The sequence below is a fragment of the Staphylococcus sp. HMSC055C03 genome, assembly GCF_001809385.1.
GTDB lineage: Bacteria > Bacillota > Bacilli > Staphylococcales > Staphylococcaceae > Staphylococcus > Staphylococcus simulans.
Map to the genome: position 1 here is coordinate 115,343 of NZ_KV797483.1, position 54,105 is coordinate 169,447.

Genomic DNA, 54,105 nt, shown 5'->3' on the forward strand with positions numbered 1-54,105 from the left:
AATTTAGAATAAATCACATTAATGGCCTGTAAGCTTTTGAGTTTATCTCTTTAACTTACAGGCCTTTTCTTTATGCTTTTTAGTAACCATATAACTTAACTATTTTACCTTTTCATAAAAAACCTCTGCTTAAATAGTTCACAAAGTAAAATCACCTTGCACCACCACTAAGCAGAGATTATCAAACAGGATATTTTATCAGCTGAACTAACACGCTTGCATCCTTTTATTTTAAATGTTCATAAGGACGGCTTTCTGCGAATGATACAATTTGTTCAACGAATAAACGAGAACGTAATTGGAATTCTTCGTCTTGTAAGAAGAATGTACCATCATCTAATTTGCCGTAATCTGAATCATGTGTCGCAATTTGGGTAGGCACTGCGATACCTAATAAGGTACGTACAATTAAGCGTAAGTGAGAAAGTGGTTCTGCACTTACAATACCGCCGCTGTTCCCCATTAAGCCGACTGGTTTCATTTTGAAGTCATCCATTGTCAGATGATCTAAAGCGTTCTTTAAGATACCAGAATATGAACCATGATAGTTCGGTGTACCTAAAATAATAAAGTCCGCTTCTCTCGCCTTCTCTTGTAAATCTTTCACATTAGCTTGATAATCATCTGGCGGATTACTTGCGCCAGAAACATCTAATGTATGGATTGGACGCTCAGCTAAATCAAAAATTTCCGCTTCAACATCCTTTTCATTGAATTGTCCCTTTAAGTATTGTGCCAGTGCTTTTGTGTGCGAATCAATACGCGCACTGCCTACGATAATGACACCTTTCATTCAATAGTCACCCCAGTTAATTTATTTTGATTGCTCTTCCAGCATTTTGTTGATTGCTTTACCGACACCGCTGTTTTGGTTATTATCTGTCACATATTTTGCGTATTCTTTCACTTCAGGCATCGCATTTTCCATTGCGACAGGATAACCCGCTTTTTCAAGCATCGATACGTCATTCATGTTATCTCCAATTGCCATGACATCTTCTATGTGGATACCGAGTTGGTTTGCGATTTCTTCTAACGCAATCCCTTTTTGCGCATAAGCGTTTGTGATTTCGATATTACCTCGTGCTGATGATGAAATTGCTAAGTTTGTGTGTTTCGCAAGTTCTGCACTGACACGATCAATTTTACCGATATCACTGTCAAACGCTAAAATTTTCATCACAATTTCACCAGGTCTTTCACTGATTTGATCATAATTATCAACTACTTTTAATGTGCCTTGATCAATACGATGTTGAATATGGCGATGTATTTTTTCTACATCTGCTTTTTGACCTGCATGTTCTGCAATATCAATATAAATATCTAAATCTCTTTGAGGATCTTCAGTATAAATACCAAGGTTAGTATAGACTTGGTAATAAATATCCTCTCGATCTAGAACATGTGTAATTTGTTCAATCATTTCATGATTCAAGCTTGATGTATGCATAATATCGAATGATTCATCACGAACCTCTGCACCATTCAAACAAATATATGGGACTTTCAATCCAGTCGGTTCCACAGGCGCATTGGCTTCATAGAAAGCACGACCTGTCGCAATCACGATCGTAATCCCTTGTGCCTGCGCTGCTTTAATCGCTTTAATATTTTCCTCTGAAATTTCATGTGCTGCATTTAATAATGTTCCGTCCATATCTGTCGCAATTAGTTTAATCATGAATTAACCTCGTTTCTTTTGTCTTAGCCGTAGTGTCGTAAAATTACTTTTCACAACAAAGTCTAACCTCATTCTATCAAATTTTGATAACAGACTTCTATCGTCTGTTTGTACGATTTATGAGGGTAGAAACTATCGGCATTACTCATTCTTAACTATCTCTTACTTTTTAACGCTTTTCAAACAAAAAGATGTCCACTTCTTAAAAGCAGACATCTTCATTCTTCTAAAGTTGTTTTAACTGTTCAAGTCATTAGCCTCTTGCGATTGCTTAGCTTGTTTCTTCTTGTTTCTTAATTGCTTGAAGAAGTTCCGCAACATATCACCGCATTCTTCTTCTAAAACACCACTCACAACTTCTGCACGATGGTTGAAACGCGATTCTTGAAGTAAATCCATTAAACTGCCGCTACAACCGCCCTTTGGATCAGCAGCGCCATAAACAACGCGTGGAATACGGCTCATAACAATCGCACCAGAACACATCACACAAGGTTCTAAAGTGACATATAAAGTACAATCTTCTAAACGCCAACTCCCTACTGCTTCAGCTGCTTTTTCTATCGCAATATGTTCCGCATGGGCTGTCGGAAGTTGAATCGTTTCTCTTAAATTATGTGCACGTGCTATAATTTTATCGTCTTTAACAATGAGTGCGCCAATCGGTACTTCACCGATAGCTTCAGCTTTTTTGGCTTCATCTAATGCAAGTTTCATATATTTTTCATCTATTGTCATATGTTCAATCCCTTACCATGTGATACAATTACTATTGTCTATTTTAACACTTGGAGTGTTGTTTATGAATCAACCTTATATCGCTATTGAAGGGCCTATAGGAGTAGGCAAATCCTCTTTAGCACATCGCTTAAGTCAATCTCTTGATTATCATGAAGCACAAGAAATCGTGGATGAAAATCCATTTTTATCTGATTTCTATGACGACATTTCAAAATGGAGTTTCCAGACTGAAATGTTCTTTTTATGTAACCGTTACAAACAGGTTCAAGATCTAGAACAACTACATAACGGTATTGTCAGTGACTATCATGTTTATAAAAACAAAATCTTTGCGCGTCAAACACTGACAGATACAGAATACAACAAGTTTGACCGTATTTACGATATTCTGACTGAGGATCTTATGATGCCGGACATCGTAATCTTCCTCGATGCAGATTTAGAAGTATTAAAACAACGTATCGCCAAACGCAATCGCAGCTTCGAAGCACAAATTGAAGATGATTATCTTTTAAATTTAAAAGAAGCTTATCATCACTTCTATGAATCTTTAGAAGCCGAAGGCAAAATGGTGAAACGCATCGATACAACAAACTTGGATTTCGTCAATCACGCTGACGATTACGAGTATCTATTAAACATTGTACAATCAATGATAGGAGGCAACACGCATGAATAATTACGGTATCCCTCAAGATGCGGTGATTACAATCGCAGGTACTGTAGGCGTCGGTAAATCGAGCTTAACACGTGCCTTAGCTAAAAAATTAAACTTCCGCACTTCTTTCGAGAATGTGGACCATAATCCTTATCTAGATAAATTCTATGATAACTTTGAACGTTGGAGTTTCCACCTTCAAATCTATTTCCTTGCGGAACGCTTTAAAGAACAAAAACGCATGTTTGAATATGGCGGGGGCTTTATCCAAGACCGTTCTATTTATGAAGACGTTGATATCTTCGCAAAAATGCATGAAGAACAAGGGACGATGACACCTGAAGACTTCAAAACATACTCAGAATTATTTGAAGCGATGGTCATGACACCTTACTTCCCAAAACCAGACGTTTTAATTTATTTAGAATGTGATTACGATGAAGTGATTGAGCGCATCAAACAACGCGGTCGCCAAATGGAAATTGATACAGATCCAGAATACTGGAAAAAATTATTCCGTCGTTACGAAGAATGGATTTCAAGCTTCAATGCCTGCCCTGTCGTACGCGTGAACATTAATGAATATGATCTGCATGAAAGTTTAGACACGCTAGATCCAGTGTTAGATAAAATTGCGCATGTGATTGATGTCTATCGTAATGTAGATACTAGAAAATAATAAGCAAACAAAAAATCATGTATCTCTGCTCTTAACTGAGCGAGATACATGATTTTCTTTTACTCTGAATAAACTTGTATGAAATTATTTATCAAAGAAACGTTTTATTTCATCATTCAAACCTTTATAGTAATCATAACGTGTAACTGGGAATTTATCTTTCATATCATCATCTGTGCTATTATGCATCACAAACGGATGACCGATATGACTTAAATAAATCTCATCATTACCACTGTCACCGAAACCTAGTACACCTTCTGAATCAAGATCATACATATCTAACAGGTAGCGCACAGCGAATAACTTGCCAGCGTTTTTAGGTGTAAAGTGTACATCATACGCATCTTCAGGGTCACCTGCTTTAGGATTCGTTTTATTATAATGTACCGCATAGTCATAAGCCGCTGCTTTATCTTGTAAATCTTTTAAATTCTGCTCGTCTTTTTCTTCATCGCCTTGTGCATAATAGTAATATTCATACAATGTTTCTTCATCTCTGAATTCTCTTTGCGGATGAAGTTCAACTTGGTGTTCTGACTCGAAGCTGTCGATAATTTCATCAACTTTTTCTTTAGTGAACGTTGTTTCTGAAACAGCTTCTTCATAATCTTTAGAACGTTGATATTCGCCTTTATCATCTAGTTCAAATAATTTGGAACATAAGTCAGAAAAGATAAAGTCTGGTTTATATTCCATTTCCGCATGTTTCATTTTCTCCATAATACTTTCAAAGATACTGCCTGATAACACTGCAGTAATCACTTGGTGCTTTTCTTCAGCTTGTTTCAGTGTCGATTCAAGTTCACGTAGTTCAGGAATATCTTCTTTCGTGGTTTGATGCTTATAATACGTTTCGTCAAAATCAAATAAAATTAATTGACGCATCATATCATCCCTCCAACTTTGGTTATAATTCTAACTCTTCGCGGTAAATCACAGGTTCATAATCGTCATCATTGATAGCTTTACTATAATAACCTTCATCTGTTTCTTTTAAACCAAAGGCTTCGGCCTTATCCGCTTCACTTGTGCCAATATAACTTTGACCTTTCGCATCAAAAAACAAATCAAAGAGCGTACCGCCATAACGTGCTTCATGTTTCAAATCATATAATGCATCGACTTCTTGACGTTTGACGTCTTTATAAAACAATGTATGGCTCGAATATTTTGTTGTTTTCGCTTCAAAACCTAAAGACTGCGCTCCGGCATCCTCTGTGACCAAATGCAAAGTCTTGCCAAAGTCATTTAAGACGCGAAACACTTCTCCTTGATATTCTGCATAACGTCCATCTAATACTGTATGTTGTTCTTTCATGATTTTCACCTCATTTAATGTGTGACGATAACTTAGGATTCTGTATCTTCACCCTTTAAAATAGAAACAATTTCTGGAGCTTTCTCTACGACATAATCCGCATGTTTAAATTCATGTGCTTGACCTACGCCCGTCAATACAGCTACAGACAGCCCTAAGCCAGCGTTAACAGCGGTTTGTATATCATTAGGTGTATCGCCTACAATTGCGATTTCTTCCGCTTTAAGCCCCTTCTCTTGCGCAAAGAGCGGCTTTAATACAGCTGGGTCTGGCTTTTCAGCCGCATTAGATTCAGTAGAAATGACTAAATCAAAGAACGCTTCTGTATCTGTAGATTCAATAAATTGATCTGTGCCTTTCTTCGTATCACTCGTAATAATTCCAATATGATATCCATCTGCCTTTAATGTTTCTAACGCTTCCACCATCCCATCAATCCATTTAATTTCAGGAACTCTATGGTCAATGAGATATTGACTCGTCTTGCGTGTCCACTCGCCCACATCTTCTCCAGCTAACGCATTGAAATTCTGAATAATTTCATCTAGCGAACCACAGGCCATCGGTGTACCAGGTTCTATTTGATTCTTTTCTTTATTCACACCTAAAGTCTGATAAGCATGTGCTTGATCTTCTTCTGAAATAAAACGTTCCACAAACTGATCCACCATTTGAATACCAATCTTCATCCAACTCATATCAAAATCAATGAGTGTGCCATCTTTATCAAATAAGATCCATTTAATTGTCATCAGTTTCACGCTTCTTTCTTTATACTTTTATTTCATTTTATCAATTTATGAATTAAGAAGGAAATTAAAAAAGGCTTACACCCTTTGTATTGGATGTAAGCACAAAATGCATCAACGATTAATCTTTCTCACAGTTTTGACGGTCCTTTGATGGTTCTGATAACGTCTTGACTAACGTAAACAATACAATCGTTTGGAAGGTCACCATAATCAATAAACCAATTCTGATATAGAAGTTATCTAGCATATAAAGCGAAAATGCGATAACAATATATAAACTCAATAAAATTTTGAACTTCTTCTTTAAAGTAAAGCCTCTATCTCTTTTGAAGCTTTCCACATATTCACCGTAAACCTTTGTACTCACTAACCAACGATTAAATCTTTCAGAACTTCTTGAAAAACAAATAGCTGCTAAAAGTAAAAAAGGTGTAGTTGGCAACAAAGGTACAACGATTCCTATAAAACCAACGATAGCTGAAATTAAACCTATCGTAATTAAAATATATCTCATAAAAGCACCTCTACCGATAATCATTTTCAATTATACAATAGAATACAGACTAGTAAACAATAATATGTTTGCTTATTACTTTTATCTACCTTGAGTTTAGTTAGCACTTTCTGTAGGATAGTTTGTATGTCAAAATCTTAAGGAGAAACCTATATGAGATTACATAAAATGAAGCTTCAAGAAGCCAACTTTCCAAAAGCATTAGATATTTGGGAAAGCTCTGTCATCGCGACACATGACTTTTTAAAAGAAGAAGATAGAATCATTTTAAAACAAGAGATTCCTACTTACTTCCAACAAGTTGAAGCTTATTTGTGGTTTGTTGGACAAGAAGCAATTGGCTTTTCTGGAACACACGATCACAACTTAGAAATGCTTTTTATAGACCCAAAACACTTTAATCAAGGTTACGGTTCAGAAATCCTGCAATATTTAATCCAACAAGGAAAAGTAAGTTATGTGGATGTTAACAAGGATAATGAACGCGCAATAGAATTCTATCTTAAAAATGGCTTTGAAGTTTATAAAACCTCTCAAACAGACGCCCAAGGTAGAAATTATCCTATTTTACATATGAAATTATAAAGCACTCGGCAAAAACCTTTAATTATATTAATGACAAAACAGGTCAGAAACACACTGTTATCTGTGCTTCTGACCTGTTTTTTTATCACTATTTATAATTCTTATTCGAATTATTTTTTAGGAACTACAACTCTCCAGCCGTGTTTGTCTTCTAATTTACCACTTTGGATACCAGTATATTGATCATATAAGTGTTGAGTGATTTTACCTGTTTCGTTATTGTTGATAACGATTTCGCGGTCTTCGTATTTTAAGACGCCTACAGGTGAAATAACTGCAGCTGTACCTGTACCGAAGACTTCATCTAATTCGCCTTTATCATACGCTTCGAATAATTCATCTACAGATACACGTCGTTCTTCTACTTTATAGCCAAGTTCTTTAGCTAATTCGATTACTGTTTTACGTGTAATACCCGGTAAGATACTACCGTTTAATTCAGGTGTAACAAGTGTACCATTTTCAACGAAGAAGATGTTCATGCTTCCGACTTCTTCGATGTATTTTTGTTCTACACCGTCTAACCATAATACTTGGTCATAACCTTCTTTGTTTGCGTTAGATTGTGCTAATAAGCTTGCTGCGTAGTTACCAGCTACTTTCGCAAATCCAACACCACCACGTACGGCACGAACGTATTTATCTTCTACATAAATACGTGTTGGTTTTAATGCGTCTCCGCCATAGTATGAACCAGAAGGAGATAAGATAATTAATAGTTTGTAGTGAGATGCTGGATGTACACCTAAACCTGCTTCAGTCGCAAAGACGAATGGACGAATGTATAATGATTGACCTTCCCCTTCAGGTACCCAGTCACGTTCAACATTCACAAGTTCTTTTAATCCTTCTAATAATAACTCTTCATCAATTTGCGGCATTTCTAAGCGTGCTAATGATTGATTAATACGTTTGAAGTTTTGGTCAGGTCTGAATAAATCAACCTCTCCATTATGTTTGTATGCTTTTAATCCTTCAAAGACTGCTTGGCCATAATGAAGTCCTTGTGCAGCGGGATCAAGTTCGATCGGTGCATAAGGAGTAATCTTCAAATCATGCCAACCACCTTTATCTTCATCGTAGTCATAACTTAACATGTAATCAGTGAAGTGTTGACCGAATCCTAAGTTACTTGGATCTGGTTTTTGTTTAAGCTCTTCACGTTTCTCGAATTTAACATTTTCTGACATGATTTCTGCCTCCTAAAATTGTGCTTATAAATAAGATAATACTAAAATTATAGCAATCTAAGCCTGTGTATTCAATGAGTTTTTAGAAAATTTAAAAAATACGCCCCTAATCAAATCCTCTATTGAACACAGTTATTTATATCTCTCTTTAACATTTCCCCATTGATACAAATTAAAAGTTGCTATATTCCTTACACTTCCATTATTGTACAGTCTATTTCTGAATGCAACTGTGAGCAATCTCATTTTCACTTTGCATAGACGATCTATTCATTAAGAACATCCACTTCCTTTATCAGCATCTAATGTCGCACTGATTCCATATGGCAAGATACACTTTGGTTCATTATGGCCAAAGTTGCCATTAGCGATGACAATTTTATGTTCTAGGTTTTGTTCTCGCAAAATTTTTAACCATAACGCTTCTATCTCTTGATGATGTTGTCATCTAATCGTCACCCACTTAACATTAGTCTACTGCCGTTATACATAATAATTAACAGGACGAACATTTTCTATAGGTCCTAGAAAACATTCAGCCCTGTTGATTTAATTCATATGCTTATATTATTTTTGTGTTGCTGCTTCTTTCTCTCTAACCCCTTGCAACATAGCTTCTGTCATCTTGTCTAAATCATATTTAGGTGAGAAGCCCCATTCATTTCTTGCACAACTTGTATCAATCGCATCTGGCCAGCTATCTGCAATACCTTGTCTGATTGGATCTACTTCATAGTGCATTTTGAATTCTGGAATTTGTTTACGAATAGATGCGGCAATTTCTTCTGGCTCGAAACTCATACCGCTTAAGTTAAAGGCACAACGATTTTCAATATTTTCTTCTGGTGCTTCCATCAATTTAATAATTGCGTCGATCGCATCATCCATAAACATCATATCCATGTAAGTATCTTTACCGATAAAGCTTGTATACTCACCTTTACGTACCGCCTCAAAATAAATCTCACAAGCGTAATCTGTTGTACCGCCGCCTGGTTCTTTCACAAATGAAATTAAGCCAGGGAAACGTACGCTTCGTGTATCTACACCAAACTTAGTATGGTAATACTCGCATAATAACTCACCTGATACTTTGTTTACACCGTACATAGATGTTGGTCGTTGAATCGTTAACGCAGGTGTATCACGTTTAGGTGTTGTTGGCCCGAATGCCCCGATAGAACTTGGTGTAAAGAACTGTACATTATGATGACGTGCCGCTTCTAACGCATTGACTAAACCACCCATATTAATATTCCATGCCAGCATTGGATCTTTCTCAGCTGTCGCAGACAATAATGCGGCCATATGCATTAAAGCATCTGGTTGAAATTCCTCTACAACCTCATTCATGCGTGCTGCATCTGTTACATCTAATATCGCAAACGGTCCGTCTTTGATTAGAGAATCCGCTTCTGGTTCTCTAATATCCGTTGCTAAAACATTATCTGTTCCATAAATCTCACGACATTTTAATACAAGTTCAGTCCCGATTTGCCCTAGTGCGCCAGTAATCATAATTCTTTTCATATTTCTCTCTCCCCTTTGAAAAGTGCGCTAAAGAACTGTAGTATTTCTGAGGTGTACATACTCTTGTTATTTAACACTATATTTTTATAAATGCTTATTAATGTATATACCATACGTACAAAAATAAGTAAAGCGCTTACATTTGAAAAGAGCAAAATTATACTTTTCTATTTATTTCAAAGACACATCATTTAGATAAACCATCAAATATTTTTACGGCAATGCTTTTGAAGAAATTCATAACCTTCTTTTTCATAGAAATCAACAGCCGCGTTATTTTTCCCCCAATAATCCAATTCTACTGTGTCACACCGCTCTTTTTCTGCTACCTCTTCTATATACTGCATGAGTGCATGCCCATAACCTTTATGCTGAAATTCTGGTTCAATACTGATTTGATGAATATACAACGTCTTCTGCCCATAACGAAATGGCGTTTCATATAACGTTACCAATTGCGCCCACAAGTACCCAGCCGCTATTCCTGTATCCGTTTCAATGACTAATAAATAATGCTCAGGTTGATGCATGAGCTTTTGAAATAGATCTAGCGTATCCAAATAATGATAAGGCTTAAAAGTATCTGGATAGGCTTGATGATGTATGTCATGGACAGTTTGATTTAAACGTGCTAATAAAGCTGCATCCTCACATATTTTAATTTTCAACAGTATCCCTCACTCTCAACACCTTATTGGCATTACTTTATTCGAAGTCTTGACTTGCGTCATGTTATGATTATTGTAACGTTTTTTTGTACTGATTACTGTTTTTAAGGAGGCACATTTATGTGTACGAGTTTTGCATTTACATCTCAATATGATGCGAACTATTTAGCACGCACCATGGATTTCTCATTTAGTTTGAATTCTTTCCCGAAGGCTATTCCTAGAAATTATGAATGGACAAGCAACAATGGTCGTGACTTTAAATTAAATTACGGCTTTGTAGGAACTGCAATGACAGTCAATGGTGTGGTATTCGGAGATGGCATAAACAAAAAAGGATTATCCATTGCTGTGTTATATTATCAAGGAGAAGCTTCTTATGCGACTTCTACTTCTAATGACAATATCAATCTAGAACCTGAAGAATTCATTATGTGGTTTTTAGGCATGAATGAATCTATCAGAGACTTTAAAGAACAAGCAGATAATGTTCGTTTACTTAAACAAGTAAATCCCGCATTAGACAGCGTTCCACCACTACACTTTATGATTACAGATCAATCTGGTCAAAGTATCGTTGTGATTCCTTCAGACGGTCAACTGATTATTAAAGAGAATCCCATTCGTGTATTAACGAATAACCCTAACTTAGAATGGCACTATCAAAATGTGAGACAGTATACACACTTCAATATCGAAGCGCCCTCACCGTCACTCTTAGGCATTGAGAGTGTAAAACCTTTTGGCGTTGAATCTGGTACTGAAGTTCTGCCGGGCGGTTATACTTCCCCATCTCGTTTCGTTAAAATGGCTTATTTCCGTCAATTTATCGAAGATGCGGAAGATGAGAATAAACGACTCAACAACTTATTTAAATTACTCGATACTGTCAGTATTCCAAGAGGTGTCGTTTTAGACGAAGGTACGATTTATTACACACAATACCAAGCTATCGTCGATACACATCATCTCACTTATTACTTTAAAGACTATAACGGTTCAGATGTATACCAAATCAAACTAACTGATGAGATTTTAAACGCAAGTGATGCGATTACTTATACAGTAAAACCTAAATTAAATCTGATTGATTTAACTGAAGAATCTTCAGACCATCAGTAAATAGAACTAAACGGAGAAGCACATAGAGAAGCTGCTCCGTTTTTTCTATATCCATATGGTATTATCAATTAGATTATAACTTTTAATGGTATTAAGGGGCTGATACATATGTGTACGAGCTTTACCTTTACTTCACAATACGACACAACTTACTTAGCACGGACCATGGACTTTGCGTTTGAACTGAAAGCTTTTCCTAAAGTTATCCCAAGAAACTATCAGTGGGAAACAACTTATGGACAAACCTTCACTTTTGACTATGGTTTTGTAGGCAGTGCGATGAAAATAGACGATGTAATGTTCGCAGATGGCATCAATGAAAAAGGTCTTTCTATCGCAATTTTAAACAACAATGGCTTTGCGACATATAAGCCTGCACCCGCTTCACATCATATTAATTTAGGTCCAGAATCATTCATTATGTGGCTTTTAGGTACGAACGCATCCATTTCACATTTAAAAGAAACGATTGGTAATGTGAGGTTGATTGATGAACAAAACCCTGTACTTGGTAAAACTCCTGCCTTTCATTTCATCGTCACTGATCAAACAGGTCAAAGTATTGTTCTTGTACCAAATGGTGTAAACTGATTTTGAAAGATAATCCGGTACAAGTTCTGACTAATCACCCTGATTTAGAATGGCACTACCAGAATTTACAACAGTACATAGCTTTTAATACTGATTCATCAGTATCCATCACACTTGGTGATAAACAAGTAGATCCAATTCATGTCGAAACAAATACTGAAATATTGCCTGGAGGTTATACCTCGCCAGCACGTTTCGTTAAAACTGCTTATTTCCGTCAAATGATTGAAGATGCTGTAGACGACACCATGCGCTTAAATAACCTATTCAAATTATTAGACACTGTCAGTATTCCGAGAGGCATCGTACTCCACGAAGGGCAGCCTCATTATACGCAATATCAATGTATACTCGATTGCGAACACTTAACGTATTATTATAAAGACTATAACAGCTCAGATATTTATACGATTCAACTGACAGACGTCTTACTAGATTCAAAAGAAGAGAAAACATATGAAATTAAGCCGCAATTAAATTTAAAAGATATCACCCTGTCACAACACGATTCACACCATGATGAAGGAGTAGATTAATATGTATGATGAACAATTTAAAAAAGAGTATCAAGCTGCTGTATGTGCTTATACTAAAAAGTTTAAAGAAGCTCCTAGTAGAATGCTTTTACGGGGTATGCCTGCTGAAGATGCTTTGGAACTTATGAAAGACTGTGTGAAAGATAACGAACCATTGGAAAAGTTTTATTTAGATAATCACTACTTGAGTTAAGTACGTTCGTGTATTCACTCAACGGATAAAATGAATATATACGACACCTCTGAATCAACCACAAAGGAATGAAAAACTATGTATGATGACAAATTGATTGATGCCTATGAAGCTGCTGAAAAAGCTTATGAGAAAAAATTTGGAGAACCACCAGGCAGAATGTTTTTGAGACAAATGACACTTGAAGAATCATTAGAACGTATTGAACAATGCATCAAAGATAACGAGCCATTAGAGAAGTTTTATCTTGATCATAGATATATCACTTAAACAATAAAAGAAATGACTCAGCTAAGTATCTAATAGACTGATTTCTAAAATAAAAGCGGAACCGTTCAATTAACTGAACAGTTCCGCTTCATTGTTTATATAAAGCTACTTAGATTACGCCAAGTTCTTTACCTACTTTTTTATACGCCTCAAGTGCTTCATCTAACATTTCTTTAGTATGTGCAGCTGTAGGCATATTACGTACACGTCCTGTACCACGTGGTACTGTTGGGAAGACGATAGATTTCACATAAACTCCTTCGTCTTTTAGACGTTTACTGAATTCTTGTGTTTGTTTTTCATCACCAATAATTACAGGTGTGATTGGTGTTTCTGATTCACCAATATCATAACCTAGTTCTTTTAAGCCGTCTTTAAGATAATTCGCATTTTCCCAAAGTTTGTCATGCAGTTCTGTAGAATCCATAAGTTTACGTACAGCGGCAGTAATCGCTGCTGAAGATTCTGGTGTTAAAGATGTTGAGAATAAGAATGGACGTGATTGTACTTTCAACCAGTCGATTAACTCTTGTGTCCCAGCGACATAACCGCCGACCACACCAATTGCTTTAGATAATGTACCGATTTGGAAATCGATTTTATCTTGTAAACCGAAGTGTTTTACTGTGCCAGCACCTTTACCCATAACACCTGATCCGTGCGCATCATCGACATAAGTAATTAAGTCAAACTCTTCCGCAATCTCAACGATTTCAGGTAACTTCGCTACGTCACCATCCATACTGAACACACCATCAGTGATATACATCACTTTATTGTATTGACCTGATTCTACAGCTTCTTTCGCTTTTTGACGTAAGTCGTCCATATCTGAATGATTTACGCGAATAATTTTAGCTTTAGATAAGCGGCAACCATCGATAATAGAGGCATGGTTTAACTCATCTGAAAGAATCGCATCATTTTTATTCATAACCGCAGAAATCGCTGCCATATTACAATTAAAACCAGATTGATATGCAATCGCTGCTTCTGTTCCTTTAAATTCAGCTAATGTGTTTTCTAAAGTTTCATGAACATCTAGTGTACCGTTGATTGTACGTACTGCACCTGCACCGACACCATAATGATTGATTGCTTCTTTCGCAACTTTTTTCAAGTCTTCGTCTGTTGCTAAACCTAAGTAGTTGTTTGAAGAAAGATTGATATACTTTTCGCCGTTGATTGTAATTTCCGGTCCATTTGCCCCTTCGACAATATCAATCTCGTTGTATAATCCATTATCCTTTAAATATTGAATGTTTTCGTCTAAAAAACCATGTAATGATTGAACCATTGGTTGATTATCCCCCTTGTGTTAGATTACATATATCATAACGTATTTTATTATAATAGAAAAGTTAACACTGATTAGTTATTTTGAAAAAACAAAATTTTGTATATTAAAAGGTCGAAATGACGCGTTATTTTAACATGAACGTTTTAAGTTTATTCTGTGAAACGCGTGCTATAATAAGGACATCTATATTAATTACAGAAGAGGTGAATACCATGTTGAATTGGTATCAACTTGCGCACGATAAAGAAAAAACTATGATTCAACTCAGAAGACATCTCCATCAATATCCTGAGTTATCATTTGAAGAACATAACACCCACGACTATATCGTTAATCAGCTCGAACAATTAGACTGTACGATTCGTAGACCTGTAGGAAAAAACGGTATTGTCGCAACATTTAAAGGCCAAGGCGAAGGCCCGACAGTCGCCTTACGTGCTGACTTCGATGCCCTTCCGATTACTGAACTGAACGACAAACCTTATCGTTCTAAAAATGAAGGATGTATGCATGCGTGCGGTCACGATGGCCATACTGCGATTCTCTTAGGCGTTGCTCAAATTATTAATGAACATTTAGCACATTTAAAAGGCAACGTCGTATTAATCTTTCAATATGGTGAAGAAATTGTTCCTGGCGGTGCCCAACAAATGATTGATGATGGTGCTTTAGAAGGTGTAGACAGTGTTTACGGCAACCACCTATGGAGTGGTTATCCCACAGGCATCATTTATTCACGTCCAGGCGCCATGATGGCTTCACCTGATGAATTTACCGTTACCATTCAAGGTCAAGGCGGTCACGGTGCTAAACCGCATGAAACGATTGACCCGATTGTGATATTAGCTGAATTTATTCTAAGCGCACAAAAAATCGTTTCACGTACGGTCGATCCGATTAAACAAGCTGTGGTTACTTTCGGAATGATTCAAGCCGGTTCATCAGATAGTGTGATACCCGACTCTGCGATGTGTCGCGGTACAGTGCGCACATTTGATTCTGAGCTCCAAACACATATCATGAATAAACTTGATAAGCTTCTACAAGGGCTTGCGCTTGCGAATGATATTGAATACACAATGGATTATGAACGTGGCTATGTCCCTGTGCATAATAATGAACAAGCTTATGAAACAGTTAAGCAAGCCGCTCATGATATGAATTTACGCTTTACTGAAGCAGATATGATGATGGTGGGCGAAGATTTCTCAGCTTATCAACGTGTGAGACCTGGCGCTTTCTTTCTAACAGGATGTGGTAATGCGCAAAAAGGTACAGACTACCCTCACCATAACCCTTACTTTGATATTGATGAAGCTGCATTGAAATACGCAGCTGCCGAGTTCTTAAAAATATTAGAATTAGAAAATGTTTTATCTTCTGAACGTCTTTAAATCAAAACAAAAATACGTACACATGTAGAAATGATGTGTACGTATTTTTTATGTTAAACAACACACGACTGAGCGTATCAATAGAAAAATATGTAAAAAAAGAGCCCCTCAAAAGAGGAGCTCTCTATTAAAAATCAACTTAAGTTAAGTCGAAATTATGCTTGGATTTCAGTAACAACGCCTGATCCTACAGTACGTCCACCTTCACGAATAGAGAAACGAGTACCGTCTTCAATCGCGATTGGAGCGATTAATTCAACAGTCATTTCTACGTTATCGCCAGGCATAACCATTTCAGTACCTTCTGGTAAGTGAACAACGCCAGTTACGTCAGTAGTACGGAAGTAGAATTGTGGGCGGTAGTTAGTGAAGAATGGAGTATGACGTCCACCTTCTTCTTTAGATAAAACGTAAACATCAGCTTTGAATTTTGTGTGTGGAGTAATAGAGCCAGGAGCTGCTAATACTTGTCCACGTTGTACGTCTTCACGTGCAACACCACGTAATAAAGCACCGATGTTGTCACCAGCTTCAGCGTAGTCTAATAATTTACGGAACATTTCTACACCTGTAACTGTTGTTTTCTTGCTTTCTTCAGTGATACCGATGATTTCGACTTCTTCACCGACTTTGATTTGACCACGTTCAACACGGCCTGTTGCTACAGTACCACGACCAGTGATTGAGAATACGTCCTCAACTGGCATCATGAATGGTTTATCAGAGTCACGTTCTGGAGTTGGGATGTAGTCATCTACAGCTTGCATTAAGTCTAAGATTTTTTGTTCGTATTCTGGGTCGCCTTCTAAAGCTTTTAATGCAGAACCAACGATAACTGGTACATCGTCACCAGGGAAGTCGTATTCAGATAATAAGTCACGAACTTCCATTTCAACTAATTCTAATAATTCTTCGTCGTCAACCATGTCAGCTTTGTTTAAGAATACAACTAAAGCTGGTACACCAACGTTACGTGATAATAAGATGTGTTCACGAGTTTGTGGCATTGGGCCATCTGCAGCAGATACTACTAAGATACCGCCGTCCATTTGAGCAGCACCAGTGATCATGTTTTTAACATAGTCAGCGTGTCCTGGGCAGTCAACGTGAGCATAGTGACGTTTGTCAGTTTGATACTCGATGTGTGAAGTATTGATTGTAATACCACGTTCTTTTTCTTCTGGAGCGTTGTCAATCATGTCGTATGATTGTGCTACAGTGTCACCATTTTTTGCTAATACAGTTGCGATTGCAGCTGTTAATGTTGTTTTACCATGGTCAACGTGACCGATAGTACCAATATTGGCATGTTCTTTTGAGCGATCGAATTTTTCTTTAGCCATTATGAAATCTCTCCTCTTCTTGTTAAAAAGTTATTTAAATTATCTCTCATGATAGTTTCTCACCATCATGAGAGCTTTATTGTTAAGTTGTATAAAGGACTAATTCCTTTATAAAGCATTTTCCGCAAAAAATCAATTCAGGAGACCTGTCAAGTCAGTTCTTGTGCAAGTTCCTAAAGGGAATTTAATTATTCACCTTTATTTTTCTTGATGATTTCTTCAGAAATTGATTTAGGTACTTCTTCATAGTGATCGAAGTACATAGTGTAAGTACCGCGACCTTGAGTGTTAGAACGTAATGAAGTTGCGTAACCGAACATTTCTGAAAGTGGTACGAATGCACGAACCATTTGAGCGTTACCACGAGGTTCCATACCATCAACACGTCCACGACGAGCTGTTACGTCACCCATGATGTCACCCATGTATTCTTCAGGCATTAAGATTTCAACTTTCATCATTGGTTCTAAGATTACTGGATCTGCAACTTTAGCAGCTTCTTTAAGTGCTAATGAAGCAGCGATTTTGAAGGCCATTTCAGATGAATCGACATCATGGTAAGAACCATCGTAAAGTTTAGCTTTAACGTCGATTAATGGATAACCAGCTAATACACCGTTTTCCATAGCATCTTTAAGACCAGCTTCAACTGATGGAATGTATTCACGTGGAACTACACCACCAACGATAGCGTTTTCGAATTCGAATCCTGCGCCAACTTCGTTTGGTGTGAATTCAATGTGAACATCACCGTATTGACCACGACCACCAGATTGACGAGAGAATTTACCTTGAACTTTAGCTGGTGTTTTGAATGTTTCACGGTATGAAACCATTGGCGCACCAACGTTAGCTTCAACGTTAAATTCTTTTTTCATACGGTCTACAAGAATGTCTAAGTGAAGCTCACCCATACCGCCGATGATAACTTGTCCAGTTTCTTCATCAGTGTGTGCATGGAATGTTGGGTCTTCTTCTTGTAATTTAACTAAAGCTTGAGTCATTTTATCTTGGTCAGCTTTAGATTTTGGTTCTACTGACAAGTGAATAACAGGTTCTGGGAATTCCATTGATTCCAAGATAATGTCATTTTTCTCACCACATAAAGTGTCACCAGTACCAGTTTCTTTAAGACCTACCGCAGCTGCGATATCGCCTGAGTAAACTGTGCTGATTTCTTTACGAGTGTTCGCGTGCATTTGTAGTAAACGACCTACACGTTCACGTTTGTCTTTAGTAGAGTTTTTCACGTATGAACCAGAGTTCATAGTACCTGAGTACACACGGAAGAATGTTAATTTACCAACGTAAGGGTCAGTCATAACTTTGAATGCTAATGCAGCGAATTCTGCATCATCATCTGCTCTAGCAACGATTTCTTCATCAGGATTGCTAGCACGGTGACCAATGATTGGTTTAACATCTAATGGTGATGGTAGGTAATCAATTACAGCGTCAAGCATTAATTGAACACCTTTGTTTTTGAATGCAGTACCGCAAAGTACTGGGTAGAATTCGATATCTAAAGTAGCTTGACGGATTGCTGCTTTCAATTCGTCAACTGAAATTTCTTCACCTTCAAGATATTTTTCCATTAAGTCTTCGTTAACTTCTGCAACTGATTCGATTAATGTTTCGCGAGCTTCAGCTGCTTTCGCTTTGTAGTCTTCTGGAATTTCGATTTCTACGACTTCTTCACCGAATTCACCATTGTATTGGAAACATTTCATTGTAACTAAGTCAATGATTGCTTCGAATTCGTCTTCAGCACCGATTGGTAATTGAACAGCTTGAGCGTTTGCATCCAAACGATCATGTAAAGTGCTTACTGCGTATTCGAAGTTCGCACCGATTTTGTCCATTTTGTTTACGAATACGATACGAGGAACTCCATAAGTTGTAGCTTGACGCCAAACTGTTTCAGTTTGTGGTTCAACACCTGATTGAGCATCAAGTACTGTAACCGCACCGTCAAGTACACGTAATGAACGTTCAACCTCAACTGTGAAGTCTACGTGTCCTGGTGTATCGATAATGTTGACACGGTAATCATGCCATTGTGCAGTTGTTGCTGCTGATGTGATTGTGATACCACGGTCTTGTTCTTGTTCCATCCAGTCCATTTGTGCCCCACCATCGTGAGTTTCACCAATTTTGTGGATACGACCTGTGTAAAACAAGATACGTTCAGTTGTAGTTGTTTTACCAGCGTCAATGTGGGCCATGATACCAATGTTACGAGTTTTTTCCAAAGAAAAGTCTCTAGCCATTGTATTTTTTCTCCTTCCAGTAATTACTTGAGTAAATACTTTGAATATGGCGATGCCCTAAGCATGCCTTGGAATATACCATTTGAACACGCTCAGGGTTAAACCTTGAATCTTACCAGCGGTAATGAGCGAATGCTTTGTTCGCTTCAGCCATTTTGTGTACATCTTCACGTTTCTTAACTGCGCCACCTGTATTGTTAGCTGCATCTAAGATTTCGTTAGCTAAACGTTCTTCCATAGTTTTTTCACCACGAAGACGTGAATAGTTAACTAACCAACGTAAACCTAAAGTCGTACGACGCTCTGGACGTACTTCTACAGGTACTTGATAGTTAGAGCCACCTACACGGCGTGCTTTAACTTCTAATACTGGCATGATATTGTTAATTGCTTCATCGAATACTTCCATTGCATCACGACCACTGCGTTCTTGTACAAGGTCAAATGCTGAATAAAGAATTCTTTGAGCTGTTCCGCGCTTACCATCTAACATGATTTTGTTAATCAATTTAGTCACTAACTTAGAGTTGTGAATTGGATCTGGTAAGACGTCTCTTTTTGGTACTGATCCTTTACGAGGCATAATCAGAGTCCTCCCTTCATATTATAGTATAATCTCAAAATTTATCTCGAAAATTTACGTAATCTTAAACTTATTTTTTAGGACGTTTTGTACCGTATAATGAACGGCTTTGCATACGACCTTCTACACCTGAAGTATCAAGTGCACCACGAACGATATGGTAACGCACACCAGGTAAGTCTTTTACACGACCTCCACGTACAAGTACAACACTGTGTTCTTGTAAGTTATGGCCGATACCAGGGATATATGCGTTTACTTCGATGTTGTTTGATAAACGAACACGAGCATATTTACGTAACGCTGAGTTAGGTTTTTTAGGTGTCATTGTACCAACACGAGTACATACGCCACGTTTTTGTGGTGAGTTCAAGTCAGTAAATTGTTTTCTCATACTGTTAAAACCTTTGTTCAAAGCTGGTGAATCTGATTTCTTAGCTTTGCTTTTTCTTGGTTTACGTACTAATTGGTTAATAGTAGGCATTTAAGATGTCCTCCTCTCCTGTTTTATAATCCCACACATCCAGGTGGTTCATTTTTAGGTTAAATAAAATTTAGTAAGCGCAATTACTTACTAATTCTCATTTCAATAGAGCAACGACTGCTGCATCTACGTTGATACCTGCATATTCTCCTAAAGCTTTTTTACTTTCGAAAAATGAAACAGGAATATCGCTATGATTGATCTTACTTAACACGTCTGACAGCAAATAAACTTCAACGTCTTGAGCAATAATCAATGATGTAACTTGGTTCTTCTTGAGAGCTTTGAGCGTCTCTTTCAAACCAACAACCTTATGGTGTTTGTTTAAGCGTGCAACTTTTTCATTAGACATTGATTATCCTCCAAAGTTCTGCTTGCATCAACCTTTATAATAGTAACACTTTCCATAGGTTGCGTCAACACAATTATTTAATATAATGCTGACTTTTTTAATGATAACAAATTCGGTGAAAATTTCAACAGATATCCTTAATCCTCTCTGTATTTCAAAGAATAGAAAAGCCAATACCGGCTTTCTAATTCAGAAAGTGGTATTGGCTGATTTATAATCTAAAGTTTATTATTGCGGTGTATTTGTATCCGCTGCAAGTTCCTCAACTGCTTCTTTCACTTGAGGGTCGATATGTTTTTCGTATTTAGCTTCGCTATAACGTCTCATACCTGTACCTGCAGGAATCAATTTACCGATAATAACGTTCTCTTTAAGACCAAGTAAGTCATCGCGTTTACCTTTGATAGCTGCATCTGTAAGGACACGAGTTGTTTCTTGGAATGATGCTGCTGATAAGAAGCTTTCTGTTTCAAGAGACGCTTTCGTAATACCAAGCAATACTGGTTTTGCAGTTGCTGGACGTTTGCGGTCTTTGAATGCTTCTCTATTTGCATCTGTAAAGTTGTGGATGTCTACTAATGAACCTGGTAATAGTTTTGTATCACCAGCTTCAATGATACGTACTTTACGTAACATTTGACGAACCATAACCTCAACGTGTTTATCGTCGATTTCTACACCTTGCATACGGTAAACTTTTTGAACTTCTTTAAGCAAGTAGCTTTCTGTCGCATTTAAGCCTGCTACTGATAAGTAGTTCTTAGGTTCGATAGAACCTTCAGTTAAGACTTCACCGCGTTCAACGTGTTGGCCTTTTTCAACTTTAAGACGTGAAGTACCTGAAGCAAGATAAGATCTTGTTTCGTTAGCACCTTTGATCACGATTTCTTGTTGACGGTCTTTCGCAAGTTTGATGTCTTCGACTGTACCTTCAATGTCAGTAATAACTGCTTGACCTTTAGGGTTACGTGCTTCGAAGATCTCTTGGATACGTGGAAGACCTTGAGTGATATCGCTTCCGGCTACCCCACCTGTATGGAAGGTACGCATTGTAAGCTGTGTACCTGGTTCACCGATAGATTGTGCTGCGATTGTACCAACCGCTTCACCCACTTCAACTTTTTCACCAGTCGCAAGGTTTTTACCGTAACATTTTTCACATACACCATGACGTGTATTACATGTAAATGCTGAACGGATGTACATTTGTTCAATGCCTGCATCAGTGATGCGTTTTGCGATTTCTGGTGTAATCAATTGATCTGGTTTCACAAGAACTTCATCAGTTTCTGGATGACGTACCGTTTCTTTAGAGTAACGGCCTTCAATACGTTCGATGAATGGTTCGATCATTTCTGTACCTTCTTTGATGTCAGATACAAGTAGACCACGGTCAGTTCCGCAATCTTCTTCACGAACGATAACATCTTGCGCAACGTCAACAAGACGACGAGTAAGGTAACCTGAATCGGCAGTTTTAAGTGCTGTATCGGCAAGACCTTTACGCGCACCGTGAGTAGAGATGAAGTACTCTAACACTGTTAAACCTTCACGGAATGAAGATGTGATTGGTAACTCGATGATTTTACCAGATGGTGCGGCCATCAGACCACGCATACCAGCTAACTGAGTAAAGTTAGATGCGTTACCACGGGCACCAGAGTCACTCATCATGAAGATTGGGTTCGTTTTTTCTAGGGATTTCATCAATTTACCTTGAATTTCATCCTTAGCATCTGTCCAAATTTCAACGACAGCATTGTAACGTTCTTCTTCAGTGATTAAACCACGGTTATATTGTTTTTGAACACGTTCAACTAATTTTTCGTGTTCATCTAAGATTTCTTGTTTATCAGGTAATACCACGATGTCAGATACACCAACAGTGATACCTGCTTTAGAAGAGTATTTGAAACCTAAGTCTTTCATACGGTCAAGCATCATTGATGTATCAGTAATGCTGAAGCGATTGAACACTTCTGCAATGATATTTCCTAAGAATTTTTTGTTGAATGGTTCAACAAGTTCTTGGTCTTCAAAGTATGCTTTTAAGCCGCCTTCGCCTAATTCGCTTGCGCTGACGAAGTATTTATCAGGTGTTTTATCTTCTAAGTTTGTTTGAGACGGTTCATTAATATAAGCAAATGAATCCGGAATGATTTCGTTAAAGATTACTTTACCGACAGTTGTCGTCAAGATCTTACGATTTTGTTCTTCAGTGAATGTAGGGTTATTGAATGAACCTGCATGTACACCAATACGTGTATGCAAGTGTACATAACCATTTTGGTATGCTTTCAATACTTCATTTGCATCGTTAAAGATTGCACCTGTATTCACTGCATCTTTACGTTCTAAAGTAAGGTAATAGTTACCAAGTACCATATCTTGTGATGGTGTAACAACTGGTTTACCATCTTTAGGGTTCAAGATGTTTTGAGCTGCAAGCATTAACATACGTGCTTCTGCTTGTGCTTCTTTAGATAAAGGTACGTGAACGGCCATTTGGTCACCATCGAAGTCAGCGTTATAAGCTGTTGTTACCAATGGATGTAAACGAATCGCACGGCCTTCAACTAATGTTGGTTCGAACGCTTGGATACCTAGTCTGTGCAATGTTGGAGCACGGTTAAGGAGTACTGGGTGTTCTTTGATAACGTCTTCTAAAACATCCCATACTTCATCTTCCATACGTTCAATTTTGCTTTTCGCATTTTTGATGTTTGTCGCAATTTCGCGTTGAACTAATTCTTTCATTACGAAAGGTTTGAATAATTCTAACGCCATTTCTTTAGGTAGACCACATTGATACATTTTAAGTCCTGGACCTACTGCGATAACAGAACGACCAGAGTAGTCAACACGTTTACCTAATAAGTTTTGACGGAAACGACCTTGTTTACCTTTCAACATATGTGAAAGTGATTTTAATGGACGGTTACCTGGACCAGTTACTGGACGGCCACGACGACCATTATCGATTAATGCGTCTACTGCTTCTTGCAACATACGTTTTTCGTTTTGAACGATAATACCAGGCGCACCTAAGTCTAATAAACGTTTCAAACGGTTATTACGGTTGATAACACGACGGTATAAGTCGTTCAAGTCACTTGTCGCAAAACGTCCGCCGTCTAATTGAACCATTGGACGGATTTCTGGTGGGATAATTGGAAGTACATCCAAAATCATCCATGAAGGTTCGTTACCAGAGTTTCTGAATGATTCAACAACTTCTAAACGTTTGATTGCACGAGTCAATCTTTGTCCAGTTGCTGATTCTAATTCAGTACGTAAGTCTTTCAACTCTTCATCTAAGTCAATTTCAGATAATAGGTCTTTAATACCTTCAGCACCCATTTTCGCTACGAATTGACCAGGGAATTTATCATAATAGTCTCTGAATTCTGCTTCAGAAAGTAATGATTTTTTCTCAAGACCTGTTGGGCCTGGATCAACCACAACATATGATGCGAAGTAGATAACTTCTTCAAGTGATCTTGGAGACATATCTAATAGTAGACCCATACGACTTGGGATACCTTTGAAGTACCAAATGTGTGAAACTGGTGCCGCAAGTTCAATGTGGCCCATTCTTTCACGACGTACTTTTGATTTCGTTACTTCAACGCCGCAACGGTCACAAACCATGCCTTTATAACGTACACGTTTGTACTTACCGCAACTACATTCCCAGTCTTTTGTAGGTCCGAAAATTCTTTCACAGAATAAACCATCTTTTTCAGGTTTTAAAGTACGATAGTTGATTGTTTCAGGTTTCTTAACTTCACCGTATGACCATGAACGAATCTTTTCAGGTGAAGCAAGGCCGATTTTCATATAATGGAAATTATTTACATCAATCAAGGAGCCTACCTCCTTCAATTTAGATTAGCTGTGCTATTTGATTGATAAATGATCAATAAATTGAAAAATATTAAAGGTGCATAAAGGCAATGCAGTACATTGCCTAATGCAGCCTTGCAATATTTGAATTTTTAACATTACGCTATTTGCTTATTGAACACCGAAATGAATTAGTCAGTTGTTTCTTTTTGTGATTCAGGAATTGAAGATTGTTGGATGTTTACTTTATGATCGTGCACATCGTCTTCATCCATATCTGACATTTCAATTTCTTTATCATTTTCATCCATGACTTTAACATCAAGACCTAAACTTTGTAATTCTTTCATCAATACGCGGAATGATTCCGGAACACTTGGTCTAGAGATGTTTTCACCTTTAACGATCGCTTCATAAGTTTTTACACGACCTACAGTGTCATCAGATTTATAAGTTAGGATTTCTTGCAATGTGTATGCAGCACCATAAGCTTCAAGTGCCCATACCTCCATCTCACCGAAACGTTGTCCACCGAATTGTGCTTTACCACCAAGTGGTTGTTGTGTAACAAGTGAGTATGGTCCAGTTGAACGCGCATGTAATTTGTCGTCAACCATGTGTGCAAGTTTCAACATGTACATTACACCAACAGAGATACGGTTATCGAATGGTTCACCTGTACGTCCATCATATAATACAGTTTTACCATCTCTTGCCATACCTGCTTCTTCGATTGTAGACCATACATCATCATCGTTGGCACCATCGAATACTGGTGAAGCTACATGGATTCCTAAGTTTTTAGCCGCCATACCTAAGTGTAATTCAAGTACTTGTCCGATGTTCATACGTGATGGTACACCTAGTGGGTTTAACATGATATCGATTGGTGTGCCGTCTGGTAAGTAAGGCATATCTTCTTCAGGAACAATCTTAGAGATAACCCCTTTGTTACCGTGACGACCGCACATTTTATCCCCAACGTGGATTTTACGTTTTTGAACGATGTAAACACGTACTAATTGGTTTACACCTGGAGATAATGAATCATCGCCATCTTCACGATTGAAGACTTTGACATCTAGTACGATACCGCCTGCACCATGTGGTACACGTAATGACGTATCACGAACTTCACGTGCTTTTTCACCGAAGATTGCGTGTAATAAACGTTCCTCAGCAGTTAATTCAGTTACACCTTTAGGTGTTACTTTACCAACTAAGATGTCGCCATCTTTCACTTCTGCACCTACATAAACGATACCGCGTTCATCTAAGTTTTTAAGTGCGCTTTCAGCAACGTTAGGAATGTCACGTGTAATTTCTTCAGGTCCAAGTTTTGTATCACGTGCTTCAGATTCATATTCTTCAATATGAATAGAAGTATAAACGTCATCTTTAACAAGACGTTCACTCATGATAACAGCATCCTCATAGTTATAACCGTCCCAAGTCATGAATCCGACTACTACGTTACGTCCAAGTGCCATCTCACCAAGTTCCATTGAAGGACCATCTGCTAAGATTTCACCTTGAGATACAACGTCGCCGACTTTAACAATTGGGCGTTGGTTGTAACAAGTACCTGAGTTAGAACGTTTGAATTTAGCTAATCTATACGCATCTACTTCGCCTTCGTATTCTTGACCATCTTCTTCAATAATACGACGTACTTTAATTTCATTAGATTCTACATGTTCTACACGACCAAAATGCTTGTTGATTACAGCAGCACCTGAGTCACGTGCAGCCACATGTTCCATACCTGTACCTACGAATGGAGATTCAGGGTTCATCAATGGTACTGCTTGACGTTGCATGTTCGCACCCATTAACGCACGGTTAGAGTCATCATTTTCTAAGAATGGGATACATGCTGTCGCTGCAGATACAACTTGTTTAGGAGAAACGTCCATATAGTCCATTTTCTCTCTATCCATAGTTGTGTTGTTACCACGGAAACGACAAACGATTTCTTCGTCTAAGAAACGACCTTCGTCATCTAAACGTGAGTTCGCTTGCGCAACAACATAGCTGTCTTCTTCGTCTGCAGTAAGGTAATCGATTTGATCTGTTACCGCATTTTTCTCATGGTCAACTTTACGATATGGTGTTTCAATGAAACCAAATTCATTAACACGCGCATAACTTGATAATGAGTTGATTAAACCGATGTTCGGACCCTCTGGTGTCTCGATTGGACACATACGGCCATAGTGAGAGTAATGCACGTCACGTACTTCCATTTGTGCACGTTCACGTGTTAAACCACCAGGTCCAAGTGCAGATAGACGACGTTTATGTGTCAACTCTGCTAATGGGTTCGCTTGGTCCATGAATTGTGATAATTGAGAGCTACCAAAGAATTCTTTGATAGATGCAATCACTGGACGAATGTTGATAAGTTGTTGTGGTGTAATAGAATCTGTATCTTGAATAGACATTCTTTCACGAACGACACGTTCCATTCTTGATAAACCGATTCTGAATTGGTTTTGAAGTAATTCGCCTACTGAACGTAAACGACGGTTACCTAAGTGGTCAATATCATCTGTTTGACCTACACCATACAATAAGTTGAAGAAGTAAGACATTGACGCAACAATGTCAGCTGGTGTAATACATTTCACTTCTGAATCAGGGAATGCATTACCGATAACTGTTGTTGTACGGCCTTCTTCATCATTTGGTACATAAATTTTAATTGATTGTGTTTCAACAGGTTCGTTTACGATGCTGTCATCTAACTCATCCACTTCGATGTTTGCGTTAGATTCTAAAACATCCATAATTTCGTCTAGTTTACGACGGTCTAAAACTGTGCCTTCTTCAGCAACAATTTCACCTGTTTCAGTATTAACAATCGGTTCAGCCAATTTTTGGTTGAATAAACGATGTTTCAAATGAAGTTTTTTGTTCATTTTATAGCGACCAACACTTGCTAAGTCATAACGTTTCGGATCGAAGAAACGAGAGTAAAGCAAGCTTTTCGCGTTTTCTACTGTAGGTGGTTCGCCAGGGCGTAAACGTTCATAAATTTCTAATAGTGCTTGATCTGTATTTTCAGTACCATCTTTTTCTAAAGTGTTACGTAGGTATTCGTTGTCACCTAATAAATCAATAATTGATTGATCAGTTGAATAACCTAAAGCACGTAATAATACAGTTAATGGTAATTTTCTTGTTCTATCGATACGAACATAAACGATGTCTTTCGCATCAGTTTCGAATTCTAACCAAGCACCACGGTTAGGAATTACTGTCGCATCATAGTTTTCACGACCATTTTTATCGATTTTTTCATTGAAGTATACGGATGGAGAACGAACTAATTGTGATACAATAACACGCTCAGCACCATTGATCATGAAAGTACCTGTATCAGTCATTAATGGGAAATCACCCATGAAGACTTCTTGGTCTTTCACTTCTCCTGTTTCTTTGTTAATAAGACGCACTTTGACACGAAGAGGTGCAGCATAAGTTGCGTCGCGGTTCTTAGATTCCTCTAAATCGTATTTCGGTTCACCCAATCTATAATCTACAAATTCTAAAGAAAGGTTGCCTGTGAAGTCTTCGATTGGAGAAATGTCACGGAACATTTCTAATAAGCCTTCTTTTAAGAACCATTCATAAGATTTAGTTTGAATTTCAATAAGGTTTGGTAATTCTAAAACCTCAGAAATTCTCGCGTAATTTCTACGTTTACGATGTCTTCCATATTGGACAAATTTACCTGCCAAACAGATTCACCCCTCAAAAATTGTTCGAATGTCTCTTACATATTAAAATAAACAAAACGGTAACAAGACAAAAAGAAAACGGCAGCACACCCGATGACACCATTTTCTATTCTGCGTTATTAAAGATTTACTTTGTTATTTTATACGTAAAAGTACACACTTCTTGAACATAAATTTTTACATTCTATAACTATATCAGAAATTAATATGGTTGTCAATGGTTAACGCTTGCTTTTCAAAATGTAATACCCTTTCTCTTTGGTTAGGGTTTCTACATTACCAAAAACAGCTTCCATTTTCTTTTTCGCCGAAGGCATACCTTGCTTTTTCTGAATTACAACGTATAATTCACCTTCAGCTCTCAACTTCTCATGTGCGTCTTCTAAAATGCCATGAACCACTGACTTCCCTGCCCTGATTGGCGGGTTCGTCACGATCATGTCACAAGAATTATCCGGAACTTCAGCTAAACCATCACTCTCTTTTACAGTGACATTTTCAATATGGTTTTTCTCACTATTTTCTTTTGCTAAATCTAGTGCTCGGTGGTTCACATCCAACATAATAACATGGTGATGCGGAGATACTTTCGCAATCATCAAACCAATCGGTCCATAACCGCAACCCACATCAACAATTGTCTTCTTAGGTCCTGGTGGATGTTCTTTTAAAAATGTACGAACTAATAAATCTGAGCCAAAGTCTATTTTTCCTTTAGAAAATACTCCTGCATCAGTCACTAGATTCAATTCATTTTGATGATAATGGTATTTAAATGTCTCTTTATGACTTTCAACTTTAGGATCTTTGTCATAATAATGACTCATGCTTACACCTCATTACTTTACATTAGAAGCTGTTCGAGTATACTCTTCCATTTCAACAAAGACAAGTCTACCCTTTACTTTAAGGATACACATTTCATCAGTCATTTGCTATAAATACCTTTCGTTCTATAATGAGTTGTACTCATTAGAAAAACCCCGTTAACTCAATAACGGGGTTTTCATTTCTCAAAGAATTCAGGCTGTGAAACTAAGTTTCACACATTAACAATGGTTATTAGCCTCGTTCTCTTTTCATTTAGTTATTGGCTGTGGCAATAGAATTATTTTAATTCTACAGTTGCGCCAACTTCTTCTAATGTTTCTTTAAGTTTTTCAGCTTCTTCTTTAGGTAAAGCTTCTTTGATTACTTTAGGAGCGTTGTCTACTAATTCTTTAGCGTCTTTCAATCCTAAACCAGTTGCGTCTTTAACAGCTTTAACAACTTTGATTTTAGATGAACCAGCTGAAGTTAACTCAACGTCAAATTCAGTTTTTTCTGCTGCTGCGTCTCCGCCGCCTGCTGCACCTGCTGCTGCTACTGGAGCTGCTGCAGTTACACCAAATTCTTCTTCGATTGCTTTTACTAAGTCATTTAATTCTAATACTGACATTTCTTTAATTGCTTCAATGATTTGTTCTTGATTAGCCATTATATATTTCCTCCATTTTTTAAATAATTAATTGTGTGTACTGATTATTCAGCACTTTCTTCTTCTTTAGATTCTCCAACTGCTTTAACCGCATAAGCGAAGTTGCGTACAGGAGCTTGTAATACAGAAAGTAACATAGAAACAAGACCGTCGTGTGATGGTAATGAACCAACAGTTTTAACTTCTTCTGCTGAGATAACGCTACCTTCCATTACGCCTGTTTTAATTTCTAAAGCTTCGTGATCTTTAGCAAATCCAGCGATAACTTTTGCAGGAGCAACTACATCATCAGTAGTTGTTGCAACAGCTGTTGGACCTGTTAAGAATTCGTCAAGACCTTCGATTCCCGCTTGTTCAGCAGCACGACGTAACATAGTGTTTTTGTAAACTTTGTACTCAACACCAGCTTCACGTAATTGTTTACGTAATTCTGTTACTTCTTCTACTGTTAAACCACGGTAATCTACGATTACTGTTGAAACAGAATTTTTAAGTTGATCAGCGATTTGTTCAACTAATTGTTTTTTCGCTTCAATAATTCCAGACATTTAGACACCTCCATACATATTTTGTTCGGTGCTTTTTTTGAGCTTTACCCAATAAAAAAAGCACTTTCACCCTACGGCAAAAAGTGCTTGAAAGTTTCATAGTTCACGTTCAAGTCAATTTTAGCCTCGGTAGGATCAAGTTTTAAGTTATCTCTAACTCCTACTGTCTTAGGTAAAATAATCACATTTATCAATATAACTGTTTCAATGTGATATGTCAATAAGTAATTTAAAAAAACTAGAGAAAATATTTTCAGCTGTCTCAGATATGAATCGATACGATTGGCACTTTGCAACTTTTACATTTTCTCTAGTTCTTAAATTTCATTTATATTATAGTTTGAAGTTTGAAGTATCTACTTTAACACCAGGACCCATTGTAGTTGAAACTGCAACAGACTTGAAGTAAGTACCTTTAGCTGAAGCTGGTTTAGCTTTTGCTAATACATCTTGGATAGTGTTGAAGTTATCAACTAAATCCTCAGTACTGAATGATACTTTACCGATTGAAGCGTGGACGATACCAGCTTTCTCAGCACGGTATTCTACTTTACCTGCTTTGATTTCTTCAACCGCTTTTTTAACATCCATAGTTACTGTGCCAGTTTTAGGGTTAGGCATTAAACCTTTAGGTCCTAATACACGACCTAATTTACCAACTTCGCCCATCATGTCCGGTGTAGCTACAACTACATCGAAGTCGAACCAGCCTTGTTGGATTTTGTTAGCGTATTCTGATTCGCCTACGTAATCAGCGCCAGCTGCTTCTGCTTCAGCAGCTTTGTCACCTTTCGCGAATACTAATACACGTTGTGTTTTACCAGTACCGTGTGGTAATACTACTGCACCACGGATTTGCTGGTCATTTTTACGAGTATCGATACCTAAACGGAATGCTACTTCTACAGAAGCGTCGAAGTTTGCAACGCTAGTTTCTTTAGCTAAGCTGATTGCTTCTTCAACAGCGTAATAAGTATTACGGTCAACTTTTTTAGCAGCATCTAGATACTTTTTACCTTTTTTAGCCATTTATATTTCCTCCTTTAGTGGTTTTAGCGGAATGTCCTCCCACATTACTTGCTTATGCAAGTTAAGAGCAGATGACCTTGTGAGCTGTTCGCAATTTTTATTCATTGGATTAACTTTACTGTCATCTGCCATGTTTGTTTCACGTTTCTGATTGTTATTCGTTTCGTTAGATGAGCAAACTCATCTTTACGCTATTATTCTACAGTAATACCCATACTACGAGCAGTACCTTCAACAATACGCATTGCTGCTTCGATGTCTGCTGCGTTTAAGTCAGGCATTTTAGTTTCAGCGATTTCACGTACTTGATCTTTAGTTACTGTAGCAACTTTGTTTTTGTTAGGTTCACCAGAACCTTTGTCAACGCCAGCTGCTTTTTTAAGTAGTACTGGAGCCGGTGGAGTTTTAGTGATGAATGTAAATGAGCGATCCTCATACACACTGATTTCTACCGGAATGATTAAACCTGCTTGTTCTTGTGTTCTCGCGTTGAATTCTTTACAGAATCCCATAATGTTCACACCTGCTTGACCTAATGCTGGACCAACTGGTGGTGCTGGGTTCGCTTTACCTGCAGGAATTTGCAATTTAACTACTTTTTCTACTTTTTTAGCCACGATGTGCACCTCCTTGATATCGTGATGTGGTCACAGGGCTCAATTTTGCCCTCCCACTCTTAAAACATTTCGTGACGAAATGGCCTCCTTCTTCCAAAGGACGACCATAGTATTATATCATTGAAAAATTGTAAAATCAACACCTATTCGAATTACAATTTTTCGATTTGATCAAACTCAACTTCAACCGGAGTTTCTCTGCCAAACATATCTACTAATACTGTAAGCTTGAATTTATCTGCTTCGATTTCTTGTACTTCACCGACTTGGTTGGCAAATGGGCCAGACTTGATACGAACTTGTTCTCCAACTTCGACTTCAACATCAATTGTTTTTTCTTTCATTCCCATTTGTTTTAAAATAAAGCGGACTTCATCCGGCAACAGCGGGTTAGGTTTTGATCCAGCACCTGCTGAACCGACAAATCCTGTTACACCTGGTGTATTACGTACTACATACCATGACTCATCTGTCATGACTAACTCTACCAAGACATAGCCAGGGAAAGTTTTTTTCGTGATTTTCTTCGCTTTACCGTCTTTAACTTGTGTTTCCTCTTCTTCAGGTATGACAACTCTGAAAATCTGTTCTGTCATATTCATTGATTCAACACGTTTTTCTAAATTTTTCTTAACTTTATTTTCATAGCCAGAGTAAGTATGCACGGCATACCAACGCTTTGCTCCAACTTCTTCAGACATGCTGTCACTCCTCATTAACTAATTAATTCTATTAATCTACCGATTCCCAAATCTAAGGCATAGAAGAAGATTAAGAAAAATAACACTGTAACAATTACAATTGTTGTGTATTTCACGAGTTCTTGACCAGTCGGCCAGCTCGTTTTCTCCATCTCAGATATAACGCCTTTGAAGAAACTCTCTTTTGGTGCTTTTGATTTTTTGTTTTTATCTTCAGCCATTGTCGTACCTCCAATTAATCAATAATTTCATCTTGGCCTTTAGCAATTACTTCGATTCCTTGTGTACTGTATGCGCATTGCACTTTTTGCAATACTTCTTCAACACGAGTCTTTCTGCAAGGTTGCTGTTCTTTGGTACGGTATAGTTTCTATTGCCGCAAATTTCACAGTTAAGCGGGACTTTCTTCATAATACCTTCACCTTACCTATATTAAATACTCACTAACTATACATAAGAAACCCTCAAATTGTCAAACGTCTAGTGAATTGTAAGTTGTATCTATAAGTGTAACGAAACGCAATTATGCATCCAATAATTCCTGCATTTTACGTAACTTCACTTTACTACGATGAAGAGCATTATAAACCGCCTTTTCACTTAAATCCATCGCTTGTGCTGTTTCACTTGGGGAATAATCATCCAATATATATTGTACTACTTCTCGCTCTAATTTGCTTAATTTCTTACAACAATTAAGCAGAATTTCCGAACGTTCTTTTAAAATGAGTTGTGCTTCGACAGATGGCAATTGCGCACGATAACTACACTCCGCTTCTTGAACAAGACAATCTTGTTGTAATCTCAGCCGCTTCTGTCTTCTGTAATAATCATATTTAGAAGTGCTGACTAAGCGATTGAAATAATGTTCAAACGGAATCGTTTCTATCGTTTTAAAATGATAAATATTTCTGCTGATTCTTAAGGAGATGTCTTGTATCAAGTCATCACAATCATGCGGTGCAATCGAAGGATGAATCAGCCGACTGCGTATAAACGGCTGCAACACTTCTAGTAATTGATGCATCGCGTGATCGTCATGCATTTGTGCAAGATGTATAAGAGAGACAATATCTTGAGGTATGGAAGTTTTCTGCATTACGGTAAGTTCGATCCTTTCATAAAAGTGAACTTATCATAGCGGAATGCTGATGAAATAAGCAATGTACAGAAATCTTATTTTTCTTGGTCGCCTCTTCTGATTTTTTCAAATTCTGATAATACTTCATCTGTGAGTTGGATACGTGTTCGAGGTTTATTATTATTGAACGTTTTCATTGATGACTCAACACTCGCTTCATTCAACTTAATGTTCTGCCACATTTCTCGAGACGAAATACGATAAGCACCCGTACCGAAGATGGCGTGCTGTTCACTCATATCGCTCGTAACAACAGCAATATGGGTTGTATGTTTGTCATATAACCCATATACAAATCGTTCTATAAAGCTGTCAGCTGTTTCATGTTCTTTTGTGAAAATCGTTCGTACCCCGTGGTAATAAAATTCACTTTCATTACCTTCTTGTTCATAAGCGTCAAACACACATATCACATCGTCTGCCACAGTTGCTTTATAGTTGCCGATAGCCAGCAACAACTTTTCTCTGGCTTCTTCTAAATTCTCTTTAGCCAATTCTGATAAAGCACGACTATGACCAATCATATTGTAACCATCGATGATTAAATACCGATCCTTGTGCTTCATAGCTTATTCTCCAACCGGGTGACGTTTTCGATAAATTTCATACATCATTAAGCTTGCGGCAACAGATGCATTCAAACTGTTAATATGACCGACCATAGGGATTTTAATATAAAAATCACACTTCTCTTTAACAAGTCGGCTCATACCATGTCCTTCGTTACCGATAACAATGGCAAGTGGCATATCTGCACTCATTTGACGGTAATCTGTTGCGTTATCAGCTGCAGTCCCTGCAATCCAATAACCTTCTTCTTTTAACTTATCCATCGTTTGAGATAAGTTTGTTACACGTGTTACCGGAATGTGTTGAATCGCACCTGCAGACGCTTTAGCAACTGTTTGTGTTAAAGCAACAGAACGACGTTTCGGTATAATGACACCATCTACACCTGCTGCATCCGCAGTTCTTAAAATGGAACCTAGGTTGTGCGGGTCTTCTAGACCATCCAGTAACATTAATGTTGGTAAATGATCTTGTGCTTTAAGTTTCGCAAGCAAATCATCTAGCTCTACATATTCATATGGCGCAACCAATGCTGCGACACCTTGGTGCGGTGCTTCAGCTAATCCGTCTAATTTCGTTTTTGGGACGGTCTGCACAATCAATTTTTGCTTTTTTGCATTTTTTAAGATTTCATCAAGTTGTTGCTTTTTCACGCCATCTTGAATCAGAATCTTGTTGATGGGATGCCCAGAAGTAATTGCTTCTTTCACGGCATGTCTCCCTACAATTACTGAATCTTCCACATCCTCACTCCCTTTCTTCGACTTCAGTCACAATACGCTCAAGCAATGATTCCAATCGGTCTGATTGATGATCTAAATATAAGAAACCAATCACCGCTTCCAAACCAGAGCTTTTACGATACGTCTGAATGTCAGTATTTTTCGCTTTTGTATGGCTTTTCGCATTACGTCCTCTGCGCACAATTTCTAATTCTTCTTCTGTAAGCCAATCCGACTGCATCAAACTTTCCAACGTAATAGCCTGGCTTTTTGCAGACACAAAACGTTTTGCTTGTTGATGCAGACGATTCGGTTTTGCACGCAATTTCAAAATGATATGCGTTCTGACATATTGATCTAAAACTGCATCCCCCATATATGCTAAAGATAATGGGTTCAGCAGTTTGATATTTTCTTGATTATCCACGTTTGAATCTCACGCCTTGCGGTGTATCTTCAAGGATAATATTTTGTGCTTTTAATTCATCACGGATTTCATCCGCACGTGCATAATCTTTATTTTTACGCGCTTGATTACGCTCTTCAATCAAGGCTTCAATGTCTTCATCTAACAATTCATCATGTTGTTTGCCTTTTAATGGAACTCCTAAAACGTCGCTGAAGATTTGGAATACTTCTTTAAAGCGTTCAATCACTTTTTTAGATGTTGTGTTTTCCATCACATATTTATTCGCAAGTTTCGCTAAATCATACCAAGTTGTAATCGCATTAGCAGTATTGAAGTCATCATCCATAACCGTTTCAAATTGTTTTAACAATGCATCAATTTGTTCAATATAATCTGATTGATCTTCGATATCTGAAGCAATCGCTTCTCTTTCTTCAATCGCTTGATAACTATTACGGATACGTTCTAAACCAGCTTTCGCAGATTCGACTAATTCCATGTTGTAGTTGATTGGACTGCGGTAGTGTACGCTGATCATAAAGAAACGTAATACATCAGGGTCTACTTCTTTAATAATGTCATGTACAAGTACGAAGTTACCTAATGACTTACTCATTTTTTCATTATTGATATTAATGAAACCATTATGCATCCAGTAATTCGCAAATGTCGCATGGTTATGCGCTTCTGATTGTGCAATTTCGTTTTCATGGTGTGGGAATTGTAAGTCACTGCCGCCTGCGTGGATATCAATCGTTTCACCTAATTCATGATATGCCATCACTGAGCACTCGATATGCCAGCCTGGACGTCCTTTGCCGAATGGGCTGTCCCAGCTGATTTCTCCAGGTTTCGCTTTTTTCCATAACGTGAAGTCTAATGCATCTTCTTTTTGTTCGCCTGATTCAATACGTGCACCGACTTTTAAATCATCAATAGATTGATGACTTAATTTACCATATCCTTCAAACTTGCGTGTTCTGAAATAAACATCGCCTTCACTTTCATAAGCATAACCTTGTTCTACCAGGTTTTGGATAAATGCGATGATATCATCCATATGGTTCATAACACGTGGATTAGATGTTGCTTTTTTGACATTCAACGCACCTGTATCTTCATAAAAAGCTTGAATGTAACGGTCAGCGATTTCTTGCACACTTTCATTCAACTCTTTTGAACGTTTGATTAATTTATCATCCACGTCCGTAAAGTTAGATACATAATTAACGTCATAACCTTTATATTCAAAATAACGACGTACAACATCATAGTTGATAGCTGGACGTGCATTACCGATATGAATATAGTTATAAACTGTTGGACCGCAGACATACATCTTAACCTTGCCTTCTTCTATCGGCTTAAACGGTTCTTTCTGTCTCGTCAATGTATTATATAATGTAATCATCTTGAATCTCTCCATTCTTCACTTGCTCTAGTTGCTTTTCTAATTGTTTCATTTGTTCGTAAATCGGGTCTGGTAAGTTGAGATGATCAAAGTTTTTACCGATACGTTTACCATGTTGTTTCACGATATGGCCAGGAATACCGACAACTGTGGAATAGCTTGGTACATTGGTTAATACAACTGAGTTCGCACCAATATTGACATTAGAGTCTACTTTGATATTTCCTAAAATCTTTGAACCTGCCGCAATTAAGACATTATCGCCAATGTCAGGGTGACGTTTACCTTTTTCTTTGCCAGTACCGCCAAGTGTGACACCTTGATAAATTGTAACGTTATCGCCAATCGTACAAGTTTCACCAATGACCACACCCATGCCGTGATCGATAAATAAACGTTTGCCGATTTTAGCACCTGGATGAATTTCAATACCAGTGAAAAAGCGTGATATTTGCGAAATAATACGTGCAGCCACGTAGTGCTTTTTATTATAAAGTTTATGTGCAAGCAAGTGATTCCATACTGCATGCAATCCTGCATACGTTGTTACTACCTCAAATGATGTCTTAGCTGCAGGATCTTGTTCGAATACCATTTTTATATCGTCTCTCATTCTTTTAAACAAGTTATTCCCCTCCTATTTATAACGAAAGCACCTCTAACAACTTAATGTCAGAGGTGCTTCGCACGGTTCCACTCTTCTTCAGCATACAAAAAACTATTTTTATATACTCTCTCAAATCCCGTATTTATCATTGTCTGAACCAAGGTGCATTCAATAATGTTCAAGATGTGCTCGCAGCAACCGCACACTCTCTGGACTTGAACCATTATCTACTAATCCTTAGTAGTAATTACTTTTAATAATAGGTGGTTTATGCTGAAAATTCAAGCAAGGTTACCCACTAAAATTATAGATATTTTTTCAAACGTTTTAATACCTTTTCTTTACCTAATACTTCCATTGTATTCGGTAATTCCGGTCCATGCATTTCGCCTGTTACCGCAACACGAATCGGCATAAATAATTGTTTACCTTTGATACCTGTTTCTTTTTGTACAGCTTTAATTGTTTTCTTAATTTCAGCCGCTTCAAATGGCTCTAATTCTTCTAGTTTGCCATATAAGTGTTCCATTAATTCTGGTACTTGTTCCCCATTGATGACTTCTTGTTCTTCTTCATTTAATGCAACTTCATCTCTGAAGAAAATTTCAGAAAGCGGTACGATTTCACCGGCATAACTCATTTCTTTTTGGTATAAACCAATTAACTTGCGACCCCAATCTAAATCTTCTTCTGAAGGTGATTCTGGAATCAACCCTGCATTGATTAAGTGAGGTAACGCTAATTCAAAGACAGTTTCTGAGTCTTTTTGTTTCATATATTGGTTGTTTACCCAAGCTAGTTTTTTCTTATCGAAGAATGCTGGTGATTTTTGTAAACGATTTTCATCGAATAATTTAATGAATTCTTCTTTAGAGAAGATTTCTTCTTCACCTTCTGGTGACCAACCAAGTAATGTGATGAAGTTGAACAATGCTTCTGGCAAGTAACCTAAGTCACGGTATTGCTCGATGAATTGTAAGATTTGGCCATCACGTTTACTTAATTTTTTACGTTGTTCGTTGACAATCAATGAAATATGTCCGAAACGTGGAGGTTCCCAACCGAATGCTTCATAAATCATTAATTGTTTTGGTGTATTTGATACATGGTCATCACCACGGATAACATCTGAGATTTCCATATAATGGTCATCTGCAGCTACCGCAAAGTTATAAGTCGGTACACCGTCTTTTTTCACAATAACCCAGTCGCCGATGTTATCAGATTCGAATGACACTTCACCTTTAACCATGTCATCAAATTTATACACTTTGCCTTTAGGCACACGGAAACGAATTGAAGGTTTGCGTCCTTCTGCTTCAAACGCTTCTTGTTCTTCTTTTGTTAAATGTGCGTGTTTACCACCATAACGAGGTGTTTCACCACGTGCGATTTGACCTTCACGTTCTGCTTCTAATTCTTCTTCAGTCATGTAACATTTATACGCTTTATCTTCTGCTAATAATTGTTCTACTAAAGGATCATAGAATTTACCACGTTCAGATTGACGATACGGACCATAACCTCCGTCTTTATCTACAGATTCATCCCAATCAAGACCTAACCATTTCAGGTTGCTGAATTGAGAAGATTCGCCGTCTTCTAAGTTACGTTTCTTATCCGTATCCTCAATACGTACGACAAAGTCCCCATCATAGTGTTTAGCAAATAAATAGTTGAATAGTGCTGTTCTAGCGTTTCCGATATGCAAATAACCAGTCGGACTTGGTGCATATCTGACTCTTACGCGTTCACTCATTATTTCGTTCACTCCTGTATTTTTAGATTATTGATTAAAGAAAGTTCGAGAACTCAACTATCTCTAATAATTCAGAGACAGTGATACTTCAGAATGTGCTTGATTATTCATGATAAACCAAGGTCAAAAGCAGTGATAAGACCTATCTGTTTGACTGACATAAATAGCCAGGCAGTTCTGTACCCATTCTTACTTATTGTAGCATTACAAGCCTTATTTGGTAAGCCCATTTGCTTACACGAATCAACTCTGTTTACCCTTCTGTTCCATGTGAAACAAGGGATGCTCACTGTTGAATTAATTTCGCAAAGACAATTCGTCCAGATGATGTTTGTAAAATACTAGTAATTTCAATTTTGACATGTTGGCCAACTAAGGATTTCGCATCATCAATGACTACCATAGTGCCATCTTCTAAATAGCCGACACCTTGTCCAGGTTCTTTACCCATCTTAGTAATTAATAAATTCATATGGTCGCCTTGGCGCACAGCTGGTTTTACCGCTTCAGACAAATCATTCACATTCAACACTTTAATACCTTGTACACGTGAAATCTTATTCAAGTTGAAATCGGTCGTAATTAAATCAGCTTTATATTTATGCGCAAGTTTAATCAATAGCGCATCGATATGATTATAAGACTTCTGCGGATGGACAATGCGAGAAGGATGGTCTGCATCATGAATTTGGTTTAAAATATCCAAGCCGCGTTGTCCTTTTTCTCTTTTCACACTATCTGTCGAGTCTGCGACCACTTGCAGTTCATTGATTACACCTTGTGGAATCAAAATCTCTCCATCTAGAAAGCCGCATTTGATTATCTCTAAAATCCGACCGTCAATGACTGCGCTCGTATCTAAAATTTTAGGGTTCGCACGTAAAGCATTCGTTGAGGCAGAACGTGCCATTTTCTCTGGTAAGAAAGCCAACATCTCATCACGTTTCTTCAAACCAAATTGAAAACCTAAATAACTTAAGAATACTGTAATGATAATAGGAAGAACATGAAGGAATAAAGATGATCCGATAATATTTAAAATAAATGCGATCATTACAGAAATAAAAAGTCCCATAATTAAACCTATGGCTGCAAAGAGGATTTCAATTGCGCTGTGTCGCATAATAAAACCTTCTAATTTACGCAAAGCTCTGGTGATTTTAGGAATCAACAAACCAAATAAAACAAAGAATATAATCATACCAATGATGCCAGCAATATATTTATTAGTCAGCCATACATAAGTATCTGAAAAACCTGTATCGCGCGCAATATCAGGTATGATTAATATCCCCAAACTGATACCTAAAATCATATAACTGATGATGACAATTGTCTTTACAATATTCATCTGATAGCCTCCTTTCTCTCTGTGGTATCAGCTTTTCATCAATGCAAAGTTCAGTGCTTCATGCACACTGGTTACACCGATAACTTGAATATTATCTGGGAAGTCCCAACCTCCTATATTGGTTTTAGGAATAATCACACGTTTGAAACCTAATTTCGCTGCTTCTTGAACACGTTGTTCAATACGTGAGACACGTCGTACTTCTCCTGTCAGACCTACTTCACCGACGAAACAATCCATGCCGTTGATAGGTTGGTCTTTAAAACTAGAAGCAACCGCTGCGATAATTGCTAAATCAACAGCTGGTTCTGTTAAACGCACGCCGCCTGCAACTTTGACATAAGCATCTTGTTGCTGTAGCAAGTAACTTTCTTTCTTCTCTAACACTGCCATTAATAAATTTAAACGGTTATGATCGATACCAGTCGCCATACGTCTTGGGTTATTAAATGTTGTCGGTGTCACTAATGCTTGCACTTCAATTAATAAAGGACGTGTACCTTCCATTGTCGGAACAATTGTAGAGCCAGCTACATTCGTTGAACGTTCTTCTAAGAACATCTCTGAAGGGTTCTTAACTCCTTTCAAACCGCTATGTTTCATTTCGAAGATTCCCATTTCATTCGTTGAACCGAAACGGTTCTTCACTGCACGCAGAATTCTATATGCATGGTGTTCGTCCCCTTCGAAATATAGTACCGTATCTACCATATGTTCTAATAAACGTGGACCTGCAATTTGTCCTTCTTTCGTCACGTGACCGACGATAAAGGTTGCGATATTCATTTGTTTCGCAATCCCCATCAGAATTTGCGTACTTTCTCGTACTTGTGAGACAGAACCAGGCGCTGAACTGATTTCCGGATGATACACTGTTTGAATCGAGTCTACTACCACTAAGTCTGGTTGTGTTTGTTTAACAGCTTCTTTAATAACTTCTAAATCTGTTTCCGCAAACACGTTTAATTGACTTGAATCTTCTTCTAAACGATCTGCTCGCAACTTCGTTTGATTCAGCGATTCCTCACCTGTAATATAAAGTACTTTTTTATTTTGAGATAACGCAGAACAAATTTGAAGTAATAATGTCGATTTACCAATACCAGGGTCCCCACCGATTAACACGAGCGAACCTTGGACAATACCGCCACCTAAGACACGATCAAATTCTCTCGAACTTGTATGGATACGCGGTGTAGATTCATGTTGGACATCATTTAACTTTGTTACTTTAGCTGTTTGTTCTCTTGTACGCATCCCTCTACCACTTGGAGCTTCTTTTTGCGTCATAACTTCTTCCATTTGGTTCCAAGCACCACAATTCGGACATTTTCCTATCCATTTCGGTGATTGATAACCACATGCCATACATTCAAATGTCACTTTCTTTTTTGCCAAATTTACACCACCTATTTTTTCGTGAAAAACAAATCTATTTTACACCCTCTAGGGTTTAAAAGCTATCATTGATTATTTCTTATTCTAAACCTGAAAACACATTTCATACAATCATCTGACTCTCATCTTTAACCACATCATACCAAATTTCTTTAAAACTACATATTATATTCTCTTTAAACTATCAAAATCACAATATATAAAAAGACTCCTTTTAAGCAGCCATGTTATAAATACTGCTTAAAAAGGAGTCTTGATCTATTTATCTGGTTTAACCATTACGTTTATTACGCTTTTGTTTTTGTTTCTTCAGTTTCTTTTGTTTGGCGATCATTGATTTTGTATTCATATTTGTCGCCATTGTGATCCACAACTACGTCTTTACCTTCTAATTGGTTACCGTCTAGGATTAACTCACTTAAGTTATCCTCAACTGTTTTTTGAATTGCTCTGATAAGTGGACGTGCACCATATTGAGGATCGTAACCTTCTTCTGCGATTTTTTCTTTCGCAGCTTCTGTCACTTCGATATTAATATCTTGTTCAGATAGACGTTCAGTAAGGTTGCTGACCATTTTTGTTACGATTTCTTTCAATTCAGCTTTATCCAATTTGTGGAAGACAATAATATCATCAACACGGTTTAAGAATTCAGGACGGAATACATTTTTCAATTCTTTCATCATTGTACTGCGAATTGTTTCGTAATCTGCACCTTCGTCGCTGCCGCCGCCGAAACCAGCAAAGCGTTGATCTTGTAATTCTTGTGCACCGACGTTTGAAGTCATGATAATGACTGTGTTACGGAAGTCTACACGACGACCTTTTGTATCAGTTAAGAAACCATCATCTAAGACTTGCAACATAATGTTGAAGACATCAGGATGTGCTTTTTCTACTTCGTCGAATAGAATAACTGAGTAAGGTTTACGTCTTACTTTTTCAGTCAATTGACCACCGTCATCATGACCTACATAGCCTGGAGGCGCTCCGACTAAACGGCTCACTGCGTGTTTTTCCATGAACTCACTCATGTCTACACGAATCATCGCATCTTCATCGCCGAACATTGATTCAGCTAATGCGCGTGCTAATTCTGTTTTACCTACACCTGTTGGTCCTAAGAAGATAAAGCTTCCGATTGGACGTTTAGGATCTTTCAAGCCTGCACGTGCACGGCGTACTGCTTTACTGATAGATGTCACAGCATCTTTTTGACCGATGACACGTTTATGCAATGTGCCTTCTAAGTTCAACAGACGTTCTGATTCTGTTTCATTTAAGCGTGTTAATGGAATACCTGTCCAGCCTGCAATCACTTCAGCAATATCATTTTCTGTTAATGATGTGTTTGCGCCGCCTTGTTTGTTTTTCCATTCATTTTTCGCTTCTTCATATTGTTTTTCTAATTTTGTTTGTTTATCACGAAGGTTTGCAGCATTTTCGAACTCTTGTGAATGTACAGCTGCATCTTTTTCGTTTTTCACTTTTTCGATTTCTTGTTCAATTTCTTTTAAGTTTGAAGGAGTCGTATGACTTTTCAATCTTACTTTTGAACTTGCTTCATCGATTAAGTCGATTGCTTTGTCTGGTAAGAAACGATCTGAAACATAACGGTCACTTAAACGTGCTGCTGCTTCAACCGCTTCATCAGAAATATTGATACGGTGATGCGCTTCATAACGATCACGTAATCCTTTTAGGATTAAGATTGTATCTTCAACTGTCGGTTCATCCACTTGTACAGGTTGGAAACGACGTTCTAAAGCTGCATCTTTTTCAATGTGTTTACGGTATTCATCTAACGTTGTTGCACCGATAGCTTGTAATTCACCACGTGCAAGTGCTGGTTTTAAGATGTTAGATGCGTCAATGGCACCTTCAGCACCGCCTGCACCGATTAATGTGTGCAATTCGTCGATGAATAAGATAACGTTACCTGCTTGATGAATTTCTTCCATAACTTTTTTCAGTCTTTCTTCGAATTCACCACGGTATTTTGTACCGGCAACAACTGTACCCATGTCTAGAGACATCACACGTTTACCTTTTAATGTCTCAGGCACTTCATTATTTACAATAGCTTGTGCTAAGCCTTCAGCAATTGCTGTTTTACCTACACCAGGCTCACCGATTAACACTGGGTTGTTTTTAGTACGACGGCTTAATACTTCGATGACACGTGTGATTTCTTTATCACGGCCGACAACAGGATCTAATGTGCCGTCTTTAGCAATCACTGTTAAGTCACGTGCTAAACCATCAAGTGTCGGTGTGTTGTTAGATTTTGCAGTTTGTGCATTTTTATTGCTCATTTCTGGACTGCCAAGTGCTTTGACAACTTGAGCACGCGCTTTAGTGATATTTAAATCCAAGTTTGCGAATACACGTGCAGCTACACCTTCGTTTTCACGGATTAAACCAAGTAAAATGTGTTCTGTACCTACGAAATTATGGTGTAATTTACGTGCTTCATCCATTGAAAGTTCAATCACTTTTTTCGCTCTCGGTGTATAGTGCAATGTGCCGATGTGTTCTTGACCTTGACCAATTAATTTTTCTACTTCTGTAACAACAAGGTCTTCTGTGATACCGAAACTTTCTAATACTTTTGCGGCAATACCCTCTGGTTCTTTCATTAAACCAAGCAATAAGTGTTCAGTTCCGATATTTGAGTGATTCAAACGAATCGCTTCTTCTTGTGCATGTGCTAAGACACGTTGTGCACGTTCTGTTAATCTACCGAATAACATAGCAAAACCTCCTATTTTATATGTTCTCTAATAATATTTGCTCTTTGTTCTTTAATTGAAATTTGTTGTGCTTCGTCAATCAAGAATGGGGATTGAATCGCTACCATCATTTGATTGAAGTTGAATTCTGGTAAATCAATATAACCTAAATCAATACCTAACTTGACCTCACTGAGTCTCGTCGATGCTTCTTCCATAGACATTATGCGACTGTAGCGCAATAAACCAAGTGAGCGATAAATGCGGTCTTGCATCTCAACTAAGTTATGATAATCCAGTTGTTTGCGAATCTGCATTTCCTCCGCAATAATTTGTTGGACGATTTCAGTTAACGTTTCAATAATTTGTTCCTCAGTTCTTCCCAAGGTTAATTGGTTTGAAACTTGATAGATGTGACCATAAACTTGAGAACCTTCTCCGAAAATACCGCGAATCGTAAAGCCGAAACGGTTAATAGTTTGAGCAATGCGATTCATACGCTTCATGATAGAAAGTCCTGGAAGGTGCAGCATCACGCTTGCACGCATTCCTGTACCAATATTCGTTGGACACGTTGTTAAATAACCTAAATCTTCATCAAAACTGATATCAAGTGCTCTATCTAATTGGTCATCTATTTCTGAAGCTTCTTGATAAAGTGCTTCTAAATCCATATCTGAACTCATGGTTTGAATTCTAATATGATCCTCTTCATTTACCATTATGCTTAATGATTCATCATCATTCAACAATACCGCTGAAGCCGGCTGTTCAATCAGTTCTTTACTGATCAGATGCTTCGCTACTAATTTTAATTTATCTGTATGCGTGATGGTCTGCATATTTAATACTTTTAAATCAGGCAGTGCATCTTGGACTTCATTAATGACTTTTTGTCCTTCTACATCTGAAGTAAACATTAAGGGATGAACATGATTGTTCAAGTTTCTCGCAAGTCGTATACGTGAAGACATCACGACCGGCGTTGTTTCATTCTGCTGCATCCAACTACTCATGTACATTGAATGTTCGCTCATGTGTTATCCCTCGCTTTCTTCTTGTAGTGCTTTAATTTCATCACGAACGACAGCCGCTTCTTCAAACGCTTGTTGTTCTATTAATTCTTGTAAATATTTATTTTTAGCTTCTATTTTTTTCTTTAATGCAAGTTTGTGCTGAGAGGAGACAGGCGTTTTACCGACATGTTCAAATTGTCCGCCTTGTACACGTCTGACAATATCTACAATATCCTCTTTAAAGGTAGTGTAACATTGTGCACACCCAAACTTCCCTTTATACGCAATATCTTTCATTGTCATATGGCAAGTAGGACACTTCTTCTCTTCTCTGACGCTTAAGTCTTCTAATTGAATACCATGCTTAGACGCCAAATGTTGAAGTATTTGTTTTATAACAAAAGAGCCTTCCATGTCATCTTGATTGTTCTGCCATGTAGGTTCCTCTTCATTACTTTGTGCTTTAATTCTATTGTGTTCTTGTGACTTAAGTGCATTTGTTTTTGTTCCATATGCAAATGTGTCAGCCATGTGCAGCCTCCTAACTATTAATAGTAATTAATGACCGGCAATAGCTGTTTCAATATGTTTGCGCGGACAATGTCCCTTGCAGCAACATCCATTCTTAACGTATCTCTATCTACCACTGCAAGCATCATTTTCGCTTCGCGTAATGTTATATATTGATTATCAAGCAATCCTTCGATCACATAATGTGCTTGTTGTTGAGAGATTGAATCGCCGATGATTTGTAAGAGGTGATCAATATAACCTTTCGTATCCTTGGTTTCAACCTTAGTGATTCGGATATAACCTCCACCACCGCGTTTACTTTCGATTTCATAACCGTGTTCATTGGTGAATCTTGTCTTAATTACATAATTAAGTTGAGAAGGCACACAGTCAAAACGTTGAGCAATATTCGCTCGTTGTATCTCAACAACATCTTTATTTGATTCTTCAAATAAATGCTTAATGTACTGTTCTATGATGTCGGACATATTATGCATGGATATCACCCCTTTTTTGACCTTCTTTGACTATATTATATGACCAACTTTGACCTTTTTCAACCAATATGATTTAAAAAATTTGCGACATCGTCAAAAATAGGATGTTCGAAAGCGCTTTTTTCCTGTATGATATTGGATGAAATAAAAAATAAAAGGATGAGAAATAACATGCATATACTTATTGCTTTAATAGGGATTGTCTTCTTCTTAGCCCTCGCACTTGTTGTTAGTTCTGACAAGAAAAACGTTAAGTGGCATTACGTTGGTATCTTGCTTGTGATTCAATTTATCTTCGCGTTTGTTCTCTTAAAAACAAATGCAGGAATCACAGTCATCGGCGGTATTGCGAAAGGCTTCGCCTATCTGTTATCAAAAGCTGCAGAAGGAGTTAACTTTGTATTTGGAGGCTTTAAATACGTCAATCCAGATCAACCGCCATTCTTCTTCAACGTATTATTACCGATTGTCTTCATTTCAGCAATTATCGGTATCTTACAATACACTAAGATTTTACCAATGATTATTAATGGTTTAGGTTTCTTGATCTCTAAAATCAACGGCATGGGTCGTTTAGAATCATATAACGCAGTTGCAGCTGCTATTTTAGGACAATCAGAAGTATTCATTTCATTGAAGAAACAATTACCATACATTCCGAAGCACCGTTTATATACATTAACTGCTTCAGCAATGTCGACAGTATCCGCTTCAATTATCGGTGCTTACTTCACACTGTTAGACCCTAAATATGTCGTAACAGCAATTGTATTAAACTTATTCGGTGGATTTATTATCGCTTCAATTATCAATCCATATACAGTTGATGAAAAAGACGACAAATTATTAGTAGAAGAAACAGGACAAAAACAATCTTTCTTCGAAATGTTAGGTGAATACATTTTAGACGGATTTAAAGTTGCGGTTATTGTAGGGGCAATGTTAATTGGTTATATCGCAATTATTGCTTTACTTAATGGCCTTGTCAGCGGTATCTTTACAGCTGTATCAGGCGGTTCAATTAAATGGGACTTCCAAACATTAATCGGATTTGTCTTTGCGCCATTCGCATTCCTAACAGGTATTCCTTGGGATGACGCAGTTAAAGCAGGTTCATTAATGGCTACAAAATTATTATCAAACGAATTCGTTGCGATGTTAGACTTAGGTAAAATGCATGGTTTATCAGAACGTGCAATCGGTATTACTTCTGTCTTCTTAGTATCATTCGCAAACTTCAGTTCTATCGGTATCATTTCTGGTGCCATCAAATCATTAAATGATGAAAAAGGTGACTTGGTTGCACGTTTCGGACTTAAATTACTATTCGGTGCAACACTTGTATCATTCATCTCTGCAGCTATCGCAGGTCTATTCATGTAAATCATTTTTAAACGACTTCCGCAATCAGGAAGTCGTTTTTTCATATTGCATTCCAAACCACTTTCGTGTAAAGTAACATTTAATTATGGAGGTGTCATAATGAATATCGATGAATTTTGGGACAAATTCATAACTGAATATCCTATTTATCAAGACGCTTCTTATACCGCCTGGCAATTCGGTGTCGATGCTACAGACTTAGCTGAGTTAGTCTCACAAGGTATCAAAACTGCGACAACCAGCGGTTTAGCTTTCTACATTGAGGAAGAAGGGCCTCTACCAAAAGTCAACGATTTGAGTATCGTTCTAGATGCGCAAGATCATCCTGTTTGTATTATTAAAAATACTAAAGTATATCAAGTCCCTTTCTGTGAAGTATCAGAAAAACACGCATATAAAGAAGGAGAAGGTTCTCGAACCTTAACATATTGGAGAAACGTCCATCGCGACTTTTTCATACCTGAATACGCAAGCATTAATCAAACTTTTGATGAAGATCAAATCATGGTCTGTGAAGAATTTGAATGTCTATTTACTAAATAAATAAAGCAGGTGAAATTATGGACTTAAATAAGATACAAATCAGTAAGTTTCAAGCATCAGATACACAAGCAGTTGTAGATTTAATATGTCATACACTCAGAACGACCAACATCAAAGATGAACCGAAAGAAGCTATTGAAAGTTACGTAACAGAAACCACGCCTGAAAGCATTCAACATAAAGCAGAGCATATCAACTTCTATGTCTTTAAATTAAACAATCAATTAATCGGTACAGGTGCGATTGGTCCTTACTATGGCAGTGAAACAGAATCATGCTTCTTTTCTATTTTTGTTTCTCCTGATTATCAAAAATTAGGTATAGGTAAACTGATTATGGATACTTTAGAAGATGACTATTATTATCATCGCGCAAAACGTCTCATTATCCCTGCTTCAATAACCGCAGTACAATTTTATCGAAAGCGCGGCTATGATTATATTAACCAAAACAGCACACCTGACCATGAAGGATTAATATACTTAGAAAAATTTCCAGACTAAAAAACGAGCAACCGTTATGGCTGCTCGTTTTTTGAATGCTTATACATTCGCTTTTTTACTTTCAGCAACAATATGTTCGATGAAGTACTGTGTTACTCGATAATCATCTGTTAATTCCGGATGGAAAGAAACACCTAAATAATTACCTTCTTTAACTGCGACAATTTTGTCGCCTACTGTACTTAATACTTCTACATTGTCACTGTTTACTTTTTCAATATGCGGTGCTCTGATGAAGACCGCTTCAATATCCTCTGCGATACCTTTAATATCTAATTCAGACTCAAAGCTGTCCACTTGTCGCCCAAACGAATTACGTTCTACAGTGATATCTAATTTCTTCAAATACCCTTCTTCACCGACGATGTCTTGTGCTAAGACAATCAATCCGGCACATGTACCGAACATCGGTAAATCTGAATTGACTAAAGCTTCTTTAAATCCATACAGATTCATCAAACGACGTAATGTCGTTGATTCACCGCCTGGTAAAATTAAGCCGTCGATTTCTTCTAATTGTTCAACACGTTTGATTGCGATACCTTCGTGGCCGCTGAGCTCAATGTGGCGCAAATGTTCACGTACTGCGCCTTGTAGTGCGAGGACTCCGATTTTCATCTTACCAGCCACGCTCTTGCATACGTTCTTCTAATGAAAGTTGATTTACATCTAAGCCTCTCATTGCTTCACCAAGCTCTTGAGCTAATTTACCGATTAATTCGTAATCAGTGTAGTGTGTTGTTGCTTGAACAATTGCTTTTGCGAATTTTTCAGGGTCTTCTGATTTAAAGATACCTGAACCTACGAATACACCGTCAGCACCTAATTGCATCATTAACGCTGCGTCTTGAGGTGTCGCAACACCGCCTGCCGCAAAGTTAACTACTGGTAAACGACCATTATCTTTGATTGATTTTAAGACTTCATATGGTGCGCCGATTTCTTTTGCGAATGTCATGATTTCATCATCTGGCATAACTGTTAATTTAGCCACTTCTGAATTCACTTGACGCATATGACGTACTGCTTCAACGATGTTACCAGTACCTGGTTCACCTTTCGTACGTAACATTGCTGCACCTTCACCGATACGACGTGCTGCTTCGCCTAAGTTACGGCAACCGCATACGAATGGTACAGTGTAGTCGCTTTTTAATAAATGATACTCTTCATCAGCAGGTGTTAATACTTCTGATTCATCGATGTAGTCTACACCCATTGCTTCTAACACACGTGCTTCTGTAATATGTCCGATACGGCATTTAGCCATAACTGGAATTGAAACAGCATCCATTACTTCTTGAACAATTTTAGGATTACATGCACGCGCAACACCACCAGCTGCTCTGATATCTGATGGTACACGTTCAAGCGCCATAACTGCTACTGCGCCTGCTTCTTCTGCAATTTTAGCTTGTTCTGCATTGACAACGTCCATGATTACGCCGCCTTTTTGCATTTCAGCCATTCCACGTTTTACTCGATCTGAGCCTACAATTTTAGACATTCTAAATACCCCTTTTCTCATTGATTAAATCCAGTGTAAAGGATAAACTGATAGTGTTAAAGGACCAATTTCGATAAATATTAGGAGGCCACTTGAATGAAACAACCTTTATATATGCAGCTTTATCAAAAGTTGAAGGAACAAATCATTGAAGGCCAGTATCAATCTGGTGACCGTTTCCCTTCTAAACGCCGACTTGCTGAACATCATTCACTCAGTAATACAACAATTGAACATGCATACCAATACTTACTAGATGAAGGTTATATCTATTCAAAGCCGCGGTCAGGCTATTATGTATCAGATATTGAATCACTGCCAGTAGTCACAAAAGAATCTCCAACTGCAGTGATTCAACAAACTCAAAAAGAAACAACTACACGTTATCACTTTGATTTAGCACGTATTGATACAGAACACTTTCCGTGGCAACAATTTCGTAAGTACGCGCGTGATGTCTTTGATGAATCTATGCCAGATATTTTACAGCCTGGAGATCAACAAGGTGAATTCAGATTAAGACAAGCCATTGCACATTATCTCTTTAATAGTCGCGGTGTGAATTGTCATCCCGAACAAATCATTATCGGTTCATCCACTGAACAGTTAATCAACCAAGTAACGGATATACTCACTGACCGTTCTTACATCATTGAATATCCAAGCTATCCACCTATTAAGCAAGTGTTGGATAAAAAAGAATTGGCTTATAAACAAGTCCCTGTTACTAAAAAAGGAATTGAGATGTCACAAGTTTTCAATTCCAATCGCCAAGTGGTATATGTGACACCCTCGCATCAATTCCCGACTGGCTATGTGATGAACTTAAAGACCCGTACACAACTCATCAACTGGGCCCAACAACATAAAGACCGTTTCATTATCGAGGATGATTATGATTCAGAGTTCCGCTATTTCAGTAAACCGATTCCTGCACTTCAAAGTTTAGATAAGACAGGAAAGGTTATTTATATCAGTACCTTTTCTAAATCATTATTCCCAAGTTGCCGTATTGCGTTTATGGTGCTGCCTAAAGCACTGATGAAAAATTATCACGATTTACCTAACAAAGAAGGTAATACAGTCCCTGCCCCAATGCAGTATACAGTAGCGCAATTTATGGAAAACGGTTCATTTGATCGCCATTTGAATAAAATGCGTAAAGTTTATCGCCATAAACTGACTTATATCTTAGAAGCTTTAAAGCCCTATCAAAATCAACTCATGATTGAAGGTGCCACAACCGGCATGCATTTTACATTAACAGTTCAAAACGGCATGCATTTAGATGAGGTGTTACAACGTGCGAAACAAAATCATGTCAAACTCATCCCATTAATCAATTATATGAAGAAAGAGAATTATGATGTTACAGCACCGAAATTTATTATCGGGTTCGGGGGGATCCCAGATAATGAATTAGAAGCACATACTAGTGTATTGATTCAAACACTGACAAAATGACTTAAAGGAGAAAAACAATATGTCTGACGTTCAATTAGTCCCATATGATTCTAAATATGATCAAGATCTTGAGAAGTTTACAATTGCTGAAGCAGAAAGTGCTTTTGCGCTCTTACCCTTTGCGGCTCTTGAAGATTTAGCACCTGGAGAATATCCTGTCGTTGTTTTACATCAACAACATCCAGTTGGCTTTATGAGGCTGAATCAAAATGATGAAGGTGCATCCTTAGCACAAAATTCAAATGCTGTCTTAGTAAAATCTTTCTCTATTACGGAACGTATGCAAGGCCAAGGTCTAGCATAAGCAGCTTTGGCACAATTACCTGACTATGTGCGTACTCATTTTCCAAATACTGATGAAATCGTACTTTCAGTTAATTTTAAAAATCCTAAAGCCATTCATGTCTATCAAAAACTTGGCTATATCGATACTAAACGTATATTAGAAGGTCCAGCTGGTCCGCAACATGTGATGTCTTATCAATTTTAAATATGTCACCTTTTTATAAAACATCATATAGTGCATTGACGCTATTTAAAGGTTCACGTATAATCGAGTCCATATTTGCGAATTTTCGGAGGTGTCATTTTGAAGAAATATCCTATTGCGATATGGATGCTTGCGATCGGCGCATTTGCGATTGGAATGACAGAATTTGTCATCATGGGCTTACTACCCAATATCGCACGTGATTTCCACGTGACAGTCAGTCAAGCAGGTCAATTAATTACAGGCTATGCCTTAGGTGTCGCAATTGGCGGACCTATTTTGGTTATGATAACCATCAAACTTAATCGAAAATTTTTATTAATGCTTTTAATGGCTATTTTCATTATTGGTAACTTAGCTTCATCATTCAGCACAAGTTACGGCTTCATGATGACAGCTAGAATTATCACTTCACTTGCGCATGGTTCTTTCTTTGGAATCGGATCTATTTTAGCCGCAAGTATGGTACAACCGCAATATCGCGCAAGTGCCATGGCGTTGATGTTCATGGGACTATCTTTAAGTAATATTTTAGGTGTACCTTTTGGAACATTAATCGGTCAACAATTCGGATGGGCGATGACTTTTGTGATTATAGCTATTATCGGAATATTAGCGTTGATTGGTATTATGATTTTTGTTCCTAATCAAAAAGAGCGTCAAGCTTCATCTGTATTAGACGAATTGAAAATCTTAAAAGAAAAGCGTTTATGGTTAACGCTCGCAGTAACCCTGTTTGGTTTCAGCAGTGTCTTTGCGTATTTTACTTACATTTCATCAGTATTAATAGATGTCACACATATTAAAGAAACTCTCATTCCCTTTATGTTGATTATCTTTGGTGTGGGTGTCACGCTAGGTAACTTAATCGGTGGTAAACTTGCGGATTGGAATTTGAATAAGGCGTTACAATTAATTTTTACAATCTTCATCCTCTATTTTGGAATTCTGTATTTCATGCAGTTCAATGGACTTGTAATGGTACTTGGCGTCTTTTTATTTGGAGTTATCGGATTTAGTATGAGTCCCTCTCTTCAATATAAGAGCACATTGATTTCACAAGATGCGCCTACGTTAGCCAGTACATTGAATCAATCTGCCTTCAACTTAGGCAATGCGTTAGGTGCGTTTGTAGGTGGTTTAGTTATCACACACTTACCTGTAGCCTCATTAAGTTTAATTGCACCTTTGCTTACACTAATCGGTTTGATGTTCTTATTAATATCTATTTATGTCGAAAAACAACATTCATCTATTACTTCATAAACATAATCGCCCACTCTGTGTACCATTAAATACAGAGCGGGCGATTTATTTATTCATACCATTATATAGGCATAAAAAAAGAGACCCTTTACAGGATCTCGT

The 54,105-nt window shown here is 37.6% G+C and carries 58 protein-coding genes, 1 pseudogene and 1 other annotated feature (1 of these 60 running past the window's edge); of the genes and pseudogenes, 17 read left to right on the forward strand and 42 right to left on the reverse strand.

The window, feature by feature from the left end; all coding sequences use genetic code 11:
• Positions 1 to 12, forward strand: partial view of a 6-phospho-3-hexuloisomerase gene (hxlB, locus tag HMPREF2603_RS04035; RefSeq protein WP_002481357.1) — the 3' end only. The gene continues 534 nt to the left of window position 1, outside the view; only the last 12 of its 546 coding nucleotides appear in the window; its start codon lies beyond the left edge, outside the window; its stop codon occupies positions 10 to 12.
• Positions 13 to 226: 214 nt separating this feature from the next.
• Here the strand turns inward: hxlB and HMPREF2603_RS04040 are convergent, their stop codons facing one another.
• From HMPREF2603_RS04040 to tadA, 3 genes are all read right to left on the reverse strand, one after another.
• Positions 227 to 793, reverse strand: a complete 567-nt coding sequence (locus HMPREF2603_RS04040; RefSeq protein WP_002481356.1) for an NADPH-dependent FMN reductase — start codon at positions 791 to 793, stop codon at positions 227 to 229.
• 21 nt (positions 794 to 814) lie between these two features.
• Positions 815 to 1,684 (reverse strand): Cof-type HAD-IIB family hydrolase, encoded by an 870-nt coding sequence (locus HMPREF2603_RS04045; protein WP_060803743.1) that lies wholly within the window; start codon positions 1,682 to 1,684, stop codon positions 815 to 817.
• 237 nt (positions 1,685 to 1,921) lie between these two features.
• Positions 1,922 to 2,422: a tRNA adenosine(34) deaminase TadA gene (tadA, locus tag HMPREF2603_RS04050; protein ID WP_060803744.1), complete on the reverse strand. Its 501-nt coding sequence runs from the start codon at positions 2,420 to 2,422 to the stop codon at positions 1,922 to 1,924.
• Between the two features lie 64 nt (positions 2,423 to 2,486).
• Between tadA and HMPREF2603_RS04055 the strand changes: the two genes are divergently transcribed.
• Both HMPREF2603_RS04055 and HMPREF2603_RS04060 read left to right on the forward strand, forming a co-directional pair.
• Entirely contained in the window at positions 2,487 to 3,104 is a 618-nt protein-coding gene (locus tag HMPREF2603_RS04055; RefSeq protein ID WP_023015487.1) for a deoxynucleoside kinase, read from the forward strand.
• Positions 3,097 to 3,762: a deoxynucleoside kinase gene (locus HMPREF2603_RS04060; RefSeq protein WP_002481352.1), complete on the forward strand. Its 666-nt coding sequence runs from the start codon at positions 3,097 to 3,099 to the stop codon at positions 3,760 to 3,762. Before HMPREF2603_RS04055 ends, HMPREF2603_RS04060 begins: the two co-directional genes overlap by 8 nt.
• A gap of 84 nt (positions 3,763 to 3,846) precedes the next feature.
• Here HMPREF2603_RS04060 and HMPREF2603_RS04065 read toward each other — a convergent pair whose 3' ends face one another.
• The 4 genes from HMPREF2603_RS04065 to HMPREF2603_RS04080 all read right to left on the reverse strand — a co-directional run bounded on the left by HMPREF2603_RS04065 (position 3,847) and on the right by HMPREF2603_RS04080 (position 6,349).
• Positions 3,847 to 4,650, reverse strand: a complete 804-nt coding sequence (locus HMPREF2603_RS04065) for an HAD-IIB family hydrolase (protein ID WP_231291632.1) — start codon at positions 4,648 to 4,650, stop codon at positions 3,847 to 3,849.
• Positions 4,651 to 4,672: 22 nt separating this feature from the next.
• On the reverse strand, positions 4,673 to 5,083 hold the full coding sequence (locus HMPREF2603_RS04070; RefSeq protein ID WP_023015488.1) for a hypothetical protein: 411 nt from the start codon (positions 5,081 to 5,083) through the stop codon (positions 4,673 to 4,675).
• Positions 5,084 to 5,115: 32 nt separating this feature from the next.
• Positions 5,116 to 5,829, reverse strand: coding sequence for an HAD family hydrolase (locus tag HMPREF2603_RS04075; protein ID WP_031262637.1), 714 nt, complete (start codon positions 5,827 to 5,829; stop codon positions 5,116 to 5,118).
• A gap of 124 nt (positions 5,830 to 5,953) precedes the next feature.
• Entirely contained in the window at positions 5,954 to 6,349 is a 396-nt protein-coding gene (locus HMPREF2603_RS04080) for a YbaN family protein (protein ID WP_060803745.1), read from the reverse strand.
• Positions 6,350 to 6,502: 153 nt separating this feature from the next.
• Between HMPREF2603_RS04080 and HMPREF2603_RS04085 the strand changes: the two genes are divergently transcribed.
• Entirely contained in the window at positions 6,503 to 6,934 is a 432-nt protein-coding gene (locus HMPREF2603_RS04085; RefSeq protein WP_060803746.1) for a GNAT family N-acetyltransferase, read from the forward strand.
• 110 nt (positions 6,935 to 7,044) lie between these two features.
• Here HMPREF2603_RS04085 and HMPREF2603_RS04090 read toward each other — a convergent pair whose 3' ends face one another.
• The 4 genes from HMPREF2603_RS04090 to HMPREF2603_RS04100 form a co-directional block, all read right to left on the reverse strand.
• Positions 7,045 to 8,124, reverse strand: a complete 1,080-nt coding sequence (locus tag HMPREF2603_RS04090) for a branched-chain amino acid aminotransferase (RefSeq protein WP_002481346.1) — start codon at positions 8,122 to 8,124, stop codon at positions 7,045 to 7,047.
• Positions 8,125 to 8,397: 273 nt separating this feature from the next.
• Entirely contained in the window at positions 8,398 to 8,529 is a 132-nt protein-coding gene (locus tag HMPREF2603_RS13580) for a hypothetical protein (protein ID WP_180363544.1), read from the reverse strand.
• 162 nt (positions 8,530 to 8,691) lie between these two features.
• Positions 8,692 to 9,654: an L-threonine 3-dehydrogenase gene (locus tag HMPREF2603_RS04095; protein ID WP_060803747.1), complete on the reverse strand. Its 963-nt coding sequence runs from the start codon at positions 9,652 to 9,654 to the stop codon at positions 8,692 to 8,694.
• Positions 9,655 to 9,857: 203 nt separating this feature from the next.
• The gene (locus HMPREF2603_RS04100; RefSeq protein ID WP_060803748.1) at positions 9,858 to 10,322 is read right to left on the reverse strand and encodes a GNAT family N-acetyltransferase; all 465 of its coding nucleotides are present in this window, start codon (positions 10,320 to 10,322) and stop codon (positions 9,858 to 9,860) included.
• 120 nt (positions 10,323 to 10,442) lie between these two features.
• On the opposite strand from HMPREF2603_RS04100, the gene HMPREF2603_RS04105 reads away from it, so the two are divergent.
• From HMPREF2603_RS04105 to HMPREF2603_RS04120, 5 genes are all read left to right on the forward strand, one after another.
• Positions 10,443 to 11,444 (forward strand): choloylglycine hydrolase family protein, encoded by a 1,002-nt coding sequence (locus HMPREF2603_RS04105; protein WP_060803749.1) that lies wholly within the window; start codon positions 10,443 to 10,445, stop codon positions 11,442 to 11,444.
• A 108-nt stretch (positions 11,445 to 11,552) separates the two neighbouring features.
• Positions 11,553 to 12,035, forward strand: a complete 483-nt coding sequence (locus HMPREF2603_RS13585; RefSeq protein ID WP_261674092.1) for a linear amide C-N hydrolase — start codon at positions 11,553 to 11,555, stop codon at positions 12,033 to 12,035.
• A gap of 2 nt (positions 12,036 to 12,037) precedes the next feature.
• Positions 12,038 to 12,571, forward strand: coding sequence for a linear amide C-N hydrolase (locus HMPREF2603_RS13590; protein ID WP_261674091.1), 534 nt, complete (start codon positions 12,038 to 12,040; stop codon positions 12,569 to 12,571).
• A 1-nt stretch (position 12,572) separates the two neighbouring features.
• Positions 12,573 to 12,764 (forward strand): hypothetical protein, encoded by a 192-nt coding sequence (locus HMPREF2603_RS04115; protein ID WP_002481341.1) that lies wholly within the window; start codon positions 12,573 to 12,575, stop codon positions 12,762 to 12,764.
• A 78-nt stretch (positions 12,765 to 12,842) separates the two neighbouring features.
• On the forward strand, positions 12,843 to 13,034 hold the full coding sequence (locus HMPREF2603_RS04120; RefSeq protein WP_002481340.1) for a hypothetical protein: 192 nt from the start codon (positions 12,843 to 12,845) through the stop codon (positions 13,032 to 13,034).
• Positions 13,035 to 13,143: 109 nt separating this feature from the next.
• On the opposite strand, the gene HMPREF2603_RS04125 is transcribed toward HMPREF2603_RS04120, so the two are convergent.
• A complete protein-coding gene (locus HMPREF2603_RS04125; protein WP_060803750.1) occupies positions 13,144 to 14,331 on the reverse strand; it encodes a glycine C-acetyltransferase in 1,188 nt (395 codons plus the stop codon).
• Between the two features lie 215 nt (positions 14,332 to 14,546).
• On the opposite strand from HMPREF2603_RS04125, the gene HMPREF2603_RS04130 reads away from it, so the two are divergent.
• The gene (locus HMPREF2603_RS04130) at positions 14,547 to 15,728 is read left to right on the forward strand and encodes a M20 family metallopeptidase (RefSeq protein ID WP_002481338.1); all 1,182 of its coding nucleotides are present in this window, start codon (positions 14,547 to 14,549) and stop codon (positions 15,726 to 15,728) included.
• Between the two features lie 155 nt (positions 15,729 to 15,883).
• Here HMPREF2603_RS04130 and tuf read toward each other — a convergent pair whose 3' ends face one another.
• From tuf to HMPREF2603_RS04265, 28 genes and pseudogenes are all read right to left on the reverse strand, one after another.
• On the reverse strand, positions 15,884 to 17,071 hold the full coding sequence (gene tuf / locus HMPREF2603_RS04135) for an elongation factor Tu (protein WP_002481337.1): 1,188 nt from the start codon (positions 17,069 to 17,071) through the stop codon (positions 15,884 to 15,886).
• Between the two features lie 188 nt (positions 17,072 to 17,259).
• On the reverse strand, positions 17,260 to 19,341 hold the full coding sequence (gene fusA, locus HMPREF2603_RS04140) for an elongation factor G (protein WP_002481336.1): 2,082 nt from the start codon (positions 19,339 to 19,341) through the stop codon (positions 17,260 to 17,262).
• A gap of 112 nt (positions 19,342 to 19,453) precedes the next feature.
• Entirely contained in the window at positions 19,454 to 19,924 is a 471-nt protein-coding gene (gene rpsG / locus HMPREF2603_RS04145; RefSeq protein WP_002481335.1) for a 30S ribosomal protein S7, read from the reverse strand.
• A 70-nt stretch (positions 19,925 to 19,994) separates the two neighbouring features.
• Positions 19,995 to 20,408 carry a 30S ribosomal protein S12 gene (rpsL, locus tag HMPREF2603_RS04150; protein ID WP_002481334.1) on the reverse strand — a complete coding sequence of 138 codons (414 nt, stop codon included), beginning with the start codon at positions 20,406 to 20,408 and terminating at the stop codon, positions 19,995 to 19,997.
• A 97-nt stretch (positions 20,409 to 20,505) separates the two neighbouring features.
• Positions 20,506 to 20,760 carry a ribosomal L7Ae/L30e/S12e/Gadd45 family protein gene (locus HMPREF2603_RS04155; protein ID WP_002481333.1) on the reverse strand — a complete coding sequence of 85 codons (255 nt, stop codon included), beginning with the start codon at positions 20,758 to 20,760 and terminating at the stop codon, positions 20,506 to 20,508.
• Positions 20,761 to 20,988: 228 nt separating this feature from the next.
• The gene (gene rpoC / locus HMPREF2603_RS04160; protein ID WP_226956325.1) at positions 20,989 to 24,600 is read right to left on the reverse strand and encodes a DNA-directed RNA polymerase subunit beta'; all 3,612 of its coding nucleotides are present in this window, start codon (positions 24,598 to 24,600) and stop codon (positions 20,989 to 20,991) included.
• A gap of 197 nt (positions 24,601 to 24,797) precedes the next feature.
• Positions 24,798 to 28,349, reverse strand: coding sequence for a DNA-directed RNA polymerase subunit beta (gene rpoB, locus HMPREF2603_RS04165; protein ID WP_060803751.1), 3,552 nt, complete (start codon positions 28,347 to 28,349; stop codon positions 24,798 to 24,800).
• A 221-nt stretch (positions 28,350 to 28,570) separates the two neighbouring features.
• A complete protein-coding gene (locus HMPREF2603_RS04170; RefSeq protein ID WP_002481330.1) occupies positions 28,571 to 29,176 on the reverse strand; it encodes a class I SAM-dependent methyltransferase in 606 nt (201 codons plus the stop codon).
• 281 nt (positions 29,177 to 29,457) lie between these two features.
• Entirely contained in the window at positions 29,458 to 29,826 is a 369-nt protein-coding gene (gene rplL, locus HMPREF2603_RS04175) for a 50S ribosomal protein L7/L12 (RefSeq protein WP_002481329.1), read from the reverse strand.
• 44 nt (positions 29,827 to 29,870) lie between these two features.
• Positions 29,871 to 30,374: a 50S ribosomal protein L10 gene (gene rplJ / locus HMPREF2603_RS04180; RefSeq protein ID WP_002481328.1), complete on the reverse strand. Its 504-nt coding sequence runs from the start codon at positions 30,372 to 30,374 to the stop codon at positions 29,871 to 29,873.
• 45 nt (positions 30,375 to 30,419) lie between these two features.
• Positions 30,420 to 30,565 (reverse strand) — a sequence feature (ribosomal protein L10 leader region).
• Positions 30,566 to 30,707: 142 nt separating this feature from the next.
• Positions 30,708 to 31,403, reverse strand: coding sequence for a 50S ribosomal protein L1 (rplA, locus tag HMPREF2603_RS04185; RefSeq protein WP_002481327.1), 696 nt, complete (start codon positions 31,401 to 31,403; stop codon positions 30,708 to 30,710).
• Positions 31,404 to 31,597: 194 nt separating this feature from the next.
• The gene (gene rplK, locus HMPREF2603_RS04190; RefSeq protein ID WP_002481326.1) at positions 31,598 to 32,020 is read right to left on the reverse strand and encodes a 50S ribosomal protein L11; all 423 of its coding nucleotides are present in this window, start codon (positions 32,018 to 32,020) and stop codon (positions 31,598 to 31,600) included.
• A gap of 152 nt (positions 32,021 to 32,172) precedes the next feature.
• The gene (gene nusG, locus HMPREF2603_RS04195; RefSeq protein WP_002481325.1) at positions 32,173 to 32,721 is read right to left on the reverse strand and encodes a transcription termination/antitermination protein NusG; all 549 of its coding nucleotides are present in this window, start codon (positions 32,719 to 32,721) and stop codon (positions 32,173 to 32,175) included.
• Between the two features lie 14 nt (positions 32,722 to 32,735).
• The gene (gene secE, locus HMPREF2603_RS04200; RefSeq protein WP_023016303.1) at positions 32,736 to 32,942 is read right to left on the reverse strand and encodes a preprotein translocase subunit SecE; all 207 of its coding nucleotides are present in this window, start codon (positions 32,940 to 32,942) and stop codon (positions 32,736 to 32,738) included.
• A gap of 46 nt (positions 32,943 to 32,988) precedes the next feature.
• Positions 32,989 to 33,132 carry a 50S ribosomal protein L33 gene (gene rpmG / locus HMPREF2603_RS12980; RefSeq protein ID WP_081600403.1) on the reverse strand — a complete coding sequence of 48 codons (144 nt, stop codon included), beginning with the start codon at positions 33,130 to 33,132 and terminating at the stop codon, positions 32,989 to 32,991.
• Positions 33,133 to 33,244: 112 nt separating this feature from the next.
• On the reverse strand, positions 33,245 to 33,766 hold the full coding sequence (locus tag HMPREF2603_RS04205; RefSeq protein WP_261676366.1) for a sigma-70 family RNA polymerase sigma factor: 522 nt from the start codon (positions 33,764 to 33,766) through the stop codon (positions 33,245 to 33,247).
• A 131-nt stretch (positions 33,767 to 33,897) separates the two neighbouring features.
• Entirely contained in the window at positions 33,898 to 34,428 is a 531-nt protein-coding gene (locus HMPREF2603_RS04210) for an NYN domain-containing protein (RefSeq protein ID WP_002481322.1), read from the reverse strand.
• Positions 34,429 to 34,431: 3 nt separating this feature from the next.
• Entirely contained in the window at positions 34,432 to 35,175 is a 744-nt protein-coding gene (gene rlmB / locus HMPREF2603_RS04215; RefSeq protein WP_002481321.1) for a 23S rRNA (guanosine(2251)-2'-O)-methyltransferase RlmB, read from the reverse strand.
• A gap of 4 nt (positions 35,176 to 35,179) precedes the next feature.
• Positions 35,180 to 35,581, reverse strand: coding sequence for a Mini-ribonuclease 3 (locus tag HMPREF2603_RS04220; RefSeq protein WP_060803753.1), 402 nt, complete (start codon positions 35,579 to 35,581; stop codon positions 35,180 to 35,182).
• A complete protein-coding gene (cysS, locus tag HMPREF2603_RS04225) occupies positions 35,574 to 36,974 on the reverse strand; it encodes a cysteine--tRNA ligase (protein WP_002481319.1) in 1,401 nt (466 codons plus the stop codon). Before cysS ends, HMPREF2603_RS04220 begins: the two co-directional genes overlap by 8 nt.
• The gene (cysE, locus tag HMPREF2603_RS04230) at positions 36,958 to 37,587 is read right to left on the reverse strand and encodes a serine O-acetyltransferase (RefSeq protein WP_172954255.1); all 630 of its coding nucleotides are present in this window, start codon (positions 37,585 to 37,587) and stop codon (positions 36,958 to 36,960) included. Before cysE ends, cysS begins: the two co-directional genes overlap by 17 nt.
• A 298-nt stretch (positions 37,588 to 37,885) precedes the next feature.
• Positions 37,886 to 39,340 (reverse strand): glutamate--tRNA ligase, encoded by a 1,455-nt coding sequence (gene gltX, locus HMPREF2603_RS04235; protein WP_002481317.1) that lies wholly within the window; start codon positions 39,338 to 39,340, stop codon positions 37,886 to 37,888.
• A gap of 286 nt (positions 39,341 to 39,626) precedes the next feature.
• Complete coding sequence (locus HMPREF2603_RS04240) at positions 39,627 to 40,691, reverse strand: PIN/TRAM domain-containing protein (protein WP_060803754.1); 1,065 nt, start codon at positions 40,689 to 40,691, stop codon at positions 39,627 to 39,629.
• Positions 40,692 to 40,718: 27 nt separating this feature from the next.
• A complete protein-coding gene (gene radA / locus HMPREF2603_RS04245; protein ID WP_070501943.1) occupies positions 40,719 to 42,089 on the reverse strand; it encodes a DNA repair protein RadA in 1,371 nt (456 codons plus the stop codon).
• A gap of 287 nt (positions 42,090 to 42,376) precedes the next feature.
• The gene (locus HMPREF2603_RS04250; protein ID WP_070501945.1) at positions 42,377 to 44,842 is read right to left on the reverse strand and encodes an ATP-dependent Clp protease ATP-binding subunit; all 2,466 of its coding nucleotides are present in this window, start codon (positions 44,840 to 44,842) and stop codon (positions 42,377 to 42,379) included.
• Positions 44,843 to 44,853: 11 nt separating this feature from the next.
• The gene (locus HMPREF2603_RS04255) at positions 44,854 to 45,858 is read right to left on the reverse strand and encodes a protein arginine kinase (RefSeq protein WP_002481313.1); all 1,005 of its coding nucleotides are present in this window, start codon (positions 45,856 to 45,858) and stop codon (positions 44,854 to 44,856) included.
• A gap of 3 nt (positions 45,859 to 45,861) precedes the next feature.
• A pseudogene (locus tag HMPREF2603_RS04260) lies at positions 45,862 to 46,266 on the reverse strand (UvrB/UvrC motif-containing protein); the annotation flags it as partial.
• Positions 46,267 to 46,385: 119 nt separating this feature from the next.
• Positions 46,386 to 46,847, reverse strand: a complete 462-nt coding sequence (locus HMPREF2603_RS04265) for a CtsR family transcriptional regulator (protein WP_023016300.1) — start codon at positions 46,845 to 46,847, stop codon at positions 46,386 to 46,388.
• Between the two features lie 171 nt (positions 46,848 to 47,018).
• Between HMPREF2603_RS04265 and HMPREF2603_RS04270 the strand changes: the two genes are divergently transcribed.
• From HMPREF2603_RS04270 to HMPREF2603_RS04280, 3 genes are all read left to right on the forward strand, one after another.
• Positions 47,019 to 48,230: a NupC/NupG family nucleoside CNT transporter gene (locus tag HMPREF2603_RS04270; RefSeq protein WP_002481310.1), complete on the forward strand. Its 1,212-nt coding sequence runs from the start codon at positions 47,019 to 47,021 to the stop codon at positions 48,228 to 48,230.
• A 99-nt stretch (positions 48,231 to 48,329) separates the two neighbouring features.
• Positions 48,330 to 48,773, forward strand: a complete 444-nt coding sequence (locus HMPREF2603_RS04275; RefSeq protein WP_057510397.1) for an ASCH domain-containing protein — start codon at positions 48,330 to 48,332, stop codon at positions 48,771 to 48,773.
• Positions 48,774 to 48,790: 17 nt separating this feature from the next.
• Positions 48,791 to 49,276: a GNAT family N-acetyltransferase gene (locus HMPREF2603_RS04280; protein WP_023016298.1), complete on the forward strand. Its 486-nt coding sequence runs from the start codon at positions 48,791 to 48,793 to the stop codon at positions 49,274 to 49,276.
• 39 nt (positions 49,277 to 49,315) lie between these two features.
• Here HMPREF2603_RS04280 and pdxT read toward each other — a convergent pair whose 3' ends face one another.
• Entirely contained in the window at positions 49,316 to 49,894 is a 579-nt protein-coding gene (gene pdxT, locus HMPREF2603_RS04285; RefSeq protein ID WP_002481307.1) for a pyridoxal 5'-phosphate synthase glutaminase subunit PdxT, read from the reverse strand.
• Between the two features lies 1 nt (position 49,895).
• Entirely contained in the window at positions 49,896 to 50,783 is an 888-nt protein-coding gene (pdxS, locus tag HMPREF2603_RS04290; protein ID WP_002481306.1) for a pyridoxal 5'-phosphate synthase lyase subunit PdxS, read from the reverse strand.
• A gap of 96 nt (positions 50,784 to 50,879) precedes the next feature.
• On the opposite strand from pdxS, the gene HMPREF2603_RS04295 reads away from it, so the two are divergent.
• The 4 genes from HMPREF2603_RS04295 (at position 50,880) to HMPREF2603_RS04305 (ending at position 54,003) form a co-directional block, all read left to right on the forward strand.
• Positions 50,880 to 52,247, forward strand: coding sequence for a MocR-like pyridoxine biosynthesis transcription factor PdxR (locus HMPREF2603_RS04295; protein ID WP_060803757.1), 1,368 nt, complete (start codon positions 50,880 to 50,882; stop codon positions 52,245 to 52,247).
• Between the two features lie 19 nt (positions 52,248 to 52,266).
• Complete coding sequence (locus HMPREF2603_RS13595) at positions 52,267 to 52,551, forward strand: hypothetical protein (protein ID WP_231724088.1); 285 nt, start codon at positions 52,267 to 52,269, stop codon at positions 52,549 to 52,551.
• 6 nt (positions 52,552 to 52,557) lie between these two features.
• Complete coding sequence (locus HMPREF2603_RS13600) at positions 52,558 to 52,737, forward strand: N-acetyltransferase (RefSeq protein ID WP_231724089.1); 180 nt, start codon at positions 52,558 to 52,560, stop codon at positions 52,735 to 52,737.
• A 99-nt stretch (positions 52,738 to 52,836) separates the two neighbouring features.
• Positions 52,837 to 54,003 carry an MFS transporter gene (locus HMPREF2603_RS04305; RefSeq protein ID WP_231724090.1) on the forward strand — a complete coding sequence of 389 codons (1,167 nt, stop codon included), beginning with the start codon at positions 52,837 to 52,839 and terminating at the stop codon, positions 54,001 to 54,003.
• Positions 54,004 to 54,105: the final 102 nt, after the last annotated feature.

Coding starts and splice junctions, on each gene's coding strand:
- HMPREF2603_RS04065 (WP_231291632.1), bottom strand. CDS start 4,650: ATGCGTCAATTAATTTTATTTGATTTTGACGAAACGTATTATAAGCAT.
- HMPREF2603_RS04060 (WP_002481352.1), top strand. CDS start 3,097: ATGAATAATTACGGTATCCCTCAAGATGCGGTGATTACAATCGCAGGT.
- HMPREF2603_RS04280 (WP_023016298.1), top strand. CDS start 48,791: ATGGACTTAAATAAGATACAAATCAGTAAGTTTCAAGCATCAGATACA.
- HMPREF2603_RS13585 (WP_261674092.1), top strand. CDS start 11,553: ATGTGTACGAGCTTTACCTTTACTTCACAATACGACACAACTTACTTA.
- HMPREF2603_RS04080 (WP_060803745.1), bottom strand. CDS start 6,349: ATGAGATATATTTTAATTACGATAGGTTTAATTTCAGCTATCGTTGGT.
- HMPREF2603_RS04265 (WP_023016300.1), bottom strand. CDS start 46,847: ATGCATAATATGTCCGACATCATAGAACAGTACATTAAGCATTTATTT.
- rplJ (WP_002481328.1), bottom strand. CDS start 30,374: ATGTCTGGAATTATTGAAGCGAAAAAACAATTAGTTGAACAAATCGCT.
- HMPREF2603_RS04105 (WP_060803749.1), top strand. CDS start 10,443: ATGTGTACGAGTTTTGCATTTACATCTCAATATGATGCGAACTATTTA.
- HMPREF2603_RS04125 (WP_060803750.1), bottom strand. CDS start 14,331: ATGGTTCAATCATTACATGGTTTTTTAGACGAAAACATTCAATATTTA.
- cysE (WP_172954255.1), bottom strand. CDS start 37,587: ATGAGAGACGATATAAAAATGGTATTCGAACAAGATCCTGCAGCTAAG.
- HMPREF2603_RS04085 (WP_060803746.1), top strand. CDS start 6,503: ATGAGATTACATAAAATGAAGCTTCAAGAAGCCAACTTTCCAAAAGCA.
- rplA (WP_002481327.1), bottom strand. CDS start 31,403: ATGGCTAAAAAAGGTAAAAAGTATCTAGATGCTGCTAAAAAAGTTGAC.
- HMPREF2603_RS04210 (WP_002481322.1), bottom strand. CDS start 34,428: ATGAAGCACAAGGATCGGTATTTAATCATCGATGGTTACAATATGATT.
- rpoC (WP_226956325.1), bottom strand. CDS start 24,600: ATGAAAATCGGCCTTGCTTCACCTGAAAAGATTCGTTCATGGTCATAC.
- nusG (WP_002481325.1), bottom strand. CDS start 32,721: ATGTCTGAAGAAGTTGGAGCAAAGCGTTGGTATGCCGTGCATACTTAC.
- HMPREF2603_RS04295 (WP_060803757.1), top strand. CDS start 50,880: ATGAAACAACCTTTATATATGCAGCTTTATCAAAAGTTGAAGGAACAA.
- HMPREF2603_RS13595 (WP_231724088.1), top strand. CDS start 52,267: ATGTCTGACGTTCAATTAGTCCCATATGATTCTAAATATGATCAAGAT.
- tuf (WP_002481337.1), bottom strand. CDS start 17,071: ATGGCTAAAGAAAAATTCGATCGCTCAAAAGAACATGCCAATATTGGT.
- HMPREF2603_RS04130 (WP_002481338.1), top strand. CDS start 14,547: ATGTTGAATTGGTATCAACTTGCGCACGATAAAGAAAAAACTATGATT.
- HMPREF2603_RS04055 (WP_023015487.1), top strand. CDS start 2,487: ATGAATCAACCTTATATCGCTATTGAAGGGCCTATAGGAGTAGGCAAA.
- pdxT (WP_002481307.1), bottom strand. CDS start 49,894: ATGAAAATCGGAGTCCTCGCACTACAAGGCGCAGTACGTGAACATTTG.
- HMPREF2603_RS04115 (WP_002481341.1), top strand. CDS start 12,573: ATGTATGATGAACAATTTAAAAAAGAGTATCAAGCTGCTGTATGTGCT.
- HMPREF2603_RS04240 (WP_060803754.1), bottom strand. CDS start 40,691: ATGAATATTGTAAAGACAATTGTCATCATCAGTTATATGATTTTAGGT.
- HMPREF2603_RS04250 (WP_070501945.1), bottom strand. CDS start 44,842: ATGTTATTCGGTAGATTAACAGAACGTGCACAACGTGTCTTAGCACAT.
- HMPREF2603_RS04070 (WP_023015488.1), bottom strand. CDS start 5,083: ATGAAAGAACAACATACAGTATTAGATGGACGTTATGCAGAATATCAA.
- HMPREF2603_RS04040 (WP_002481356.1), bottom strand. CDS start 793: ATGAAAGGTGTCATTATCGTAGGCAGTGCGCGTATTGATTCGCACACA.
- HMPREF2603_RS04120 (WP_002481340.1), top strand. CDS start 12,843: ATGTATGATGACAAATTGATTGATGCCTATGAAGCTGCTGAAAAAGCT.
- fusA (WP_002481336.1), bottom strand. CDS start 19,341: ATGGCTAGAGACTTTTCTTTGGAAAAAACTCGTAACATTGGTATCATG.
- HMPREF2603_RS04255 (WP_002481313.1), bottom strand. CDS start 45,858: ATGAGCGAACATTCAATGTACATGAGTAGTTGGATGCAGCAGAATGAA.
- secE (WP_023016303.1), bottom strand. CDS start 32,942: ATGGCTGAAGATAAAAACAAAAAATCAAAAGCACCAAAAGAGAGTTTC.
- gltX (WP_002481317.1), bottom strand. CDS start 39,340: ATGAGTGAACGCGTAAGAGTCAGATATGCACCAAGTCCGACTGGTTAT.
- HMPREF2603_RS04170 (WP_002481330.1), bottom strand. CDS start 29,176: ATGAGTCATTATTATGACAAAGATCCTAAAGTTGAAAGTCATAAAGAG.
- HMPREF2603_RS04270 (WP_002481310.1), top strand. CDS start 47,019: ATGCATATACTTATTGCTTTAATAGGGATTGTCTTCTTCTTAGCCCTC.
- rpsG (WP_002481335.1), bottom strand. CDS start 19,924: ATGCCTCGTAAAGGATCAGTACCAAAAAGAGACGTCTTACCAGATCCA.
- tadA (WP_060803744.1), bottom strand. CDS start 2,422: ATGACAATAGATGAAAAATATATGAAACTTGCATTAGATGAAGCCAAA.
- HMPREF2603_RS04090 (WP_002481346.1), bottom strand. CDS start 8,124: ATGTCAGAAAATGTTAAATTCGAGAAACGTGAAGAGCTTAAACAAAAA.
- rpsL (WP_002481334.1), bottom strand. CDS start 20,408: ATGCCTACTATTAACCAATTAGTACGTAAACCAAGAAAAAGCAAAGCT.
- rplL (WP_002481329.1), bottom strand. CDS start 29,826: ATGGCTAATCAAGAACAAATCATTGAAGCAATTAAAGAAATGTCAGTA.
- HMPREF2603_RS04095 (WP_060803747.1), bottom strand. CDS start 9,654: ATGAAAAGAATTATGATTACTGGCGCACTAGGGCAAATCGGGACTGAA.
- HMPREF2603_RS04275 (WP_057510397.1), top strand. CDS start 48,330: ATGAATATCGATGAATTTTGGGACAAATTCATAACTGAATATCCTATT.
- HMPREF2603_RS04155 (WP_002481333.1), bottom strand. CDS start 20,760: ATGTCTAATGAAAAAGTTGCACGCTTAAACAAACACCATAAGGTTGTT.
- HMPREF2603_RS04045 (WP_060803743.1), bottom strand. CDS start 1,684: ATGATTAAACTAATTGCGACAGATATGGACGGAACATTATTAAATGCA.
- rpmG (WP_081600403.1), bottom strand. CDS start 33,132: ATGAAGAAAGTCCCGCTTAACTGTGAAATTTGCGGCAATAGAAACTAT.
- pdxS (WP_002481306.1), bottom strand. CDS start 50,783: ATGTCTAAAATTGTAGGCTCAGATCGAGTAAAACGTGGAATGGCTGAA.
- HMPREF2603_RS04205 (WP_261676366.1), bottom strand. CDS start 33,766: ATGCATGACGATCACGCGATGCATCAATTACTAGAAGTGTTGCAGCCG.
- cysS (WP_002481319.1), bottom strand. CDS start 36,974: ATGATTACATTATATAATACATTGACGAGACAGAAAGAACCGTTTAAG.